At 43.1% G+C, this 57,671-nt stretch carries 55 protein-coding genes and 1 other RNA gene (2 of these 56 cut by a window edge); 17 read left to right on the top strand and 39 right to left on the bottom strand.

The window, feature by feature from the left end:
• Positions 1-74, top strand: the 3' portion of a protein-coding gene (locus A3IK_RS0117960; RefSeq protein WP_020561360.1) for a tetratricopeptide repeat protein. Its footprint begins 2,593 nt before the window's first position; only the last 74 of its 2,667 coding nucleotides appear in the window; its start codon lies beyond the left edge, outside the window; the stop codon is at positions 72-74.
• A gap of 55 nt (positions 75-129) precedes the next feature.
• On the opposite strand, the gene A3IK_RS0117955 is transcribed toward A3IK_RS0117960, so the two are convergent.
• From A3IK_RS0117955 to A3IK_RS0117940, 4 genes are read right to left on the bottom strand one after another with little or no spacing between them, the layout of a single operon-like run.
• The gene (locus A3IK_RS0117955) at positions 130-1,305 is read right to left on the bottom strand and encodes a UbiH/UbiF/VisC/COQ6 family ubiquinone biosynthesis hydroxylase (protein ID WP_020561359.1); all 1,176 of its coding nucleotides are present in this window, start codon (positions 1,303-1,305) and stop codon (positions 130-132) included.
• On the bottom strand, positions 1,302-2,519 hold the full coding sequence (gene ubiH / locus A3IK_RS0117950) for a 2-octaprenyl-6-methoxyphenyl hydroxylase (RefSeq protein WP_020561358.1): 1,218 nt from the start codon (positions 2,517-2,519) through the stop codon (positions 1,302-1,304). The genes A3IK_RS0117955 and ubiH overlap by 4 nt, the downstream gene beginning before the upstream one ends.
• Positions 2,520-2,521: 2 nt before the next feature.
• Entirely contained in the window at positions 2,522-3,853 is a 1,332-nt protein-coding gene (gene pepP / locus A3IK_RS0117945; protein WP_020561357.1) for a Xaa-Pro aminopeptidase, read from the bottom strand.
• A 26-nt stretch (positions 3,854-3,879) separates the two neighbouring features.
• Positions 3,880-4,458 carry a UPF0149 family protein gene (locus A3IK_RS0117940; protein ID WP_020561356.1) on the bottom strand — a complete coding sequence of 193 codons (579 nt, stop codon included), beginning with the start codon at positions 4,456-4,458 and terminating at the stop codon, positions 3,880-3,882.
• 90 nt (positions 4,459-4,548) lie between these two features.
• Here A3IK_RS0117940 and A3IK_RS0117935 point away from each other — a divergent pair, with 90 nt between their 5' ends.
• Complete coding sequence (locus tag A3IK_RS0117935; RefSeq protein ID WP_020561355.1) at positions 4,549-4,791, top strand: hypothetical protein; 243 nt, start codon at positions 4,549-4,551, stop codon at positions 4,789-4,791.
• 6 nt (positions 4,792-4,797) lie between these two features.
• On the top strand, positions 4,798-5,130 hold the full coding sequence (locus A3IK_RS0117930; protein ID WP_020561354.1) for a cell division protein ZapA: 333 nt from the start codon (positions 4,798-4,800) through the stop codon (positions 5,128-5,130).
• A gap of 23 nt (positions 5,131-5,153) precedes the next feature.
• On the opposite strand, the gene A3IK_RS19960 is transcribed toward A3IK_RS0117930, so the two are convergent.
• Positions 5,154-6,425, bottom strand: coding sequence for a YihY/virulence factor BrkB family protein (locus tag A3IK_RS19960; protein ID WP_020561353.1), 1,272 nt, complete (start codon positions 6,423-6,425; stop codon positions 5,154-5,156).
• A 51-nt stretch (positions 6,426-6,476) separates the two neighbouring features.
• Here A3IK_RS19960 and ssrS point away from each other — a divergent pair.
• Positions 6,477-6,657, top strand: a non-coding RNA gene (gene ssrS / locus A3IK_RS21005) — 6S RNA.
• A gap of 13 nt (positions 6,658-6,670) precedes the next feature.
• On the opposite strand, the gene A3IK_RS0117915 is transcribed toward ssrS, so the two are convergent.
• The 5 genes from A3IK_RS0117915 to aroC all read right to left on the bottom strand — a co-directional run bounded on the left by A3IK_RS0117915 (position 6,671) and on the right by aroC (position 10,500).
• Entirely contained in the window at positions 6,671-7,096 is a 426-nt protein-coding gene (locus A3IK_RS0117915; RefSeq protein WP_020561351.1) for a sirohydrochlorin chelatase, read from the bottom strand.
• A gap of 37 nt (positions 7,097-7,133) precedes the next feature.
• Entirely contained in the window at positions 7,134-7,784 is a 651-nt protein-coding gene (locus A3IK_RS21440; protein ID WP_020561350.1) for an SPOR domain-containing protein, read from the bottom strand.
• Positions 7,781-8,551, bottom strand: coding sequence for a type III pantothenate kinase (locus A3IK_RS19955; protein ID WP_051081589.1), 771 nt, complete (start codon positions 8,549-8,551; stop codon positions 7,781-7,783). The genes A3IK_RS21440 and A3IK_RS19955 overlap by 4 nt, the downstream gene beginning before the upstream one ends.
• Complete coding sequence (locus A3IK_RS0117900; RefSeq protein WP_020561348.1) at positions 8,548-9,312, bottom strand: biotin--[acetyl-CoA-carboxylase] ligase; 765 nt, start codon at positions 9,310-9,312, stop codon at positions 8,548-8,550. Before A3IK_RS0117900 ends, A3IK_RS19955 begins: the two co-directional genes overlap by 4 nt.
• 84 nt (positions 9,313-9,396) lie before the next feature.
• A complete protein-coding gene (gene aroC / locus A3IK_RS0117895; RefSeq protein ID WP_020561347.1) occupies positions 9,397-10,500 on the bottom strand; it encodes a chorismate synthase in 1,104 nt (367 codons plus the stop codon).
• Between the two features lie 244 nt (positions 10,501-10,744).
• Between aroC and A3IK_RS0117890 the strand changes: the two genes are divergently transcribed.
• Positions 10,745-11,206 (top strand): c-type cytochrome, encoded by a 462-nt coding sequence (locus A3IK_RS0117890; RefSeq protein WP_020561346.1) that lies wholly within the window; start codon positions 10,745-10,747, stop codon positions 11,204-11,206.
• Between the two features lie 57 nt (positions 11,207-11,263).
• Here the strand turns inward: A3IK_RS0117890 and A3IK_RS0117885 are convergent, their stop codons facing one another.
• From A3IK_RS0117885 to grpE, 5 genes are all read right to left on the bottom strand, one after another.
• Positions 11,264-11,944 (bottom strand): cytochrome b/b6 domain-containing protein, encoded by a 681-nt coding sequence (locus tag A3IK_RS0117885; RefSeq protein ID WP_020561345.1) that lies wholly within the window; start codon positions 11,942-11,944, stop codon positions 11,264-11,266.
• Positions 11,944-12,747, bottom strand: coding sequence for a 4-hydroxy-tetrahydrodipicolinate reductase (gene dapB, locus A3IK_RS0117880; protein ID WP_020561344.1), 804 nt, complete (start codon positions 12,745-12,747; stop codon positions 11,944-11,946). The genes A3IK_RS0117885 and dapB overlap by 1 nt, the downstream gene beginning before the upstream one ends.
• Before the next feature lie 28 nt (positions 12,748-12,775).
• Positions 12,776-13,936, bottom strand: a complete 1,161-nt coding sequence (gene dnaJ / locus A3IK_RS0117875; RefSeq protein WP_020561343.1) for a molecular chaperone DnaJ — start codon at positions 13,934-13,936, stop codon at positions 12,776-12,778.
• 153 nt (positions 13,937-14,089) lie between these two features.
• A complete protein-coding gene (dnaK, locus tag A3IK_RS0117870; RefSeq protein ID WP_020561342.1) occupies positions 14,090-16,015 on the bottom strand; it encodes a molecular chaperone DnaK in 1,926 nt (641 codons plus the stop codon).
• A 98-nt stretch (positions 16,016-16,113) separates the two neighbouring features.
• Entirely contained in the window at positions 16,114-16,725 is a 612-nt protein-coding gene (gene grpE, locus A3IK_RS0117865) for a nucleotide exchange factor GrpE (protein WP_020561341.1), read from the bottom strand.
• A gap of 839 nt (positions 16,726-17,564) precedes the next feature.
• Between grpE and A3IK_RS0117855 the strand changes: the two genes are divergently transcribed.
• From A3IK_RS0117855 to A3IK_RS0117835, 5 genes are all read left to right on the top strand, one after another.
• Positions 17,565-18,410 (top strand): 5-bromo-4-chloroindolyl phosphate hydrolysis family protein, encoded by an 846-nt coding sequence (locus A3IK_RS0117855; protein ID WP_020561339.1) that lies wholly within the window; start codon positions 17,565-17,567, stop codon positions 18,408-18,410.
• Between the two features lie 23 nt (positions 18,411-18,433).
• Positions 18,434-19,609: a toxic anion resistance protein gene (locus tag A3IK_RS0117850; protein WP_020561338.1), complete on the top strand. Its 1,176-nt coding sequence runs from the start codon at positions 18,434-18,436 to the stop codon at positions 19,607-19,609.
• A gap of 25 nt (positions 19,610-19,634) precedes the next feature.
• On the top strand, positions 19,635-20,786 hold the full coding sequence (locus tag A3IK_RS0117845; protein ID WP_020561337.1) for an SPFH domain-containing protein: 1,152 nt from the start codon (positions 19,635-19,637) through the stop codon (positions 20,784-20,786).
• A 13-nt stretch (positions 20,787-20,799) separates the two neighbouring features.
• Complete coding sequence (locus A3IK_RS0117840) at positions 20,800-21,969, top strand: TFIIB-type zinc ribbon-containing protein (protein ID WP_020561336.1); 1,170 nt, start codon at positions 20,800-20,802, stop codon at positions 21,967-21,969.
• A gap of 377 nt (positions 21,970-22,346) precedes the next feature.
• Positions 22,347-24,851 carry a sugar-binding protein gene (locus tag A3IK_RS0117835; RefSeq protein WP_020561335.1) on the top strand — a complete coding sequence of 835 codons (2,505 nt, stop codon included), beginning with the start codon at positions 22,347-22,349 and terminating at the stop codon, positions 24,849-24,851.
• 55 nt (positions 24,852-24,906) lie between these two features.
• On the opposite strand, the gene mtgA is transcribed toward A3IK_RS0117835, so the two are convergent.
• Entirely contained in the window at positions 24,907-25,668 is a 762-nt protein-coding gene (gene mtgA, locus A3IK_RS0117830; protein WP_020561334.1) for a monofunctional biosynthetic peptidoglycan transglycosylase, read from the bottom strand.
• Between the two features lie 218 nt (positions 25,669-25,886).
• Between mtgA and A3IK_RS0117825 the strand changes: the two genes are divergently transcribed.
• A complete protein-coding gene (locus A3IK_RS0117825; protein WP_020561333.1) occupies positions 25,887-26,330 on the top strand; it encodes a hypothetical protein in 444 nt (147 codons plus the stop codon).
• Positions 26,331-26,407: 77 nt separating this feature from the next.
• Here the strand turns inward: A3IK_RS0117825 and A3IK_RS0117820 are convergent, their stop codons facing one another.
• From A3IK_RS0117820 to A3IK_RS0117810, 3 genes are read right to left on the bottom strand one after another with little or no spacing between them, the layout of a single operon-like run.
• Positions 26,408-27,904, bottom strand: coding sequence for a hypothetical protein (locus A3IK_RS0117820; RefSeq protein WP_020561332.1), 1,497 nt, complete (start codon positions 27,902-27,904; stop codon positions 26,408-26,410).
• 12 nt (positions 27,905-27,916) lie between these two features.
• Positions 27,917-31,006 carry a GAF domain-containing protein gene (locus A3IK_RS0117815; RefSeq protein WP_020561331.1) on the bottom strand — a complete coding sequence of 1,030 codons (3,090 nt, stop codon included), beginning with the start codon at positions 31,004-31,006 and terminating at the stop codon, positions 27,917-27,919.
• A complete protein-coding gene (locus A3IK_RS0117810) occupies positions 31,003-32,271 on the bottom strand; it encodes an alanine--tRNA ligase-related protein (RefSeq protein WP_020561330.1) in 1,269 nt (422 codons plus the stop codon). The genes A3IK_RS0117815 and A3IK_RS0117810 overlap by 4 nt, the downstream gene beginning before the upstream one ends.
• Positions 32,272-32,534: 263 nt before the next feature.
• Here A3IK_RS0117810 and A3IK_RS0117805 point away from each other — a divergent pair, with 263 nt between their 5' ends.
• On the top strand, positions 32,535-33,470 hold the full coding sequence (locus tag A3IK_RS0117805) for an ABC transporter ATP-binding protein (RefSeq protein ID WP_020561329.1): 936 nt from the start codon (positions 32,535-32,537) through the stop codon (positions 33,468-33,470).
• Positions 33,467-34,240, top strand: coding sequence for an ABC transporter permease (locus A3IK_RS0117800; RefSeq protein ID WP_020561328.1), 774 nt, complete (start codon positions 33,467-33,469; stop codon positions 34,238-34,240). The genes A3IK_RS0117805 and A3IK_RS0117800 overlap by 4 nt, the downstream gene beginning before the upstream one ends.
• Before the next feature lie 83 nt (positions 34,241-34,323).
• Here A3IK_RS0117800 and clpB read toward each other — a convergent pair whose 3' ends face one another.
• The 5 genes from clpB to A3IK_RS0117770 all read right to left on the bottom strand — a co-directional run bounded on the left by clpB (position 34,324) and on the right by A3IK_RS0117770 (position 40,626).
• Positions 34,324-36,936: an ATP-dependent chaperone ClpB gene (gene clpB, locus A3IK_RS0117795; protein WP_026221052.1), complete on the bottom strand. Its 2,613-nt coding sequence runs from the start codon at positions 36,934-36,936 to the stop codon at positions 34,324-34,326.
• Positions 36,937-37,789: 853 nt separating this feature from the next.
• Positions 37,790-38,524 (bottom strand): SGNH/GDSL hydrolase family protein, encoded by a 735-nt coding sequence (locus A3IK_RS0117785; protein ID WP_026221051.1) that lies wholly within the window; start codon positions 38,522-38,524, stop codon positions 37,790-37,792.
• A 6-nt stretch (positions 38,525-38,530) separates the two neighbouring features.
• Positions 38,531-39,088, bottom strand: coding sequence for a chalcone isomerase family protein (locus A3IK_RS0117780; protein WP_020561324.1), 558 nt, complete (start codon positions 39,086-39,088; stop codon positions 38,531-38,533).
• Between the two features lie 91 nt (positions 39,089-39,179).
• Positions 39,180-39,806: a riboflavin synthase gene (locus A3IK_RS0117775; protein ID WP_020561323.1), complete on the bottom strand. Its 627-nt coding sequence runs from the start codon at positions 39,804-39,806 to the stop codon at positions 39,180-39,182.
• Positions 39,807-40,005: 199 nt separating this feature from the next.
• The gene (locus A3IK_RS0117770; RefSeq protein ID WP_020561322.1) at positions 40,006-40,626 is read right to left on the bottom strand and encodes an OmpW/AlkL family protein; all 621 of its coding nucleotides are present in this window, start codon (positions 40,624-40,626) and stop codon (positions 40,006-40,008) included.
• 256 nt (positions 40,627-40,882) lie between these two features.
• Here A3IK_RS0117770 and A3IK_RS0117765 point away from each other — a divergent pair, with 256 nt between their 5' ends.
• The 3 genes from A3IK_RS0117765 to A3IK_RS0117755 all read left to right on the top strand — a co-directional run bounded on the left by A3IK_RS0117765 (position 40,883) and on the right by A3IK_RS0117755 (position 44,073).
• On the top strand, positions 40,883-41,749 hold the full coding sequence (locus tag A3IK_RS0117765) for an NAD(+) kinase (RefSeq protein ID WP_020561321.1): 867 nt from the start codon (positions 40,883-40,885) through the stop codon (positions 41,747-41,749).
• Positions 41,749-43,410, top strand: a complete 1,662-nt coding sequence (gene recN / locus A3IK_RS0117760) for a DNA repair protein RecN (protein WP_020561320.1) — start codon at positions 41,749-41,751, stop codon at positions 43,408-43,410. Before A3IK_RS0117765 ends, recN begins: the two co-directional genes overlap by 1 nt.
• A 324-nt stretch (positions 43,411-43,734) precedes the next feature.
• Positions 43,735-44,073 (top strand): hypothetical protein, encoded by a 339-nt coding sequence (locus A3IK_RS0117755; protein WP_020561319.1) that lies wholly within the window; start codon positions 43,735-43,737, stop codon positions 44,071-44,073.
• 64 nt (positions 44,074-44,137) lie between these two features.
• Here the strand turns inward: A3IK_RS0117755 and A3IK_RS0117750 are convergent, their stop codons facing one another.
• Both A3IK_RS0117750 and A3IK_RS0117745 read right to left on the bottom strand, forming a co-directional pair.
• Positions 44,138-45,325 carry an MFS transporter gene (locus tag A3IK_RS0117750; RefSeq protein ID WP_020561318.1) on the bottom strand — a complete coding sequence of 396 codons (1,188 nt, stop codon included), beginning with the start codon at positions 45,323-45,325 and terminating at the stop codon, positions 44,138-44,140.
• Between the two features lie 25 nt (positions 45,326-45,350).
• Positions 45,351-46,010 (bottom strand): pseudouridine synthase, encoded by a 660-nt coding sequence (locus A3IK_RS0117745; RefSeq protein WP_020561317.1) that lies wholly within the window; start codon positions 46,008-46,010, stop codon positions 45,351-45,353.
• Positions 46,011-46,180: 170 nt separating this feature from the next.
• Here A3IK_RS0117745 and A3IK_RS20610 point away from each other — a divergent pair, with 170 nt between their 5' ends.
• Entirely contained in the window at positions 46,181-46,678 is a 498-nt protein-coding gene (locus A3IK_RS20610) for an invasion associated locus B family protein (RefSeq protein WP_162596689.1), read from the top strand.
• A 47-nt stretch (positions 46,679-46,725) separates the two neighbouring features.
• Here A3IK_RS20610 and dxs read toward each other — a convergent pair whose 3' ends face one another.
• The 13 genes from dxs to A3IK_RS0117675 form a co-directional block, all read right to left on the bottom strand.
• The gene (gene dxs / locus A3IK_RS0117735) at positions 46,726-48,612 is read right to left on the bottom strand and encodes a 1-deoxy-D-xylulose-5-phosphate synthase (protein WP_020561315.1); all 1,887 of its coding nucleotides are present in this window, start codon (positions 48,610-48,612) and stop codon (positions 46,726-46,728) included.
• Positions 48,613-48,723: 111 nt separating this feature from the next.
• Positions 48,724-49,608, bottom strand: a complete 885-nt coding sequence (locus A3IK_RS0117730; protein WP_020561314.1) for a polyprenyl synthetase family protein — start codon at positions 49,606-49,608, stop codon at positions 48,724-48,726.
• Entirely contained in the window at positions 49,605-49,853 is a 249-nt protein-coding gene (locus A3IK_RS0117725) for an exodeoxyribonuclease VII small subunit (RefSeq protein ID WP_020561313.1), read from the bottom strand. The genes A3IK_RS0117730 and A3IK_RS0117725 overlap by 4 nt, the downstream gene beginning before the upstream one ends.
• 139 nt (positions 49,854-49,992) lie before the next feature.
• Positions 49,993-50,298, bottom strand: a complete 306-nt coding sequence (locus A3IK_RS0117720; protein ID WP_020561312.1) for a DUF1244 domain-containing protein — start codon at positions 50,296-50,298, stop codon at positions 49,993-49,995.
• A gap of 10 nt (positions 50,299-50,308) precedes the next feature.
• Positions 50,309-51,079: a cell division protein ZapD gene (gene zapD / locus A3IK_RS0117715; RefSeq protein WP_020561311.1), complete on the bottom strand. Its 771-nt coding sequence runs from the start codon at positions 51,077-51,079 to the stop codon at positions 50,309-50,311.
• Positions 51,080-51,154: 75 nt separating this feature from the next.
• Positions 51,155-51,757 (bottom strand): dephospho-CoA kinase, encoded by a 603-nt coding sequence (gene coaE / locus A3IK_RS0117710; RefSeq protein ID WP_026221050.1) that lies wholly within the window; start codon positions 51,755-51,757, stop codon positions 51,155-51,157.
• Positions 51,758-51,814: 57 nt separating this feature from the next.
• The gene (rpsT, locus tag A3IK_RS0117705) at positions 51,815-52,093 is read right to left on the bottom strand and encodes a 30S ribosomal protein S20 (RefSeq protein ID WP_020561309.1); all 279 of its coding nucleotides are present in this window, start codon (positions 52,091-52,093) and stop codon (positions 51,815-51,817) included.
• 113 nt (positions 52,094-52,206) lie between these two features.
• Entirely contained in the window at positions 52,207-53,073 is an 867-nt protein-coding gene (locus tag A3IK_RS0117700; RefSeq protein ID WP_020561308.1) for a ParB/RepB/Spo0J family partition protein, read from the bottom strand.
• A complete protein-coding gene (locus A3IK_RS0117695; RefSeq protein WP_020561307.1) occupies positions 53,067-53,864 on the bottom strand; it encodes a ParA family protein in 798 nt (265 codons plus the stop codon). The genes A3IK_RS0117700 and A3IK_RS0117695 overlap by 7 nt, the downstream gene beginning before the upstream one ends.
• 21 nt (positions 53,865-53,885) lie before the next feature.
• Positions 53,886-54,512 carry a 16S rRNA (guanine(527)-N(7))-methyltransferase RsmG gene (gene rsmG / locus A3IK_RS0117690; protein ID WP_020561306.1) on the bottom strand — a complete coding sequence of 209 codons (627 nt, stop codon included), beginning with the start codon at positions 54,510-54,512 and terminating at the stop codon, positions 53,886-53,888.
• Positions 54,505-56,403, bottom strand: a complete 1,899-nt coding sequence (gene mnmG / locus A3IK_RS0117685) for a tRNA uridine-5-carboxymethylaminomethyl(34) synthesis enzyme MnmG (RefSeq protein ID WP_020561305.1) — start codon at positions 56,401-56,403, stop codon at positions 54,505-54,507. The genes rsmG and mnmG overlap by 8 nt, the downstream gene beginning before the upstream one ends.
• Positions 56,404-56,420: 17 nt before the next feature.
• Positions 56,421-57,407: a biotin synthase BioB gene (gene bioB, locus A3IK_RS0117680; RefSeq protein WP_020561304.1), complete on the bottom strand. Its 987-nt coding sequence runs from the start codon at positions 57,405-57,407 to the stop codon at positions 56,421-56,423.
• Between the two features lie 12 nt (positions 57,408-57,419).
• Positions 57,420-57,671, bottom strand: the 3' portion of a protein-coding gene (locus A3IK_RS0117675) for a hypothetical protein (RefSeq protein ID WP_020561303.1). Its footprint extends 126 nt past the window's final position; the window shows 252 of its 378 coding nt (coding positions 127-378); its start codon lies beyond the right edge, outside the window; it ends in the stop codon at positions 57,420-57,422.

Genomic DNA, 57,671 nt, shown 5'->3' with positions numbered 1-57,671 from the left:
TCCTAAACTACTTTGAAAATCACCATCAGATTGATCAACTTGAGCAATGCTTAGCCAACATTAGCCCCACATAAAAAAGGGTGAACACTCACCCTTTTTCAAATCAACCCTGCAATTTAAGCCCAGTATTCACCCCACACCCAAGGCATGTCGTGCTAACTGTCCTTTCACCCACGACATTTGATTCACTAAACTTAAGCCCTGATTACGTAGCAGTTGCCACACCGGCATGTTATTACCAAACAATAAGCTAAAGCCCTCCATACTATGGAGTGTTAAGGCATTATCCGCCTTACGTGCTCGCTCATAACGGCGCAGCACCTTAAAACTCGCCCAGTGCTGACTATCCTGCAATAACTGCTCGGCTAACTCAGCCACATCTTTTAGCCCTAAATTCACCCCTTGCCCCGCCAAAGGATGAATCGTATGTGCGGCATCCCCCACCAACACCACACGCTCAGCACAATACTGCGCTGCATGTCGCCCTTTTAAAGGAAAGGCTGCTCGCTCACTCACACTCAACACCTGTCCTAACCGATAATCTAAGGCTTGAGCCAAATGCTGTTTAAATAGGCTTTCTGCTTGTAAGACATAAGCATCCGCTTGATCAGCCGGTAGTGTCCATACAATCGAACAACATTGTGGGTCCGGTAATGGCAAAAAAGCTAAGGGGCCAGTCGGCATAAAACGCTGCCACGCCGTCCATTGATGCGGTAATTCAGTCTGAACGACACAAACTAAACCCTGTTGAGCGTAATCAGTCACCTTAATATCAATAGCCGCCCAATCCCGCACCGCTGACTTAGCACCATCGGCTCCGACTAATAGCGCTGTTTCTAGTATCTGCCCCGTACTTAACTCAACACTTAAACCTTTATCCGTATAGCTTGCGTTTTTAAACTGTACCGGACTAAAGACTTTCACAGCGTCCAGCTCCAGCAAACGCTCCTGTAGCGCTAATTGAATCACGCGATTTTCAATAATATGCCCTAAGTCTGTCTCGCCTAAGTCCGCCGCATCAAAACGAATTTCACCCGAACCTGTACTATCCCAAACCACCATAGACTCATAGGGAGCAGAGCGACGTTTGACTATCCCCTCCCATACCTTAACCTTACGCAAGATATGTTCAGAGGCACGACTTAAAGCACTCACCCGTAATTCATAGGGACTATTAGGCTCTAGCTCGGTTGCCAGTGCTGTTTCTAACACAGCTACCCGTTTACCGGCTTGCCCTAATAAAGCGGCTAACGCCCCTCCGACCATGCCGCCCCCGACAATGACTACATCAAAGTATTCACTCATACTCGTAACTCCGCTCCGCGTGCTAATCGCGCTTTACGTTGATTTATCCCCATACTTTGCTGAGTCACCCAACGCCGCAAAGGTGGCACTCGATCCATCACGCTCAAACCACCGGCGCGTAAATGCCCTAATAAACCATGATCATTAGAAAACAACCGTACCAAACTATCGGTATAGGTAATCGTCTGCCGATAATCCTGCTCACGAGCCGCAGCATAGTTCGCTAATAAAACATCCGAGCCAATATCTGTTTGATTAGCCACTGCCTCGGCTAAGAGATCCGCTAATACAGCGACATCCCGTAAGGATAAATTCAAACCCTGTCCCGCAACGGGGTGAATCGCATGGGACGCATTTCCCATAATAATGGAACGTGTAGCCGTTTCCTGTGTGGTTTTAACTAAAGTAAGAGGATAGGCCGCCCGCTTCCCGACCTTTGTAAAGCGCCCTTGCCGATAACCAAAGGCTGCTTGCAATTGGGCTAAAAACGCCTCATCAGACTTATTCATCACCTCAGCTACCTGCGCATGAGGCAGCGTCCAGACCACCGAATACCGTTGCTGTGTCATGGGTAATAAGGCAATAGGCCCCTTAGAGGTAAAACGTTCATAGGCGGTTTGATTCGGCAAGTATTCGGTGGAGACATTCGTGATAATGGCGGTTTGACCATAATCGCGCTGTGTTGTACTAATCCCCAATTGCTCACGAATCGGTGAACGCGCTCCATCGGCAACCACTAACAGTTTAGTATTGAGGGTGCGCGTACTATCCCCCTCTTGAATGACCACCTCGACCTGATCGGTACTTGGGCTAACCTTGACCACCGTAGCGGGCATCAATAGCTCAAAATACTCGGCACTCGGTAAAGCCTGATATAGCACTCGACCGAGGACGCGATTTTCTACTACATAGCCGAGTGCAGGAACGTTTTCTTGTGATGCGTGAATGCGGGTAGCACCAAAGTGACCGCGATCAGAGACGTGAATATGCATAATCGCTTCACTATCGGCCTCAATCTCTGACCAAAGCCGCATACCTTGATAAATCAAGCGCGAACCATGCGACAAGGCTACGGTACGATCATCGTAGCTAGGCTGTTGGCTGGATTCCAATGCAAACGCTTCAATCAATCCCACTTTGAGATTTAGGGGTTTAAGCGCTACCGCAAGGCTTGCGCCCACCATTCCCCCCCCCACAATCACTACATCAAACATAGCTATATGCCTTTGCCCTGTGCCATTAAACTCTCAATAGCACTAATCTCTTTAACTACTCCTGCGGTGAGCACTTCGCATCCTGATTCGGTGACTAACACATCATCCTCAATACGAATACCAATATGCCACCACTTAGGATCAATTCCCTCTTCAGCAGGAATATACAACCCAGGTTCTACGGTCAAGACCATTCCTGCTTGTAAACGTCGCCATTCACCCTCTACCTTATAAGCGCCTACATCATGCACATCCAACCCTAACCAATGTCCGGTGCGGTGCATATAAAACTTACGGTATAAACTATCGGCGAGTATTTTGTCCTTGGCTTCGGTCAATAAACCCAGATTAATTAAGCCATCGACCAAGACACTGACGGCTGCTTGATGCACATCGTCCCACAAAGCATCGGGGCGCACGGTATTAATGGCAGCATATTGAGCATCCAATACCACTTGATACAGCGCTTTTTGGGCAGGCGAAAACTTACCATTCACGGGGAAGGTGCGAGTAATATCACTGGCATAACATTGATACTCAGCACCCGCATCGATGAGTAGTAAATCCCCTGCATTCAGAGGGTCACGGTTTTCAATATAATGCAAAATGCAGCCATTTTTACCGCCCCCCACAATCGAGGTATAGGCGGTTTCCATTCCATGACGGCGAAACTCATGGGCAATAACGGCCTCTACCTCATACTCATACATGTCTGTTTGGCACACTTGCATGGCTCGCGTATGTGCCTGTGCTGCAATCTGCGCGGCATGGCGCATGACCGCTAGCTCCGCTTCGGATTTAATCAGGCGCATCTCATGTACAAGTTCATCTAGCATTTTGAAGGTAGTCGGCGCTTTAATCCCCGCGCGAACTTGAGCACGAACACCATTGAGCCACGTAAAGACTTGCTTATCAAAGATCCAATCCATTCCCATGCGATAATAAACGCAATCTTTATTCGCCAAGAGTTTGGGCATAATCTCGGCTAGTTGGCTAATAGGGTAAGACTCATTCGCACCATATTTAGCCTTTGCTCCCTCAATACCGGCTCGATAGCCCGTCCATTGTTCGGCAGCCGGATCACGCTCGCGACAAAATAATACATACTCGCCTTCAGCACGATTAGGAATCAGCACTGCCACGGCTTCCGGCTCATTAAATCCGGTTAAATAATAAAAATCACTATCTTGGCGAAAGATATACTCAGCATCATGATTACGAGTTTTGAGTGTGCTTGCATTAATAATAGCCACACTATCCGCCCCAATGTGTTTGAGTACTCGTTGGCGACGTTCGGCATATTCTGTAAAGCTGATTTCTGGCATGGCAGCCATGTCTAACCCTCAATTATTTATTAGTATTAATGCAAAGTATCTTGCGCTTGATGCGGCTTGCCCACAATAGGCTGATTTTCCTCGTTGAACATTAAAATCCCTACACTTAAAAAGGATTTTAGTTCTTCAAAGGCTGCCTCCGATTCGTCCTCATCCGTGACATCCATCTCACCAGAGGCTCCAATTTTCACCATATCCTCAAACCATTCCTTAGCGGTTGGTTTTAAATCGGTGAGGGTTTTCAACCCAGAGGCTGCGACCCCAAAGGCTACGCCCTGACACCATTGTTGTAAGCAGTAAACCCGCTCATCTAAGTCAAACTCCTCTGGAGGCAATAACATTTCAAAAGCCAACTCATTACTATTCAACGAGTTCTTAGCATGCTCGAATAGTTGCGTGAGCATTTTAGCGGCTTCTTGCACATAGACATCCTGTGCATCAGCAGCAGAAGGCAATACTTGTTTTAACCACTGGACTAAACGGGTTTCACGTTGAACCGCTAACATGCCACAGGCCATCCCTTGGGCTTCTGATGCAGTATGATCGGCATTAATTCGTTCTAGTGCTTGCTCCAGCACTAAAAAATCAGGTAGCTTGTCACTCAAACCAGTACTCCTTAGGATTGAAAAGTGTATTATGTGCCGATTGGCTGCTTTTCGCCTACTTTTACTCTCACAGTTTGCTATTGATGTTGTATGACCACACTGAATCAACCCCCATTAATTGCTAGCCGCTTTAGTGCACTAGAGAAACAACTTGAGCAACTTCATCGCTTAATAGACAATTTAGCGAGTGAAAATGAAGCATTGCGCCAGCGGGAAAAACAGCTCATCAAAACCTGCCAACTGTTAGATCAGAAAAATACTAAAGCATGTGCTCAAATTGAGGCTATTATTAGCCAATTGAAACAACAAATGCCCACATCACCCCAAACTTAAATAACTATGGATAACAGCATTAATCCGGTCAAAGTGCGTATACTCGATAAAGAGTTCATTATTGCCTGCCCTGACGGTCAACAAGTTGCTTTGATTGATGCTGCTAAACGCGTCGATGGAGAAATGCGCCGCCTACGTGATGGCGGTAAAATCATGGGCATCGATCGCATTGCTATTGTGGTAGCGCTTAATTTAGCGCATGAATTACGTAACCTACAACAATCCACCGTACTCAGTACCGATGAACACGCGCTCCATGAGCAGCTCCAGCATTTACAGGATAAACTAGACTGGCTACTCAGCCAATATAATAAAAACCTACCCAACACCTCATCCTAAAGCCCATAAGTACTTGTGCGTGCCTACTTAGCTGAGTCTGACACGCTCAACTCATAAATTGTAGAATCTATTGAAATATTAGGTAAATTTAATTCTAGATGTAAATTCTGAAAATGATCTTCTAGATTGTCTGGCGTTTGATTATTAGCCCCATACCAAATAAATTTTATCAATTGACTAACTTTAATACTACGTGGATCTTGGAGTAAAATTAGAAAATCATTTTCTAGATTATTATGATAAACAATATTTTCTTGCTTGAGATCTATTAGTATTTTATTCAATACGAGCCTAGAGTGCGGCATGATTTTAGTTACCTCTTCATAGCTTATTGGGTTTTGTCCATTGATAAAGCGTTGAGTAACCATAATTAAAATATCCAGTGTAATACCAGCACGTGCATAAGGGGTCAATTCTTCTTGAGCTAGATTCGCTTTGACGGTATTAGGGTATTGTAAATAATAGGCTAAGCGTGCGCCTACCAAAACAATCAACCAACCTAAGTACATCCAGAGCATTAATAAGAACAACCCCGCAAAGATGGAATAAATTGCTGTTTGTTGCCCAGAACTCACCACAAACACCGCAAAAATATACCCTGCCACTTGCCAAGTCACCGCTGCAAAGGCTGCCCCACCCAAAGCAGCCTCCCAATGTACTTTAGTATTAGGCATTAACATAAAAACAATAAAAAAACCCAACATCAGTATTAAGGTAGGTATTAATAAACCTATATTCCCCCATAATCCAGCCAAATATTCTAATTCTAATAACTCATGAATCAGTGAGGTTTCTTGAATAGCGCCCCAGATACCGAATGCTGAAAAAGCAATAATAGGCCCTACAAATACCGTGCCCAAATAATCACGTACCTGATATAATAAAGAGCGCCCCTCCTCTACATCCCAGACATAATTAAAAGCATCCTCCACTTGGCGCAATAATCCTACGACGGTGTAAAGTAAAATAGTAAAGCCTACAATCCCTAATACACCCACCTTGACATTATCAACGAACGCTAATACTTGATTACTGATCCCACTTGCCTTATCCCCTAATGGTGCTAAGAATTTTATTAATAAGGGTTCTAATTGATTATGTACACCAAATCCCTTTAAAACGGAAAAACCTAAGGCTAATAAAGGTACTAAGGATAATAAGGTGGTATACACTAATCCGGTCGCTCGTAACATAATTTGCCCGCGATAAATATCGTAAGTTAGAGCCATAACTAGATATTTAACTTGCAGCAGCACCTGCCGTAGGCCTAACCAAAAAGATATGGGTTTAATCATCGGGTTTTACTTTCCATCCTTAGGTCAATCGGGTAGTATTCTGAGCAAGGGTGCTTTCTGGAGTGCTCGTAATGAAGTGGGTAATATCCTTGAGCCTAATACTCTACCCCGGGAATTAGTTTGTAGGCTTGGTGTGCATGACCGTTTATCGGTAAGCCTAATGAATCTACACTAGTACCCACTTGAACCATTGGTTCAAGGTCGCTAGCTTCATACGACATACTGGTAGCACCCATTTTTTGTCTTTAGCCCTCCGCTATAATACAGCTTGGATAGTCGCAGATTATACTTGCCTTACAACGCTCACATTGCACTTGCTCCGCCGTCGCCAATATTAGCCTCTCTAATCCTTTAGCTACCCCTAAATAACTTGCCATTTTAATAGCAATAGTGGGATGTTCTAAACGTTTTTGGTGAACTAGACTCGGCACATCATGGCTCACATGCCGCCCTGCTGATAAGAAATAAGGCAATACTAATACCTCTGTTGCTCCTTGATCAATGCAGGTCTGAATACCATCGGGAATAGAAGGCTCAGCCAATTCAAGAAAGGCGCAGCTTACCCTAGTGAAACTATCAGACTGCTCTTGTAGGCGTTGAGCTAATTGGCGTATTTCATTATTAGACTGCTCTTTACGGCTACCATGTGCGACAACTAATAGACTTTTCATAGGTCACTCCCTTGGTATGGTAAGATTTAGCGTTTAGTTAGGACTGGCAGGCGCGAGGGATTTTTTGCACATTAGTACTGGCATCAATCGCTTTACTCCATGCTGGAACGGGGGTATTGCTTCCTAATGGCTCATCATAGTCCAGCCAAAAAACCTCTCGTGCAGCTTTTTGCTCAGTAAAGCGGGCATCATAACCTAAATAGCGCACATATTCCGTCTGGCGTTTAGCCAAGGTTAGATTGGTAAATAATCCCAATGAGATAGCGTTTTGATAGGCTCCTTCATTGATAATTACCGCATCTGTTACCTTAAAGCGCTTCATATCCTCAATAACCTTTTGCGCCTCCGTAGCACTGGCAAAAGCAGGAATGTAAACCAAGAAATTGAGCGTTTCCATACTACGAATCGCCCGCATCTTAACGGCTAGGCCATAGTTATTAATTTTTTCTTGTACTAATAGGGCTGCCTGCTGACTAGCATAAGGGCCTATGGTAAAACAGCTACTTTGAGAAGGTGCTAATTGACTGCTATACACCGCTTCCCCCGGTACTTTATCCACCCGCACCAGTTCAGGGATATTCGGCAAAGTTAAGGGAATTTCAGGTCTATTATGGGCAGGAGCTAACAACACATTCCATGCCAATACAGATAGATTCAGCACAATCAATAACACTAGGGCATAATTCATGACAACTCCGTAATCACTTGCAGCCCTTGCATGATTAATTGTGGTACATACTGATAGTCCGCACCGAGATATTGTTTTAATAATGCGCTATCCCCGCCCGTAAGGATACGCTGTACGGGTACACCCATGGCCTGCTCCATGCGCCAGGTAATACCCTCTAAGGCTCCCACTAACCCAAATACACTCCCACTACCAATGCCTTGAATCGTATCTTTAGCAAATAGCTCTATAGCATCAAACGACTGCGCCAAATGGCTTGCCTTAGCCCGTTGAATCAACGCCTGACCACTCACGCGTAAACCGGGTAGAATCAGTCCGCCTTGATGCTCACCTGAGGCTAAGAGCGCATCAATAGTCACACCTGTACCCGCATCAATCACAATACAAGCTTGTTGGGGATATAAATGATGTGCGGCTACCAAAGCTACAAAACGATCTGCTCCCAAGCGTTCGGGTTGATGATAAGCGACTTGTATGCCAAAACCTTGGGCTTGGCTTTTCACACACTGTAGAGGTAGATGGTGATCTTGTGCCAAGGCTTGTAAAGACTGTTCAAAGTCAGCCCCTAAAACATGCACTGCTACTATATTTTGAATAGTAGGATGTTGCTGTAGCACCTGTTGCAAACCAGCTAAGCCCAAAGGATTATTACCCTCAAGCTGATAGTCTAGCGTTTGCATAGACGGGAATGCTTTAGCTGTAACCTGATTATTATAAAGTGCCCATTTAAGGCGGGTATTACCAGCATCAAGGAGGAGAGTTGTCACAGGCGCACCGAAACATCTGCTGAAGAAAAGGCCTGTAAGGTTCCATTATTATCTAATACTAATAGCCGCCCTTGACTATCTAACCCACAAGCAATGCCGCTGAGTGTATGAGTGCTTGCCTGCACAAGTACTGAACGTTGACCGAGCATATCCCAGCGCTGCCAAACATACAGTAAGGTATCCAAATCCAAGTCCCCGAAACGCTCTAGATAGCGACTTAATTCTCGCACCAATTCCGCTGCTAACTTCGCACGATCAAAGGTTTGGTGGGTAATAGCTTTCAGACTACACCATGGCTGATCAATAGATTCCTCAGGATTGGCCTCCATATTCACATTCAGCCCAATACCTACCACCACTTGCTCAAGGCGTTGTGTAGTTTGTAATAAAATCCCGCCAAACTTTTTACCCTGATAATACAAATCATTAGGCCACTTAATTTGATGCCCCTGCACTCCTTGGCGTTGCAATACCTCAGCAACTACGACCGCCACCATTAGACTCAACCATGAATAATGCTTAGGCTGAATCTGAAAATGCCAACGTAAGGATAGATAAAGATTGACCCCTTGCGGTGATTGCCAAACCCGTCCCCGCCGCCCCCGCCCTGCTGTTTGCTGATCAGCGACACACACCATTCCATGCGACCCTTGCTCTAAGAGCCAACGATTCGTGGAATCAATATGTGCTAACACCTGTACAGCATAAGGATAATCCTTTAATAATAAACCTAGCTGATCTAAATCTGTCGCAGAACCCATCCGCCCCATCACCCTTTCAATCGAGATAAACACTGTAAACTAAGCAAGACACGATTGCCTCGCTTAGTCTAGTATCTTATTGGCTTAAACACCTGGTGGAATATCGGGCAAATCGGTTTCAACATATAAATTTTGTGCCCGATGACGCATGAGATGATCCATTAAAGTTAGCGCCAGCATAGCCTCGCAAATAGGCGTGGCACGAATACCAACACAAGGATCATGGCGTCCGGTGGTAACCACCTCTACTGGCTCATTTTGTAGATTAATAGTGCGCCCCGGAATCCGTAGACTAGAGGTCGGCTTAAAGGCCACATTCACTAAAATGTCTTGCCCGGTCGAAATCCCACCTAAAATGCCACCTGCATGATTACTTAAAAAGCCGGTCGGTGTCATTTCATCACGGTGCTCGGTGCCCTTTTGCATCACAGCATGGAAACCTGCCCCAATCTCCACCCCTTTAGCCGCATTAATGCTCATCATGGCATGGGCAATATCGGCATCTAAACGATCAAATACCGGCTCACCCCAACCGGGCGGTACGTTTTGTGCCACGATAGTCAGTAAGGCTCCTACCGAATTCCCCTCTTTGCGAATCTCATCCATGTATTGCTCCATGGCAGGAACCGCTTTAGCGCTCGGACTAAAGAAAGGATTGCGATTGGTTTCTTCCCAATCAAAGTCATCAAATCCAATCTCAATCGACCCTAATTGTGCTAAATAGCCTCGAACCTCAATCCCATACAGTTCAGATAGGTATTTCTTCGCAATCCCACCGGCTGCAACGCGCGCGGCTGTTTCACGAGCAGAGGAGCGCCCGCCGCCACGATAATCGCGTATGCCATATTTTTTGTAATAAGTGTAATCCGCATGTCCGGGGCGAAATTTATCCATAATATCGCTGTAATCTTTAGAGCGCTGATCTTCATTATTGATGATCAGGGCAATCGGTGTGCCGGTTGTAACGCCTTTAAACAAGCCCGATAAGATTTGTACCTGATCCCCTTCGCGGCGTTGTGTGGTGTGGCGGCTTTGACCCGGCTTGCGACGATCTAAGTCCCGTTGTAAATCCTCTTCATTTAATACTAATCCGGGGGGACAGCCATCAACAATGCAGCCAATGGCAGGGCCATGACTCTCACCAAAGGACGTGACCGTGAATAATTTTCCAAATGTATTTCCAGACATACTCAAATCGTCATAAAACTATAAAAATACTCAACGCTTACCCAGCGCTGATCCTGAATTACTAGTGCTAATACTTAGCTCACTGCCCAACATCATACTCTGTGTTCGCACTTTAAGGCAGCCTAAAGTATAAACTCTCGCCTGAAAGTTTGAGTTGCAGGTCTGCATAACATTTGCCACTATTTAGCTGGGTTGTTCAATTTATGTGAATGTAACCTACCTATAAAACAAGGAGCCAATGAGTATGTTAAAAAAAATGATTCTCCCGCTAACTTTAGCTGCTGCTATATTGGGACTATCTAGCGCTGTTTATGCAGAGGAATCACCCGCAGAGGCCGCCGTTGAATATCGCCAAGGAGCGTACACCATCACCAAAACTCATTTTGGGCGTATGGGCGCTATGGTGAAGGGCGCAACAGAATTTAATGCTGGCGAATTCAAAAAGGACGCTGAAGTCGTCGCGATGATGAGCCAAATTGTAGGCCGTGGTTTTGAATTAAAAGACAGCATAACGGACGATAGCGAAGCGAAACCTAATATTTGGACAGACCCAGAGGGCTTCAAATCTAAGTTAGAAGCCTTTCAGGTTGAAGCCGCTAATTTAGTGAAAGCTGCCGATACGGGTGATATGGAACAGATTAAACCCGTATTTGGTAAAGTAGCTGAAACTTGCAAAGCTTGCCATAAAGAATATCGTGAAGACTAATGAGTTAAACTCATTGAGTTAGCAAGTCCCCTTCATAGCGAAGGGGACTTTTTGATCTTAGTGTAATAACATTAATACCACTCGTACCACAGCATAACACGCCACCATCACACCTAATCCTAATGCTGTACTTTTAAAGACCAACATCGGTTTAGATTGATCAGCAGGCCAATCAGCACTACCTAATACCATCGCCTTAATCAAATTAGTGTGTTTATAGAAGTAATAAAATAACACCGCCGCTATATGCACCGAGGCAACTAATAACAATAAATTAAACACCAAACGATGCACACTAGTTAAGGTCTCAGCCGTACTAGAACTCACTAAGGAACGTAAAGGCCCATCAACCAAGATATCATCGGTCGCAAATAAGCCCGTAATCGTCTGTACTAATAATAAACCTAAAATCACCACGACCACCCATCCTCCTAAGGCATTATGCCCTGCATGATAAGCCGTGGTACGCCGAGGTAACTCTAGTAAATGATGAATTGCCGCCATAGGTGACTTAAGGAATTGGCTAAAACGCGCGGTATCGCTTCCAATAAAGCCCCATACGAGACGGAATAGCACTAAAGCAAGGACAACAACCCCTACTAACATATGCCATTCCATAGCAAAACCGCCGGTTTCACCCGACCACCATAAAAACGCCATAGCTGCCACAATCAGCCAATGAAAGACGCGAATCGGTATATCCCAAATTTTAACGGGAGTAGTCGTTTTATTATCCATTACTTCAATCCTAAGACATCTTGCATATCAAATAATCCCTGAGGCTGTGTGCTTAACCAAGCCGCTGCACGGGCTGCACCTTTAGCAAAATTAGAGCGGCTAGTGGCTTTATGGGTAATCTCCACACGCTCACCTTCATCTATAAACATGACCGTATGCTCACCCACAATATCGCCCCCGCGCACGGTGGCAAAACCAATGGTTTTACGATCACGCTCGCCGGTAATACCCTCACGCCCATAGACCGCACATTCGGCTAAATCGCGCTCTAGTGTATCGGCGATAACTTCACCCATTCTGAGTGCTGTACCAGAGGGAGCGTCGACCTTATGACGGTGATGCGCTTCGACGATTTCAATATCAACTTCATCGCCGAATACTTTAGCAGCCATGGCTAATAATTTGAAACATAGGTTGACGCCTACACTCATATTCGGGGCAAACATAATGGCAATTTTTTGTGCGGCTTCGGTGATTTGTGCTTTACCTGCAGCATCAAAGCCTGTAGTACCAATCACCATTTTTTTATTATGTGCCACACACCATTGTAGGTGCTCTAAACAAGGCTCAGGGCGAGTGAAATCAATCAGTACATCAAAATCAAGCGCGGCCTGATCTAATGAAGGGGCTAGTAATACACCCTTTTTACCAATCCCTATAATCTCACCAATATCTGCCCCTATGAGCGGGTGATGGGGTTGCTCTGTGACAACCGTGACTTCCAGACCTTCTTGCTGAGAGCACACCTCAACCAGATTGCGCCCCATACGTCCTGCTGCGCCTACAATGGCAATACGTGTCATGTTGATGTCCTTTGGTTAATTCGCTTGCTTACTCTGGCTTTTTACCTGATTTTTCGGCATCGAACCAATCTTTTACATCTTCAAAGAAGGTTTTTGCTTTATCTACCCAACTATGCTCCTGTGGACTATGGCGCTGCCCCCCCTCATCCATGGTTATTGCTAACTCATCCAATAGCTCACGCTGGCGTTTGGTGAGATTCACAGGCGTTTCTACCACAACGGAGCAAATCAAATCCCCCACCGTTGCACTGCGTACTGATTTAACACCCTTACCGCGCAAACGGAATTTCTTACCCGTTTGGGTTTCTGCTGGGATTTTGAGATTAACTGTACCTTCTAAACTCGGTACTTCTAACTCGCCCCCTAATGCGGCTGTAGTAAAACGAATGGGGACTTCGCAATATAAGTTATCGCCTTCACGGGTGAAGAGTTCATGCGCTTTAATATAAATCTGTACATATAAATCGCCCGCAGGCCCACCATTCATACCCGCCTCACCCTCACCACTTAAGCGAATACGGTCGCCGGTATCAACGCCCATAGGGATTTTAACGGATAGGGTTCTTTGGGTTTCAGTACGGCCTTGACCATGACAATCAGGGCAAGGATCGGGAATAATTTTCCCTGTCCCGCGACATTGTGGACAGGTTTGCTGCACAGAGAAAAATCCCTGTTGTAAACGAATTTGCCCCTGCCCATGACAGGTAGAGCAGGTTTGCGGGTGAGTACCTTTTTTAGCGCCCGTGCCATGACACGTCTCACAGTTTTGTAAACTCGAAATCCGAATATCAACCGAAGTACCGAAAACGGCTTCCTCCAAGCTCAGCTCTAAGTTGTACTGTAAATCACTGCCCCGATAAGCGCGATTACCACTACGACGTCCACCGCCAAAAATATCGCCGAACATATCATCGAATATGTCCCCAAATCCGCCACCACTACGCCCACTACTGCCAGCAGAAGCATTGATGCCCTCATGACCATATTGATCATACACAGCTCGCTTATTCGGATCAGATAAGACCTCATAAGCTTCTTTGCATTCTTTAAACTTTGCCTCTGACTCAGCATCACCCGGATTACGGTCAGGGTGATATTTCATAGCCAAACGCCGGTAGGTAATTTTTAACTCAGAGTCGCTAATCGTTTTAGAAACCCCTAATACTTCGTAGTAATCCCGCTTGGACATGACTTTTTCCCGCTCAATATAAAATCAGGTGCAGTAGTGGGTAAACTACTGCACCTGTCACTTTAGTGTTGCAAGCTAGGCGCTCGATAAAAAGTAATCGTTTTAGAAACATCCGATGACTTCTAGGTTGCTAGTTAGCTTGTACTCACTCAATTACTTTTTAACTTCTTCAAACTCGGCATCAACAACATCATCATCACCGCCACGATTAGCGTTTTGGTTAGTTGATGAACCACCGGCTGTACCTTGTGCGTCTGCTCCACCTTGAGCCATTTTTTGCATTAGCTTACCAGAGGCTTCAGCAACTGCATCGGTTTTAGCCGTGATAACATCTTTATTATCACCTTTCAGTGCTGTTCTAAGATCACCTAATTTTGATTCAATCTCAGCACGATCTGCCGGAGAGACTTTATCACCATAGTCTTTCAGTGATTTTTCGGTCGCATGTACCATGCTATCGGCTTGGTTACGTACATCGACGAGTTCACGTTGTTTACGATCTTCTTCTGCGTGAGCTTCTGCATCTTTCACCATGCGTTGAATTTCATCATCAGACAAACCAGAAGACGCTTTAATCACGATATTTTGTTGTTTACCAGTAGCCTTGTCTTTAGCGGTTACATTCAAAATACCGTTCGCGTCAATATCAAAGGTCACTTCGATTTGTGGCATACCACGTGCTGCAGGTGGAATGTCTTGTAGGTCAAAACGGCCTAATGATTTATTGTCGCGAGCCATTTGACGTTCACCTTGCAATACATGCACGGTAACAGCGGTTTGATTGTCATCAGCGGTTGAGAATACTTGATTCGCTTTGGTTGGAATCGTAGTGTTTTTCTCAATCAGCTTAGTCATCACACCGCCTAGGGTTTCAATCCCTAAGGATAGAGGTGTAACATCTAATAACAGTACGTCTTTAACTGTACCACCTAATACCCCACCTTGAATCGCAGCACCGACTGCAACCGCTTCGTCAGGGTTTACGTCTTTACGTGGCTCTTTGCCAAAGAAGTTTTTCACCGCTTCTTGGACTTTAGGCATACGAGTTTGACCACCGACTAAGATCACATCTTGAATCTGTGATACGCTTAAGCCGGCATCTTTCAGGGCAATTTTGCAAGGCTCGATAGTACGTTGAATTAAATCATCGACTAATGACTCTAATTTGGCACGAGTCACTTTAATGTTCATGTGTTTAGGACCAGACGCATCAGCCGTAATATAAGGCAGATTCACGTCGGTTTGCTGAGCAGAGGATAATTCAATTTTCGCTTTTTCAGCCGCATCTTTCAGACGCTGCATCGCTAATGGATCACCTTTTAAATCCACACCCGTAGACTTTTTGAACTCATCAACGAGGTAGTTAATCAGTTTCATATCGAAGTCTTCACCACCAAGGAAGGTATCCCCATTGGTCGATAATACTTCAAATTGTTTTTCGCCATCGACATCGACAATTTCAATAATAGAAACGTCGAAAGTACCACCACCAAGGTCATAGACCGCAATTTTGCGATCCCCTGTTACCTTATCTAGACCATAAGCCAGTGCTGCGGCAGTTGGCTCATTAATAATACGTTTGACTTCTAAGCCCGCGATACGACCCGCGTCTTTAGTGGCTTGACGTTGTGAGTCATTAAAGTAAGCAGGTACGGTAATAACCGCTTCAGTCACTGGCTCACCTAAATAATCTTCAGCCGTTTTCTTCATTTTCATCAATACACGAGCAGATACTTCAGGAGGTGCCATACGCTTGCCTACTGCTTCAACCCATGCATCGCCATTATCGGCCTTAACGATTTGATAAGGTACTAAATTAATATCTTTTTGTACCGCCTCTTCATTAAAGCGGCGTCCAATTAAACGTTTAATCGCATACAGTGTATTCATCGGGTTAGTCACTGCTTGGCGTTTTGCAGTCTGCCCTACTAATACTTCATCACTATTAGGAACAAAGGCTACAATCGAGGGAGTAGTACGATCCCCTTCAGAGTTTTCAATCACGCGTGGATTACCGCCTTCCATGACAGCCACGCAAGAGTTTGTAGTACCTAAGTCAATTCCAATAATCTTACCCATATGAATCTCCATTCGCTAAATTTGGTTTAAGCGCTATACGCTTGTCTTAACTGAACTCTAAATTATGGACAACTTCGTCCTTTTCAAGAGTTTTTTAGTTATTTTTTGCAAACTTGTACCATCGCCGGACGCACCACCCGTCCATTAAGGCTATAGCCCTTTTGGAACACATTGACCACAGTATCATTACTATGATTAGGGCTATTAAGGGCACTTACCGCTTGATGTTGTTCTGGGTTAAAGGGTTGCCCGACAGGATTAATCGCTTCAACGTTGAAACGCCCTAAGGTATCTTCAAATTGTTTCAGCGTGAGCTGCATGCCTTCACGAATACTATTTAAATCACCACTGACCTGCATGCCACTTTCAAGGCTATCTAGTACAGGTAGTAAACCCTCTACAAAACGTTGTACTGCATATTTATGCGCATCCTCAACTTGCTTATCATTACGACGGCGCATATTGTCCATTTCAGCCTGTAGACGTAAAACGGTATCTTGCTCGGTTGCAATCTGGGCATTAGCTGCTTCTAATTGTTGAGATAAGGCACTGATAGTTTCAGCATTATTCTCAAGAGTGCCGCTATCGGTTTCAATATCATGGGTTTCGGTTTGATTAGCTTGCACTTTTACTGTCCCATCCATCCCTTCAAACTGAGCCGTTTTTAAAATGTCCTCAGGATTACCTTTCGCTTCATTGCTTTGAGTCATGTGTCCCTCTCCATCTGCTACTGATAGGGTTTGGTTATTTAATGAATGTCGATCATATGGGGCTATTTTTTCTTAATTCAAGCCCCGTATTGACAATTAAGCTAAATAAGAAAGAATTATTTGCGATAAGAAACATAACCGAAAAAGCTTTTTATAGTTCAGGTCTGATTCAGTGGCACTTGCTAGAATGATCATAACTTCAGCAGGGATCACGAATAAATTGGGGTTTGTGGTAGTGGTTCCGTCGTCATGAAAGTCTAGAATATAACAATAAGTTGCATGCCGTTCTGACACTCAATGGCTTAGAGGATTCAGAATGACGCGCGCTGAGGTTGATACTCTTGGCCTCCTAACCTGCCGGCCGTTTATTATTGGGGAGCTGGCTGTTGGGAATGGTTGAGAGGAAAGAGCGAGAATCGATGGTCGTCTGGGAAAGACTGTTGATTTGTCGTTCTGCACGAAACGGGGCGGACAAACAGGGGATTCGGCCTTTCGTGTTCCAGATCGTAATAGGTCTGGTATTTTTGAGTCACCTTCGCAAAGCACGCGGACTTTTTAGTCCGCGCTTTTTTTTCTAAGCAATACCCATTCATTACACACGATTTCAGTAGATTACGTTTGCTCTTTTCAAAATTCGATACTATGAGATAATACCGGAAATATTTCGGGCCACCGTCTATTAATAATCGATAAGGTATGAAGGACTGAACTTATGGCATATATACGTAAAACGGTAGGTTTTATTCTACTTCTTGTTAGTATTGGCATGGTAAATATCGCTACGATCTATCATAGTCTCGGAAAAACATTGACCGCCTTTTTTAGTTGAGACTCCTACTATGTCTAAAGCCCAACGTTATACGCCCACTGCTCATGATGTCAGATATGGTATTAAGGGTATTTTACTTTACCTATTGCCTATTCCTAGCTTAATCAGTGCTTTAATTAGTCTGAGTGGCGGGCAAGTGACCCAAACTCTCGTCTCAGGTGGTGCTTTTGCGGCCTATATGATTGCTGCTAGCATTGCACGGCAAGGTTTTAAATTAGAGGGCGAATATGAAAAGCGTAAACTCGCCCGTGCCCCTAAAACACCTTATAAGACTATTGCTGCTCTCATCATTTCTATTACCACTGGCTTACTAGCATGGCTAAGTACTGGCTATGGTATAGCCGCTGCTATCTTATTTGCGGTCGCTGCCTTATTAGGCTTTGCGCTCTACTACGGTCTAGACCCACGGCGGGATAAAAATGCCTTTTCATCCTTGAGTGTATCGCTCGATGAAGTCCTGAATGCACTAGAAGCGGCTGAGGTGAAAATCAAAGCGATTGATACGGCTCGCACTGGCATTACTAACCCCGATTATCGAAATCGCCTCCAAAATATTACCCAGCAAGCGCGTGATATTCTGACTACCATTGAAGATGATCCGACCCGTCTCTCCCAAGCACGTAAATTTTTAAAAGTTTATTTGGACGGTACACAGCGGGTGGCTGAAACCTATGCTAAGACTGCAAAAGCGGGAGCGACTCCCCTTGCTTTAGACACGGATTTTGGCAAAGTGCTAGACTCCATAGAGCAGACCTTTGCCGAACAAAAAACTAAGTTATTAGAAAACAATACCTTTGATCTTGATGTGCAAATCGAGGTACTGAATCAACAACTCAAACGTGAAACTGTCATTTAATTATCATTGCTAGGATATTTTCCATGAGCCAACTTCAAACTGCTACTCCCACCTCTACCCTCCCTACACAGGTACAAACCCAAACCTTACCCGCTATTATTCCGGGTACAGAGCCACTCCCCGAAGTTACAGCAGAAATCGTGGTTTATAACCAAGTCGATGAAGCCAAAAAGCGGGCTATTGACAGCATCATTCAAGAACTCGATATGCATGATCGCGGTAGTATTATGATGTTCGGCACCAAAACCCAAGAGCAGATGAATGCTATTTCAGAAAAAATGCTTGAAGGTGTGAAAAATAAAGATGTCGGTATTGCCGGTGCCTCGCTCAATAATATGGTCACGGCAATTAAGGGCTTTGATATTGATGCACTCAATCCAAATCGTCAGCTCAGTTGGTGGGATAAACTGCTGGGTAAAGCCAAACCTGTCGTACAGTTTTTAGGTAAATATGAAGATGTGCGTAAGCAAATCGATACCATTACTGATGAAATGGAAGGACATAAAACCCAGCTTCTGACCGACATTGTGACCCTCGACAAGCTCTATGAGGCTAATCTGGATTTCTTCCATAAATTAGAAGTGTATATTGCAGCCGGTGAAGAAAAATTACGCCGCCTAGATCAAGAAGAAATCCCTGCCATGGTTGCTCAAGTGGAAGCTGCCAAAGAGGATATGGTCATGGCGCAGCAATTGCGTGATTTACGCAGTGCGCGGGATGATTTAGAGCGCCGAGTACATGACTTACGCCTCACGCGCCAAGTCGCGATGCAAAGCCTACCAAGTATTCGCCTTGTCCAAGAAAATGATAAAACCTTAATTAATAAGATTAATTCTACGCTAATTAATACCGTGCCATTGTGGAAAAATCAATTGGCTCAGGCGGTCACTATTTTCCGTATGGCAGACGCAGCGGAAGTGGTCAAACGGGCGGGTGATTTGACTAATGAATTATTAGAAAAAAATGCCGAAACCTTACGTATGGGGAATGCTGAAACCCGTAAACAAATGGAGCGCGGTGTATTTGATATTGAGTCTGTCAAGAAGGCGAATCAATCCTTAATTGATACTATTAACGACTCACTACGTATCGCTGATGAAGGTAAAACCATGCGTGCTAAAGCCGAAACCGAGCTTAAACTCATGGAAAAAGAATTACGTGAAACACTCATTAGCGCCAAAGGGCGTGTGCAATCATAATATTAAGCTATAAGGAGTTAGTATCATGGGATTATGGGATATGTTAACAGGTGAGTTTGTTGATGTTATCGACTGGACGGATAGCACTAACGATACCCTCGTCTATCGTTTTGATCGTCAAGGCAATAATATTAAATATGGTGCCAAACTCACTGTGCGTGAATCGCAGATGGCGGTATTCGTCAATGAGGGCGAAGTCGCTGATGTGTTAGGCCCAGGGATGTATGTGCTGGAAACACGCAATCTACCCGTTTTGACCACTCTGCAACACTGGGATCATGGTTTTAATAGCCCGTTTAAAGCTGAAGTGTACTTCTTTAGTATGCGTCAGTTTACTAATCTCAAATGGGGTACAAGTAATCCTGTGATCGTGCGTGACCCAGAATTTGGTCCGGTACGGATTAGAGCCTTTGGCACTTACTCCTTCCGCATTAGTGATGTGCGTAAATTTATGCAGGAGATTACGGGAACGGATCGGAACTACTCAGTCACAGAGATTAGTGATCAGTTACGTAATTTAATTGTTACCCGTTTTAGTACTATTATCGCTAACTCTAATATTCCCGTCTTAGATATGGCGGCGAACACCGATCAATTGAGTCAGTACGTAACCGAACGTATTGCGCCTGAATTTGCCAATTACGGCCTCGCTATCACCCAAGTATTGATTGAAAATGTTTCCTTACCGCCTGAGGTAGAAAAGAAGTTAGATGAACGCACCAGCATGGGTGTCGTTGGTAATCTCGATCAGTATTTAAAATACCAAACTGCCAATAGTTTAGGGAAAGGGCAAGGTAATAGTGGTATCGATATGGGTGTCGGCATGGCGATGGCCAATCAAATGGCGAATAGCTTAAATGCCAATCCTAATGTCACCCCTAGCCATACTGTTGCCCCACAAACGCAAGTTCCGCCTAAAATGAATCCGAGTATGCCGCCGCAATCGACTGAACCGGCTGAATGGCATGTAGCGATGAATAATAATACGCAAGCAGTAGGCCCGATTACTCTCAGCGCCTTACAAGAGCGGATTCGTCAAGGTCAACTCAGCCGCGAGACTTTAGTGTGGCAGGCGGGTATGGCAAGCTGGCAACCGGCGGGACAACTAGCAGCCTTAGCTAGCAGTTTTGCTGCCAATGCAATGACACCTCCCCCTCTTCCTAATCGTGCTGAGTAGCTAAAGATACACTATGGTAGAACCTGTTAAAGCGGCTACTGAGCAACGTTATTTTCACTGTGAGTCCTGTGGTTCCAATTTACTGTATAGCCCCGGAACCACAGTGCTCAAGTGCCAGCATTGTGGTCATGAAAATATCATTGCACCCAGTCAAGGTACGATTAAAGAGTACAGCTTTTCCCAAGCCTTGCGCTTATTAGAGCAATCTGAGCTTAAAGCACTCGATAATACCGAAGTCATTAAATGCCCTAACTGTGCTGCAACCTTTGAGCTGAAAAATCAGCATGCAGGGGATTGCCCCTTTTGCGGCACGCCGGTAGTGACGAGTACCGCTCAAGTACGCTTATTTCAACCTAAATCGCTCTTGCCTTTTGTCATTACTGAAAAACAAGCTAAAGCCTCGTTTGACTCTTGGATTAGTCGCTTATGGTTTGCTCCAAGTGCCTTAAACAATAAAGCGCGACGGGATGAGAAGCTACTCGGTATCTATGTCCCCTACTGGACTTATGATAGTTATACCGATAGCGATTACATCGGACAGCGTGGCACGGTTTATTATGAGCGTGAATATGTGACCGTGATGGTGAATGGGCAACCGCGCCAAGAAATTCGTAATGTGCCCAAAATCCGCTGGCAACCCGTGTCAGGGCATGTGCGCTTATTTTTTGATGATGTTTTAGTTGGAGCCACCCAAACCTTACCCCGTGCGGTACTCGATCAAATCGAGCCTTGGGATCTTGATAATCTAGTCTCCTATCAGGAGGCCTATTTAAGTGGTTTTAGCAGCGAACTCTATCAAATTGATGTCGATGAAGGGTTTGATGAAGCCAAGCAGATCATGAATCAACGCATTGAGGCTGCGATTCGCCGTGATATAGGGGGCGATCAGCAAATGATTCAACAAGTGCAAACTCAATACTCCCAAACCACTTTTAAGCATTTACTGCTTCCCGTCTGGTCTGCGGCCTTTCGTTATAATGAAAAAGTCTATCGTTTTGTCATCAATGGACGTAATGGTAAAACCAAAGGTGAACGCCCCTATAGCAAAATCAAAATTGCCCTCGCAATATTAGCTGGATTTATGGCCTTAGGCGCTATTATTTACTACTTAGAAGCCAGCGGTGCACTGAATCATATGATGGAGTACGGTGCTCCGAGTGGCACTTACTATTATTATCGCTGATAGTCATAAAATTTTTTGATTTTCATTTGAACCTTTTACGCTAGTGCTCTTCTAACGACTAGCACTAGCGTAAGCGCTCACAGCGTAGGAAAAATATGGAAATACCCAATAAAACATGGGTTTAAAGTCCGATTATCCTATGGTCTGTGAGTATTTAGAGTTTCACCTTACTCTTATGATTTTAATAATAAATTAGGGGGGTGGTTATTTTATATACCAATGACTTAGCACCAATTTCAGGTAAGGCTCAGGTCTTTCCCACTAGACTGCTAGTCTATTGTTAAACAAACAAAGTCACCTACTGCCTAACTCTAAACTATAACGCATAGTGTCGGCTAATACATACATAAGAACTAAAAATAACTTGGGGCTACAGCATGGTTAAGCGATTCTGCGCGGGAAGTCGCCTATTCACATTAGGGCTGCTATTACTACTTTACCTTTACCCACTCACGACTCAGGCCTTTTACAATCAGAAGTCGCCTTTAGGTACGAATACCAATGAAATCATGGAAGAGGATTCTAGCGTCCCCTTCATTGATCTGTTTAAAATGGCACTGCCCTTTGAATATGCTAAGCCTTTAACCAAAGGTGATGTGCGTTATGATCGCAATGGTTGGCCTATGCTATTAGGCCCTGGCGCACAGGCTAGTACGCGCTTTGCTAATAAACTGCCTGCTAGTACGATTCCGCAGGGTTATTATACCGTGCTCTACGACGGTCAAGGTAAGATCGAATACGGCATTGACGCTACCTTAGTCGAATCCAATAAAGGCAAGGATATTATCCTCCTAACCCCTGGAGCCGATAAAGAATACAGCGCTAAACTCACGATTGTAAAAACAGAACCCAAAAACCCACTGCGCAATATTCGCGTGCTCCCACCGGGGGGTATTTGTTCGAGCAATCCCTTTCAACGGGTAATGAATGCCTCGCAATGTACAGGCAATGACTATCTCGCCTTTGATCGGCATTACGATAAGATTATTTTTAATCCTGACTATCTCAAATTCATGCGTGATTACAAAGTGATACGTTATATGAATATGAGCGGTATTACCCGTAATCCTATGTCACGCTGGGAAGAGCGCCCCCGCGTAGAGCAAGCAACATGGGGAGGTCCAGAAGGTATACGCGGTGCTCCTTTGGAGGTCATGATTGAACTGTCTAATCGCTTGAGTGCGGATGCGTGGTTTAATTTACCTCATGCGGCAAATGATGACTTTGTCCGTCGTTATGCCCGCATGATTAAAACGCAGCTTAATCCCGATCTCAAAGTTTATATCGAATATAGTAATGAAACATGGAACGGTATTTTTAGCCAACACGCTTATATGAAGCGCCTAGGGCTGCAATCAAAGCTTGATACCGAACCTATGAAAGCAGGCTATAAATACTATTCTAAACGTTCGGTAGAAATCTTTCGTATCTTTGAACAAGAGCTGGGTAAACAGCGTTTAGTCCGGGTCATGGGTGGACTTACGGGTAGCAAGGGCATGACTGAAACCATGTTAGGTTTTAATGATGCTTATAAGTTTACTGATGCCTTTGCTATTGCCCCTTATGTGTTTGGGGATGATGATGCCTTACGCAAAGCCCGTACGGTTGCTCAAGTCTTTCAAATTATGACTAGTAGCCAATATCGCTACTCATTGCCTAAAGTGTTAGAAGCGATTCGAGAACAAGCGGCGGTTACGAATAAACTTAAAGTATCCCTCATCGCCTATGAGGGTGGGCAGCACTTGGTGGATTGGAAAACCAAAACCAATGATCAGCATCCAAATTCACTCTTTTATAGTGCTAACCGCCATGCACAAATGGAGACGATTTATCGCCGCCTATTAGATGGCTGGAAACAAGCCGGGGGTGAGATGTTTGTGCATTATACCTCGCCACGTACTTATCAAAAATTTGGTAGCTTTGGCACTAAGGAATACATTACCCAACCGGATAATGAAGCACCTAAACATCTAGCCTTAATCCGTTTTATGAATGCTAATCCCTGCTGGTGGCAAAACTGTGTCAATCCAGTGCGCCGTATAGCACCCCGCTCCATGAGTGAGTTAGCGGTATTAGAAAGAGGAGCCACACCCGCAGCAGCTCCTGCTACCCCTGCGGTCGCTCCGACAACGCCCGTAGCACCAGCGGCTACACCCGCCCCCGCAACACCGCCTGCTCCAACAACACCTACTGCAACACCACCTGCTGCTGCAGCTACACCACCTGCCACGCCAACACCTAGCCCGGCTGCTAGCACTACTAAAATTGCCTCTTTTGAGGTGGTACACGAAGCCTATATTCAAGGGCGAGCCGTAGCGCATACCATACGCAATATGGGTAATCCTTGGCAGGGAGCCTCCACCTATCGGCTACGCAATGTCGTGAATGGCACTATCACGGGTAAAGAAGATCTTGCAGCTATTTGGCAAGTGAGTTGGGACTATAGCAATCTCTATCTACGGGTAGCCGTCGATGATAATAAATTCTTCCGCGAAAACGATAAGCCGTGGCATGACGATTCGATTGAAGTTTTCTTCAATACCAATGCGACTCCCCAAACGCAGTATGATGGCGTGCATCAACACCATATGATTTTCCGCTGGGGGGATAGCTCGATTACCTATGGGGGCTATTCTGCTCGTCAGCACTTAAACGCGCAGTATGCTATGAAAAAGTTTGATAATAGCTATGTGCTAGAACTCATCGTACCTTGGCCTGCGCTGGGTATTACTCCCGGCATGGGAACAACACTGGGAATTGATATTCAAGTCAATGATGATGATAGTGGTGGCTTACGCAAGGGTAAATTATCATGGAATGATAAACGCGACGAAGCGTGGCGTAATCCCTCCATGTTAGGAAGTGTAGTGTTAGAGCGCTAGCAACACTCGCTGACTACTACCCAATGCAAAGCACTCCTCCGAGTGCTTTGCTGCATCATTCTGCCACTTGCTCTAAAAAGTCCACTCCCCCTAATAAACGCATTTGCCGCTCAATCTGGCGCTGCCGCGACAATAAATAACGGGTAGGCTTATCTGCTCTAAAATGGGCGGGAGCGGGTAATACTGCCGCGAGGAGTGCGGATTGCTTAATGCTTAAACGCTTGGCGCTGGTATTAAATAAGCGCTGACTAGCCGCTTGCACCCCATAAATATCACTCCCAAACTGAGCAATATTCAGATAAACCTCTAAAATACGCTGCTTAGACCAAAATAACTCTATTAGTAAGGTAATACCCCATTCTAGCCCTTTACGAATAAAGCTGCGTCCGCCCCATAGAAACAAGTTTTTAGTGACCTGCTGGGTAATGGTGCTCCCTCCTCCTCCGGCTTTACCGTCTAAGGCTCGCTCAATAGCTTCCATAGTCGAGCGCTGATCAATCCCCCAATGCTCATGAAATAATTGATCCTCTGAGGCAATCACGGCAAGGGCAATATTAGGCGAGATTTCTTCATAGTCCACCCATTGATAATAAATCGTCGTGGGTTCGTCATGCCACCAAGCACTGAATTGATGCTCAACCATAAAAGCGGTCGTGGGTACAGGCAGCCAACGCAACACTATAATAATGCCAAGCACTATACTCAAACCCCATAAGGGTAATTGCCAAGCCCAAGATAATAAACGCTTAAGCCAGCGCCGACGATTAAAGACACTGAAATCAATTTTGACAGCTTGCAATCGGCTGAATAAGCCCATTGGATGATCCCTGATACAACACTAACGAGGAGGAACTGTATAGTGTGGAAAGGAGAGACTCAAGTGTGAACTTTACTTAGTTGAAGGGTATTGGTAGTGTTAACAACTCTGTGGTTCATATTCTATATCAGTGAAAATATATAGGGTTTGGAATAGTGATTATTTAACCCCTTCAGCGCTAATCGAATATTTTTCAAACTTTACCTCTAGGCTTAGTTATGGATAACTTAAACTTACCTTTACGCATCGACTCTCCTGCTATTATTAAGCATATTGAGATTTATCAAAATCTAATTGTTCGTATGGCTACTAATAGTGGTGAATGTAAGAAATGGGCTATTGGTTTAGTCTCTGCTATTATGGTGCTAGTTGCAGAAAAGGGTATTGCGAGTGCAGCTATATTGGCGGGTATTCCTATTATTTTATTTTGTTTTTTAGATGCTTATTACTTAGCACTAGAGAAGCAGTTTCGGAATGCTTATCAATGTTTTTTGGATAAATTAAATAACGAGCAATTAATTGTTAATGATTTATGTCGTGTTACAACAGACGGGAAGTTACCCAGTACTTTCTTAAAAGCACTTTCATCATTGGCAGTCTGGCCTTTTTATTTAGGGATGCTGCTTTTAGTTGTATTAGCGTGGGTGATTATTAGGATCTGAAATAACGTGTTTTTTATATTTTTAAAAAATTATTTAAGAATCAACTAGATGATTGAAAAACACAACTTTAAAGTTTTTTATGCTAATAGCATCTCCGATTTTATAATATTACGGGCCATTAGCCTAAAATCATCTACACTCTGATAACTTGAGTATATATTCGAATAACCTATTTCTGAATAATTATTTAATGCTTTCCCTAAAAAAAAGAATATATCAACATAATCTTCTTCAGAAAACCCCTCAAGTGTTTTAAAAGAATAAGTTTTATTAAACAAATCCTTTGCTTGAGGAAGTAATTTAACTATAAGATTAACATCTTCTTTTGGAAAACTAGTATTTTCTAACTCATTTTCCCAAAAACTTAACATATCGAATTTATTTTCAAAAATTATTTCTTTAGCTTCTTTTGTGAATAAGGGTATACATCCATAATTTGTGATGTTACTAAAATCTTTTGTTTCTGAGCTAGTTTGAGAATCGCTAATAAGCCCTTTATTTAATAATGTCTTTACAAGCTCTCGCATGCAGTAAAAAGATTTTAGATACTCTGACCCTATTATATGAATAACAATATCAGCTTTAAATAAGTTATTTGAATATTTATCTATATTCATAAAGCTGTTACCATTATCCTTATCTTTTACAAAATCGAAAAATGGATAAAATCGCTTAATAAGCTTGTTCATTTTCTCCATCTCCTCATGTAAACCATCTTTCTCACCATAAGTAAAATAACAAGAAGGAGAACATACATAGAGCTTAGACCACCTATCTATTGCATTTTTTATAATTTTTTCATTTTTTTCCTTTTTTATAAAGAAAATCTTCTTTTCAGGAAAGAAAAAACCATTTGGTGTTGTTTTTGCTGCATGAGTATCTTCTTTAGAAATGATAGAGATAGATCTAAAGCTAATATTAGATAGAAAATTATTACTTATTAAGGAAGAGTAACAAGAATCACTGCCCTCCCTAACTATAATAAAATCGTTTAAATAATTCTTATTTGAAATGAATTTTAATATGGAATCGCAATCATGAAACGTGTTAATTGTTATTATATGATAATCCGTTTTTGATTTTTCCTTTAAAAATCTATTAATTCTATATTGATAGTCATTCGTAAATATATCTGTCATATTGCTAATATGGACTTCGTTTAAATTATTTATCACACAAAACCGATGTCTTCTATTTATCATATTTTCTAATGATAATTCCCAAGCTTTTCTTTTTACATCATCCCTAGCATCTTCGTCTACATTGGGGGACGCAAAAAAGTCAGAATAAATGAATGGCTTTCTTACTTTATTATTTTTCTCAATATTCACATAGCTATTTAAATTTTTATGAATTAATCCTTGAGACTTCATCCATTCTTTGTAAAATCTTTCAGTTTCTTTACAATAAACATTATGCACAACAATACATTGATCAGAAAATCTCTTAACTTTCTCTAATGCTAATTTATTTTTAACTATTTTCCCAACTAATATGGAAAAGTAAAAAATAAAATCCTCATCACAATATACTCTACTTGACTCTTTCACAAATAAAACAGATATCTCATTCATGACAAAAACCTTTTATTTGAAAAATGACTCATTCAAGATAATATTATTACTAATTTCATTTCTTTTTATAAATAATGTTTTATTTTTAATAACTTCTATTTTTTGATTATCTTCTGAAAATATAAGGTAAAGATAAAATATCCCTCTTATATTTCTTAAGAAATCTACATTTTCATCATTTTTATCTAGAAAATTTTTATCAATTATTAGGCAATATTTTTTATTTATATCTATACCATCTAAACTATCTATTTTATAAACCTCATAACCATTTTCCTCAATAAAACCATACAATTTATTTTTATAAGCTATATTTTCAACAAGAATATAAAAACTATATTTATATTTTTTCTTCATAAGATCAACACTAAACTCAAGCTTTTCATTCTCCTTAAATTTAGTAACGACCAACGTACTATCATTAATATCTTTCAATATTTCCCTTGCCTTAATAAAGCCTATCGAATCCTCTATATTTATAAAATTATCTATAAAATCATTAATGGCAATAATTATGTTTATATAATCATCATGACAAATAAGTTTGTATGAAAGAAGAATTTTTTTTCCTTGGTTTCTATTATTATATACATCGCTTAATTTATTTAAAATTAAATTTATAATCAAATAGTATACTGACTGTAGATTGTATTCATTAATAAAAACAAAAAAGCAGTCATTCTTACTATCATCTGTTTTATCTAAAAAACTTACATAATTAGATATATTTCTTTCATTAATTTCATCATTAATAGCCGATCGCAATAAAAAATAAGAATTTATATAAGTATTTTTATTTCTTGTAATTTCTTTTATATTCGCTAATTTAGTATTTATTTTCTTTAAAAACTCTAATGCCTGATTTATCATTTCAAGAGGTGTATCTAAGCTAGGATATTTATCTCTATCATAGGTGCTAGATATTTCTTCTGTAGCTGCATCCAGAAGATCTTTTGTCTCATCTAAACTTTCAGAAAAAATAGACTCTACTTTTCTAATAGTAACTCTTCGAGTTTTTTCATTTTCCAATATACTTATATCACTTTTAGCTTTTTCCAATTCTTGGTTAGCTTTTTTCAATTCTTGATTAGCTTTTTTCAAATTAATTCTACTGATCAAATTGGAAACTTGTGAAGCAATATTTTCAAGAAAAGTAATATCCTCCCTCGAATACAAATAGTCTTTTGTTGGGTGATAAGTTGCAATAACCCCTATTGCTTCTTTATTATTTAAAATAGGTACGCCTACCCATGAGGCATAATAATCACCAATTTTCTCATCTCGATTTTCACCAGGCTCGTTATACCATTTCTCTGATTCTTCAGCGGTTGATATAAAAATAGGTTCTTTTTTTAATATTATCTCTTCTGTACGACCTTTTTTATTTAAATTTAAAGATCGGCTTTGTACATCATTTCTTTTTTTACCATCTTGATAAAACAAAGAAAAACTAATCATATTATCTTTTTTATCATAAAGTGCTATATACATACTTTGAGTATACATTACTTGGCTAGTTGTCTTATAAACCAAATCAAAAGCAGCACCTAAGCTCTCATAAGCATTCTCAGTAATTTTTTCACCAAATTCATTCAAATATTTTTGCCGCTCTTCCTTTCCATATAATGACTGCTTAAACTGAATCCACTGGCTTAACTCATATATAAATCCTCTAGTATTTTTACCGATTTCCTCATCATCAGCTTCAATTAGAATAAAATTTGTATTAATTCCACTTTCATACTTCAATGGTATAATATAGTTTTCTTCATAAAAAAATGGTTCAGTATTGTAAATATTATTCTCCAGCTTAGTAAGAAGATTACCTGATACGATATTATTTTCCATATTATCTGGAAAAATAAAGCTATATCCATCTGTTCTTCTATCTCTATATATAACCTCAATTTTTACTTCATCATATAGCTCTTTTATTTTTCCTTTAAACCCATTATATAGAGCTTTATCTACGTTTTTGTATTTGTTATTATGAACATAATCCTCTCTGAAGTTATCAAGCGCCTTAGCTCCCTGATCACGTCGATAATTCATCCACACTGAAATAGCAAAAAGAGCAATATTACTCAATAAATTTTCTTCATTATCATAGGCATGCTCTTCACAACAGCTAGCTAAAATTAAATAACCAACATTTCTATTGCTTCCTACTAGAAAAGGTACTGAAATCCAAGATTTTAACTCCAAACTACCTAAATCCTCACACTCACTTTTTGTAGTGCAATATTTTACTTGATTTTTATTTTTAGCAGCTAACTCACCTAAAGCATTTGCACGTTTAAATTTTTGATTATCATCACTTAAGGATCGAAAATTATTATTTACCTCTCCATCAATACAAACAGGGTAATATCTTTCTTTCTTAAAAGGATGCCTAAGGATTATATTAATTTCTTTTTTATCAAACCATTCAAAATCTGGACCAAATGGCTTATTTAAATAATGAACGATTCTTTGAAATATTTGAGACTCCTCATCAAAACCAATGAGGTTTCTGGTTAATTCATCTGTAAATATTCGATATATTTTTGCTCGATTTGATTGATGAATATTACGGACTAATAGGGCAATACGATCTGATACCGTATCAGCAAAATTTACATCATCAGGGCTATAAGAGTCTAACTCGTAATGCCCTACTAAAAATGCTCCTATAATACGATTTTCACTTACACGCATAGGAACAATAGCAAGGCTACGATATCCTCCAAATAAAATGGATTCATCATCACTGCTTAAAGAAACATTTATTATTTTTTTATCATTAATTACTTTCTTAATAGCTTCTTTAGTTGAGCTTGGGATATCAGGATAGCTATCTAAGTCTAAGTTCTTTTGCTCTTGCTCTTGTTCTTGCTTCCCTTTGAATATTAAAACCTTGTAGCGATTTAAGTTTGAGTGATAAATAACAGTTAATTCACTTTTGGGTATAGGAAGAAAATCAACATTAGTAAATTTTTTCAGCAAGCCTTCATCTGTTATACCCTCATCATCAATACGCATTTGCAAATCACTAATGAGCTTAGTTGCTTTACTCCAATCATTTCTTTCTTTTTTATCTTTTACTTCCTCTATGGTACTCATAAACTAGCTCCTAACAAAGTATCTTTTACTAAAGTCTCATTTTGAATGCGTACTTGAAAATAACGGATTAATCTCTCTGAGATACCATGGTTTTTCTGCAAAGCTTGATACTGCTCGATAGTTAATGTATTTGAGGGATACTGTTTTATAAGCTTTTTAACTTTTTCTAAATGAAGGGTAAAACGTTGGCACTCTATTTTTAATAACTCAAATGAACTATGCTCCTTGAGGAGTTGATTTATTAGTAAATTAAAATCTAAACCCAATAATAAGGTCTCTGTTATCGCTGAACGGGTAAGCTTTCTCATAATGGCTGCCCTACCCCCACGCCCAGGTGCAGGCGCTCCATCCTCAGTCAGTTTCACAAAGGCTGATAAATGATCCAAAATCACCGCCAACGACTGCTCTGCTTCTTTGGATGGATTAGGTAACAGTGGCATCAACATCGCTCGCCATGTGTCAAAGCGCCGAATATGATAAACACTCGGCAAATCACGCAGCACCATTTCCACTCGCTCTAATCCCAACACACACTCTGCAAACACCGTATCCGCCGCTATCAACTGCCCAGTATCATCAATATAATTCTCTATAAACAAAGAATTAGCTAACTCTACAAAGCGCCCACAACGACATACTCCTAACGCCCTAGCTCTGTTTGCACAATGAGGACACCCCTCCACCTCGCGCTCATAAAACACTTCCGTATGCGGCCCACACTTTTTACCATCACTGGCAATCTGTCCTGTTGAGCGCTGTCGCCAAAAACAATGTTCCTGATCCATACCGACTAAATGTGCTTCATCTACCCCTAAACCTTTCCAACACTCATAACTCGCCTCATCTCGCCCTAACTCTGGATCATCCAAATAACTAATCCATAAGCATTGCGGGTCTAACTTTAATACTTGAGTTAAAAACAACCATAGACGGGGTAATACCGTAGCTCGCTCACTCGAACCAATATGAAAAGCAGCCGACATATGAAACAAACTTAAGCGCGTGGGATCAACCCCTACCTGCCCCATATCAAAATGCCGAAAACAGGGCTGGGTAAATGCAAACTTCCCCCCTGTTTTTAACACAATATTTTCCAGCTCATTTTCTACCTGAATCAAGCCAGCACTCATCACAAAAGACATAGGCACCGAATCATGCAGTAAAGAAGAAGGAGGAAGACGGGTAAAACCCGCGTGTTCGTGTAAAGATAAAAAGGCATCGCCAATGGATTGGGTATCCAACAGACTGGGGGGGCTTAAATACATAAATATAGAATCCCGGCTGAGATAACAGCCTAAACTACTAATACTTTAAAGCGGACAAACACCAATACTTAACTTATAACAATATTGATCAAACTTTGCTATAGAATTTTTAACCTTTAGGATCAGCCTATTAACAAATAATATTATAGTGATAATATTATTTTTATAGCCCCCTATATAAAATACTACTCAAACCAACACACCATATCTGCCTCCTTTCACTTATGCTAAGCTACGCGCCTATCATTTTTATGGGGCTTAAAATGAGCACAGCGCTCGCTATTCAGTCACTTACTAAAGTTTATGCCAATGGCTTTCAGGCACTTAAAGGCATTGATCTTACCGTCCAGCAAGGGGATTTTTTTGCTCTCTTAGGTGCTAATGGAGCAGGTAAATCCACCACGATTGGTATTATTAGTTCTCTCGTGAATAAAACCAGCGGTCAGGTCAGCATCTTTGGCTATGACATTGATACACAACGCGAACAAGCCAAAGCTCAAATTGGGCTGGTGCCGCAAGAGTTTAATTTCAATGTCTTTGAGCCGGTAAGAGAAATTATTATTAATCAAGGCGGATACTACGGTATCCCACGCACCGAAGCACTAGAACGCTCTGAAAAATTATTAAATCAGCTCGGCTTATGGGAAAAACGCAAAGACCAAGCACGAGAACTGTCGGGTGGGATGAAGCGTCGCCTGATGATTGCGCGCGCTTTAATCCATCAACCGCGCCTACTGATTCTAGATGAACCTACCGCTGGGGTTGATATTGAGATTCGCCGCTCAATGTGGGACTTTTTAACCGAACTCAATGAGTCCGGTACTACCATTATTCTCACCACTCACTATTTAGAAGAAGCGGAAAGTTTATGTCGTAATATTGGCATTATCGATCAAGGACAATTAATCGAGAATACCAGTATGAAAAAACTCCTCAATCGCATTGATACCGAAACCTATGTGTTTGACCTCGACAATGCTTTAGCCTCTCCTCCTGAGCATAATGCTCTCACGTTTGAATTACGTGACCCCACTACTTTAGAGGTCTCATTCCATAAAGAAAGCTTTTCATTAAATCAAGTATTTGACTGGTTTAAAGAAAATAATATTAAAATCACTAGTATGCGTAATAAAACCAATCGCTTAGAACAGCTATTTATTGATTTAGTGGAAGGTAATAAAGGGAGTAAGGCAGCATGAATCAACAGCAAAAATGGATAGCCTTCTATACCATTATTATTCGAGAAATCTTACGTTTTACGCGCATTTGGATTCAAACTATTTTACCACCCGTCATAACCACGGCGTTATATTTTGTCATTTTTGGTCAGCTCATTGGCCCCGCTATTGGTAAAATTGACGGCTATAATTATATTGAGTTTATTGTTCCCGGCTTAATTATGATGACCGTGATCACTAACTCATATGCGAATGTAGTGTCATCTTTTTATGGCAGTAAATTTCAAGGTAATATTGCTGAAATGCTAGTATCTCCTGTACCTAATTGGATTATATTAGTGGGTTATATTGGTGGCGGTGTAGCACGTGGCTTATCGGTAGGATTGGCAGTTACCATCGTATCGTTATTTTTCAGTAATTTACCTATTGAGCACCCCTTTTTAATGCTACTGATGGGTATTCTAACCTCTGCCCTCTTTTCCTTAGCGGGGTTAATCAATGGCATTTATGCTAAAAGCTTTGACGATATTTCGATTGTCCCTACCTTTGTCTTAACGCCCTTAACTTATTTAGGTGGGGTATTTTACTCTATTAGTATGCTGTCTGATTTTTGGCAGAAAGTGTCCTTATTAAACCCGGTATTATATATGGTCAATGGCTTTCGCTATGGTGTATTAGGGGTTTCGGATATGTCACCGTGGTTAAGCTTTACGGTACTGATTATTTTTATTAGTGCTTTATATATCTATAGCTTATCGCTATTGAATCGTGGTGTGGGTATTCGTAATTAATGGTTCTGAAATATAACCCCACCCCAAACCCTCCCCTTGAAAGGGGGGGAGGTTGGGAGGGGGTTATTTATGTTTGCAAGAGATTAATTGCTCTCTTTTGGCACCACTATTTCAGTAAAAGCCAACTTATCATCTTTAAGCTCTACATTAATCGTGTCACCGGGTATAAAGCGCCCGCTCAAGATTTCTTGTGCTAAGGGGTTTTCTACATAGTTTTGAATCGCTCGTTTTAGAGGACGCGCCCCATAAACCGGATCAAAGCCCACATCGCCAATAAAGTCCATGGCTTCAGGGGTAAAATTCAATCCTAACTCACGCGCAGCTAAACGTTTGCGTAAACTATTGAGTTGAATATCGGCAATTTGCCGAATTTCCGCTTTATCCAAAGGATGGAATACCACAGTCTCATCAATCCGATTAATAAACTCAGGACGGAAATGCCGACCGACCACGTCCATCACAGCGGCCTTCATCGCGGCATAATTTTCCTCACCTGCCATCGTTTGAATCAGATCAGAGCCAAGGTTAGAGGTCATGACAATCACCGTATTGCGAAAATCAACGGTGCGGCCTTGACCATCGGTTAAACGCCCATCATCCAACACCTGTAGCAGCACATTGAATACATCGGGATGCGCTTTTTCCACCTCATCCAATAGAATCACGGAATAAGGGCGACGACGCACGGCCTCGGTCAAATACCCGCCCTCTTCATAGCCAACATAACCCGGAGGTGCGCCAATCAAACGCGCCACGGAATGCTTTTCCATAAACTCGGACATATCCAAGCGCACCATCGCATCATCGGTATCAAACAGAAATTGAGCTAAGGCTTTAGTCAGTTCGGTTTTACCCACCCCCGTCGGCCCCAAAAAGAGGAAAGAACCAATCGGGCGCTTAGGATCGGAAAGCCCTGCACGCGAGCGTCGAATGGAGTTAGATACCGCCACTACGGCTTCTTGCTGCCCAATCACGCGCGAACACAGAACATCCTCCATGTGTAGTAATTTAGCCTTTTCCGACTCCAGCATTTTGCTCACTGGAATCCCTGTCCAACGCGAAACGATTTCGGCAATTTCCTCGTCGGTAACGCGATTTTTTACCAATTTCGCTGTCGTTTGTGCTTCCTCATTGAGTGCTGCATCCGCCGCTTTTAATTGCTTCTCTAACTCTGGAATACGCCCATATTGTAATTCCGCCATACGCTGCAAATCAGCGGCACGCCGCGCGGTATCTAGCTCAATGCGAGCTTGATCTAGCGCTTCTTTAATATGTGCTGTCCCTTGCAAAGCATCCTTTTCGGCCTTCCAAACCTGCTCTAACTCCGCATACTCTTGTTCGTGTTTGTTAATGTCATCTTCAATCGCAGTTAAGCGCTTTTTAGAGGCTGGATCGGATTCTTTTTTCAGTGCTTCACGTTCAATTTTAAGCTGAATTAAACGTCGCCCTAAAATATCCAAGGCTTCGGGTTTAGAATCAATTTCAATCCGAATCCGTGAAGCGGCCTCATCAATTAGGTCAATGGCTTTATCAGGAAGCTGTCGATCAGCAATATAACGTTGAGACAGGGTTGCCGCTGCGACTAATGCCGGATCAGTAATTTCGACCCCGTGATGGACTTCGTATTTTTCCTGCAAGCCGCGTAAAATGGCGATGGTGTCTGCTACGGTTGGCTCATCGACTAATACCTTTTGGAAACGGCGCTCTAGAGCGGCATCTTTTTCAATATATTGCCGATACTCATCTAAGGTCGTCGCCCCCACACAATGCAGCTCACCGCGTGCGAGGGCAGGTTTTAGCATATTGCCCGCATCCATAGAGCCTTCTGTTTTGCCCGCCCCCACCATCATATGAATTTCATCAATAAATAAAATAATATTGCCATCGGATTTAGCAATATCATTGAGTACACTCTTGAGGCGCTCCTCAAAATCACCGCGAAATTTTGCCCCCGCTAATAAGGCTCCTAAATCAAGGGATAATAGACGCTTACCTTTCATCCCTTCGGGTACTTCGCCGTTCACAATACGCTGCGCTAAGCCCTCGACTAGGGCGGTTTTACCCACCCCCGGCTCACCAATAATGACCGGATTATTCTTAGTGCGGCGTTGTAAAATTTGTATCATGCGCCGAATTTCTTCATCGCGCCCAATAATAGGATCAATTTTGCCCTGCTCAGCTCGCTCAGTCAGATCAATGGTATATTTAGCCAATGCCTCACGTTGATCTTCCGCATTTGGATCATTCACTGACTGCCCACCCCGCATAGCATCAATAGCTTTTTCAAGCGCACCTTTGACTGCACCACACTCTTGTAAGATCGTACCTAACGACCCACGATCCTCAACCGCTGCTAAGACAAATAGTTCGGTGGGAATATATTGATCCTTACGTTGCTGCGCTAATTTATCAGCTACATTCAATAACTTAGCTAAATCATTCGAGACGTGTATAGATCCCGCATCGCCACCACTGACGGTGGGTAAGCGATCTAATACCTCACCTAATTTAGAGCGTAATTGATTGACATTAACCCCAGCCCTACTCAATAGACTTCGTGTAGTCCCCCCTGCTTGATCTAATAGGGCAATCATTAAATGAGTAGGTTCGATAAATTGATGGTCGCGCCCTAAGGCAAGCGATTGAGCATCTTGTAGAGCGGATTGAAACTTAACCGTTAGCTTATCCATACGCATACGCATTTCCCTCTCAAAAACTTCTGTATAGTACCTATTCAACACTATAAGGATAGTTTAATAAACTTCAAGGGATAACCCCAAAAAAAATAAGTGATTCCGTCCAAAAAACTATTGGCTAATTTCTATTTTTAATATTTAAGCTCTTATTTTATAAAATACTAATTACTTTCTAATACAAATTAGTCTTGAAAATTCAAGATAATCCCTTAACCTGTATAGGGTGCGTTTTTAATATTATGTAGCGAGCCACCTCTATGTAAGGGATAGATAGGTACTTAGAATGTCAGTTGTCTCACCTTATTACCCACCTACTATGGTTAACTTTACCTATTATTTTGATTAAAAATTGCACTAGCTATTTCATTTATTGCTATCCTAACTCAGGATGAAACTAGGAAAATTGCAACATGAACGTTAACACTTGCAGGCCACGCAGGTATTGGGTATTGGTTTTACTCAGTGCCATATTTCCCCTTTCCTATCCAGTAAACGCTCAAGACGTAACCGGACAAATAAATTTGATCTCAACCATAGGTGGCAATCCCAGCTTATCGCCTGCGGTTATGTGGAAGGTATTTAGGGTTAATCCCCATGACAGAGACACCTCACACTCTACCCCCATTTACACCCTAAATCGTCATTCTATTAGCCTAAATCTAACCCCTGGACATTACAAAGTTATTGTTTCCTTAGCTAATATCGTAAAGGAGCAAAACTTTAAAATACAGGCAGAAGATAAACATACTCTAGAAGTTCCCGTTGACGGTGCCAAAATCGGTAGCGCTCAATAATAATCAATATTGACGTATTGATAATGGCAAAGTTAATACGTCAATATTGTATGACAATATTATCTCTGCTCTTCAATAAAGGCTATTAGTGCCTGATTCAACTGTTCATAACCTACACTATTTAAATGCAGCAAATCGCGACTATATTCTTTGCGGATTAATTGCGGGGTATCACTGACTAAAAGCTGATAGGTATCTAATACCCGAACCTTATCCCCTTGCAAGGTTTTAATAAAGGTATTCACCGTATCAATCGCATCAGCCACCTCATCCGACCAGAAAGGCCTGCGCTCTAGTGGCACCTCCCCCAAAGGAAAGATAGTGGTTAGCAATACTTTGCTACCTTGTTGAGTGGCTTGATCAACTATTTGTTGTAGATTCGTTTTACACTGTTGAATAATAAGATCGCGCTTATCCGGCAAAAGTGGAATAGCTTTTAAATCATTGACACATAACTGCACTATTACCCAATCAGCTTGTAAAGGTTTTACATGCTGCTCAAAACGCAATTCGATTTGTGCTGAAGTCTGTTGACCAATGCCACGATTGATAAACTCGATTTGTTCCAGATTAGGACTAGGCCAACTTAAGGCTCTGGAATCACCAAAAAATACCACGCGGGTTTTCGTTTTAGGGGGTGCTAGTGAGGGGTATAAACTAAGTTGTAAAGGATCCAATCGTAAGGCATTTTCTGCTACATAAAGTTTTTTAGCCAGCATTATCAGCACGATATTGAGCACCAGCGATATAATTAAGATGAATATCAATAGATAACTATACCGCTGATACATCATACCTTCCTAACCTTTTAATAACTGTTGTTTTAATCCTTGGTGAGCCGGTCTACTTCCTAGCCAAATACCAAAGAGCGCTTGTTTGAAATCATCCCCAGCAATGGTAGCTGCTTTGCGTCCATTTTTAAAAATCTGGGTGCTACCATTAATATAGACAAAATCGTATAAGTCGCCCACTTTAATTTCCTCTTTAAAAATCCCCACTAATTGATCAATACGAGGTTTTAATGCCGCTACTTTATTGCCAGCAGATTGAGTAAAACCGTGGCGCACGGCTTCTTCCATATCAGCGCTGGTAATAACAGAGGAATTAATTTGTAGGCGCATAGCGACTGGTGTACGGCCTGTTAAGATGGCATTCGCATCTTTAGATTTAGCAGGTAGATATAAGCCTGCGAAATATAATTTTAAGAATAATTTAGGACGTACCCCTATACCATTTAAGACTAGATTCTGTCCTGCAAAACTCTTCTGAGGGGGAAAAGGGACTTCAGCGGCTTGTGCCTGAAAGGGTGCCCATAGGCAGACCAATAATAAACAAAATCTGAGCCATGTGGTTGACATACTGCATCCTCCTAGTTGTTGTGATAGAGCGTATTGAACGACCTGAGCACTACCAGTGTAACGAAAACTAAAGAGAATGCATGTACTATTTTTACGCCTGACGCGTCAAATTTAGACCGGATAAATACCGTTTGACGGTATTTACAATGAGCTTGGTTTGATTATCAATTTCAATATTGACCTCATCACCGCTTTGCTTACCTGCAAAGGTGGTCGCTCTCAGGGTTTCGGGTATGAAATACACCTGGAAGGTATTCCCCTCTTGCTCTTTCACCACGGTCAAACTGCAACCATTCACAGCAATAAAGCCCTTATGCACAATATATTCTTGCCATGCGGAGGGATATTGAAAGGTCACAATATGATTATTCTCAGTATGGGTTATGGCAATAATTTGCGCCTTGCCCTCTACATGCCCGGATAAAATATGCCCACCGACCTCATCTCCTTGACGGGCGGAGCGCTCGATATTGACCCGACTGCCTACCTCTAATGTGCCTAAGGTGGTTTTATTTAAAGTTTCCAACATGGCATCAAAGGTGACTTGATCACCCTCTTGTTTCACCACGGATAAACACACCCCATCCACTGCGACACTAGCGCCTTGCTTTAAATCTTGGCGTAACTCTGGGGTTAGCTGAATCGTCAAGGAGGTCAAACCCTCTTTACGTTCAACGCTGACGACGTCCGCTACTGCTTGCACAATACCTGTATACATAATGCCCTCCAGCATCACTGAGGACGAGACCATAGCATGTTTTAAGTAGTGATTCGAGCCTGAAAAAAAGCGTCTTAACACAACACAACGAACGGAAAAGAGCACTAAGACGCTTAAAACCTTAATGGCAATGAATCACTCATTTACAGGGTCATTCATGTTTAAAGGTACGATATGAATATTAGAAAGGGGCTATAAATTAGAAATGATAAGAAGCACCCAACATATACACCCAAGGATCAATTTTAACAGTGCCTAATTTATTACCATTGACGAATGCATCAGTTTCAATATCAGCGTACCAAGCCGCTGCATTTAAGCCCCAACGCTTATTTAACTTCCAATCCACGCCTAACTCACCGGCGGCACCTGTTGAGGTATCTAAATTAAGTCTCGAACCCGCTAAAGCACCCTCAGTTTGCTCATCAAAGAACTTGGTATAATTCGCCCCTACACCTACATAAGGCACTATTTTACCCGCATTATTAAAGCGATATTGCAGCGTAACGGTAGGGGGCAAGTGTTTAGTAGTCCCCACCTTGTTACCATTTAAAGTAATATCATGCTTAAAGGGAGTCGCAGCTAATACACCAATCGCCCAGTTCCCTTTTAAGGGAAAACTAGCACTGAGACCTAATTGGGTATTATCGTCTACATCAATCTTATTAGCGCCAATAGTTAAACCATCACCATGAGGATCAACCATTGCCGCACCCATGCGCACAACCATACCATTTTGTGAACCTAATCCACCCGCAAGCACTGCACTTTGTGCTACCACACTCAGGGTAACGACTAGTGCTAAAGTAACTTTTTTCATGCTCCAATCCTCATCAATGCGCTATCTAATGAATAGTTAATATTGCTAGTGTGCTACCTCTGCAAGCTTTCGGCATTGACTAAAATCATATAAATAGTAGGTCTACTCTCTCTTGATGAATATCATCCCAAATAGTCTCTCAATTGCTAATAATTACCTCACTTTAAGCCCACAGGGGCAAAATGCGTTTAGCGTTTTCAAGATGAGCTAGCTACAATAGCTCACCGTTATCTAATGAGCGCTTGAGTGAGTGACTATGGGACAATTTAATCGGATCGGTATTTTTGCCAAACGAGATGATGTACAAATCCGAGATACCCTACTGACCCTAGTTCAGTATCTGACGGAGCGGCAATATCCCCTGTATTTAGACTGCCACGCGGGGCGGCTGTTACAACAAACCTGCTATGAGACCCAAGAACTCACCCAACTAATTGATCTAGCGATTGTGGTCGGGGGCGATGGTACTTTGCTATCCGCAGGGCGCACCTTATCCGCCTACAATATTCCAGTGGTGGGGGTAAATCGTGGTCGGGTAGGTTTTCTAGTCGATATTAATCCCCAAGAATTAGATCAGCAGCTCGCCCCCATTCTGGCTGGCAATTATCACGAGGAATCTCGCACGCTCTTACAAGCCGAAGCGTGGCGGGGAGAACGTTTATTAGGGCAAGGCAAGGCGCTAAATGATGTAGTCATTCATGCGCGTGATCAGATACGCATGATTGAATTTACCACCTATATTGATAAGAAATTTGTGCATACCCAACATGCGGATGGCATTGTAGTAGCCACCCCTACTGGCTCTACGGCTTATGCGCTCTCGAGTGGGGGGCCTATTATGCATCCCACCTTAAATGCCATTGTAATGGTGCCAGTCTGTCCCCATACTCTCACTCAACGCCCTTTAGTGGTGGGTGGCGAGAGCTTGATTGAACTGCATTTATGTAATAATCGCCCGATTAATTCACGTGTTTCCTTTGATGGACACAATGATATTGATTTGGAATCCGGTGATTGTATTCATATCACACAATCCCAAGATCGCTTACGCCTCTTGCACCCTCAAGGTTATGATTATTACCATATTCTGCGTACCAAACTTTACTGGGGCTTGCAGTTGTAATGCTGACACACATTTATATCCGCGACTTTGCCATTATTGATGAATTAGATTTAGAGTTACAGCCCGGCATGACGGCACTCACCGGCGAAACAGGCGCGGGTAAATCTATCTTATTAGACGCTATTGGATTAGTACTCGGCGATAAGGCCGATAGTACTACCGTGCGCCATGGTGCTGAAAAAGCAGAGATTATTTTAAGTATTGATATTCAACACTCGCCCGCTGCTTTGGCTTGGCTTAAAGAACAAGAGCTGGATCAGGATGAAGCCATTTGCCTCTTGCGCCGTGTCATTTCCGTCCAAGGTAAATCGAAGGCTTGGATTAATGGCAGCCCTTGCACATTGACTCAGTTGCGGGATTTAGGCGAGTTAATGGTGGATATTCATGGACAACATGAGCATCAATCCTTGATGAAACGTGAGATGCAACGCCAATTGCTAGACGACTTTGCTCAACACAATGCCCTGCTCCAACAAGTAAACCACACTTGGCAAGAGGTCAAAACCCTACAAGACCGCCTCACCACACTCACGACACAACAGCAACAACATCAAGAACGTTTAGAATTAATCCGCTTGCAATTGCAAGAACTCGATCAGCTCGCGCTACAAGATAATGAACTACAAACTCTAGATGAAGAGCTGAGTATTCTCGCTAATACCGGCGAGTTGCGTGCGGTGTCAGAACACAGCTTTCACCAACTCTATGAAGCAGAACCCTCGCTCTATTCCCAGCTCACCCAAATTCAGCATGCCTTAGCACAACAAAGCCATTTAGACCCCCGTCTTAATGCTCCTTTGGAATTAGTGACTAGTGTACAAATTCAAATCCAAGAGGCTGCGCTGAGTTTACGCGATTATGCCAGTGATCTAGATACCGACCCGGAGCGTTTAGCTTGGGTGGAGCAGCGGATTGCCGATATTCGCCAAATTGCCCGTAAATACCGTTGGGATATTAATGAACTCACCCAACAACAACGACGTTTACAGCAAGAGTTAGCTCAATTAGAAGGGGGCGATTATGATCTAGAGACGGTACAGACACGCCTTAAAACCGCGCATCAAGCCTATTTCAAGGTTGCTAAACAGCTTACCCAAAGCCGGATCAAAACCGCTCAAGAACTCTCTCAAGGGGTAACAGAAGCCATGCAACAATTAGGCATGCAGGGCGGGCGTTTTACCTTAAAAATTGAAACACAGGAAACACAAATTAGTCCCCATGGCTGTGATCAGATTGAATTAATGGTGAGTGCCAATCCGGGGCAACCTCTCAAGCCGTTAATCAAAGTGGCCTCAGGCGGGGAACTATCACGCATCAGCTTAGCCATTCAAATGATTGCCGCACAGCGTCTCACCTTACCCGCGCTGATTTTTGATGAGGTAGACACCGGCATCGGGGGCGGTATTGCGGAAGTAGTAGGACAACAACTGCGCCAATTAGGCACTAATCGCCAAGTGCTTTGTGTGACTCATTTGCCCCAAGTAGCCTCTAAAGCGCATCACCACTATAAAGTGACTAAGGCGAAAACCAACGCTAATACCACTACAGCGATTGAAGTACTTAATAGTAAGGCTCGCGTATTAGAACTAGCCCGCATGATTGGCGGAATTGACCTCACCCCTGCGACTAAAGCGTTAGCACAAGAAATGCTAACTAATTGATTATTATCAATAAATAGCTTGATCAGAAAAATCTATTTGCTAAATAAAAATATTCAACTATTTAGTTTTTAACCTACTATACCGATTAACCCTCAAGAATCATTCTATTTTATATAATAAAATCAGCCACCTAAAACTAAAAAATCTATACTTTAAACAGTTTTCATAAAAGTTCCATAATTTTACCACTGGAACTTCTAAAGACACGCACTACAATTATACAGTGGAAATAGCACAAAATACTCCTTAACTTTCAATGGATTAATGTAGCTTATTTGCCCATAGCAAATAACAAGGATGTTCGACACCCAGGAGGGAAATATAATGTCTACTCTATTTAAACCTTTAGTAATGGCTCTTATGATAAGTGCTGTGTCTTTAGTCTCATTTACTCAGGCTAACCCTGTAGAGGAAAAGGTTAATTTGATTGCCACTATCGCCAATCAACCCGCCTTTAAGCCGGTTACATGGGAGGTCTATCGTATTGATCGTGATGGCAAAGACAAGCTGCTAAAAAAAGAGCAAAACCGTCATGCATTCACACTAGGTATGCAACCGGGCGTTTATGCCGCCGTTGCAACTTATGATAATCAGAAAAAACGGCGCTATGAATTTACTGTTAAGGCCAATACACCACGCGACCTTTTTGTACCTATTGATTAGAACTATTAGTGTTTAACCCTATAGTTCTAATGCTTCTACAGCGGATCTCTTTGTCCGCTGTTATCTAACGCGTTGGTAAGTATTGTCTTAGGCGAATACTCAATAGGAGTATGCCAATACCTGCACCAATCAATAATAATAACGCCACCCGTAGCCCCAACCAATCTGCCAAGCCACCTATTAAAGCAGGCCCTACTAAAAAGCCCGTATAACCCATAATGGTAACGACCGAGATGACCTGCCCTGAACGCTCAGGAGCGACCTCCCCAGCCAAAGAAAATACAATAGGTACTATGCCTGCCAATGCTAAGCCAGTCAGTAAAAAGCCTAATAAGATCAAGGGTGGGTAGGTTGTGATCAGTGATATAAACATACCAAGAGCCGCCATTACTCCTCCAAAGAGTAAAATATTACGGCGTTTAAAATGAGTAGCCACCCACCCTGCTGTCAAACGCCCTAACATCATCGCAATATGAAAAATAGCAGGTCCTGCCGCACCTAATAACACGGGTAAATCTAAGGCTAAGCGCAAATAAACCGCTGACCAAATCTCTAATGTCCCCTCAGAAAAGTACGTTAATCCAACAATGGTCGCCAAAATAACTAATAAGGGAATACGGAATAAACTACCTAAGCCCTGCACCGTACTACCACCGTCTTTATCAGTTTGCTCCACAGGATGACTGACCAGTTTATCTAAGGGTTTAGCCCATAAGACGACTAACCCAACCAGCCCCACTACTATCGCAACCCACAGATAAATCGAGCGAAAAGGGACTGAAATAGATAATAAATACCCCGTTACTAACGCTGATGCAGCAGCTCCTCCACTATATCCAGCATGAAAAAACCCCATTGCCTGCTGTGAGGTGCGCTGTTCGTAATTGACCGCTGCGGCATTAATAGCAACATCTAAGGCTCCAGCACTACCTAACAGCAAAAAAATGACTACAATCAAAATAATATAGTGATCCACCCAATATAGTTGAGCCACGACAATAGCCATTAGTAAGCAACTAATCGCCATCACGCGTCGTGCGCCAAATTTATCCGCAAGACCTCCTGTCAAAAACATAGCGGGTAAAGAGCCTAATACCCCACAGGTCAAAGCCAAACCAAAAGCACTAGGGGATAAGTTCAAAGCTTGTTGCAAGTCAGTAATCATAACTTGCCAAGCCCCAAATAATAAACCTAGCGCCAAAAAGCAACTTAAAACTAGGCCAAAAGCCGACCAATGCGCAGGATGCTGCATTCCAATAATCCTTATTAACGGCAAACTAAAAGGGGGCGAGACAATTAAAACTTAAACGTTCATGGGTAATGGGATGTGACAAACGAATAAAGCTCGCATGTAATAATAGCCGTGGGGCTTTGAGGCGAATAGAGTCGGGTGCATATAAATCATCACCTAAAATAATATGCCCAATACTCAATAAATGTACTCGTAATTGATGCGAGCGCCCCGTCACTGGCTCTAGCTCTACCCGTGTCGCATTTAACTCATCATCATAAGCCAAAACTTTATAACGGGTCAGTGAGGGCTTACCTAACTCAAAATCGACCTTTTGCTTAGGCCTATTAGGCCAGTCAGCAATTAAGGGCAGATCGATTTCCCCCTTAGTTTTAGCGAGCTTACCATCCACTACTGCAATATAACGCTTTTCAACTAAACGCTCGGCAAAAGCAATACTCAACGTACGATGAATCGCCTTTCCGCGTGCTAATACTAAAATACCGGAAGTACTCATATCCAAACGATGCACGATTAGCGCATCAGGGTATAAAGTCTGAGCGCGGGTAATCATACAGTCCGCCCGTTCAGCGACACTACCCGGTACGGACAGCAATCCAGCCGGTTTATTAACCACCACCAAAGCCTCATCGGCGTATAACACCTCAAACCCCGCAGGAGGGTTATAGGTGGGTTCGTTTATCATACAATAACCCTATTTATCCACTTAAAAGCTTGCTTGAATTTAGCGGCAGTATTCTGCCATGCTCACTCTAAAGCTGCACCTATCGCGCTGGATTGCGATTGTAGTGCTATTTTTCTCGGCAGCTCATGTTAAACTCTGACACTCAATTCACTCTAACTAAGGAGATCAGGATGTCATCTAGACTTACCTCTCTTATGCTAGTTACGGCATTTTCTCTATTAAGCGATGCAGCGCTAGCTGCCGGGACTGTTCAGGGGGCACGTTTTGGTGATTGGGGTGGCAATTGCCAAACCACTCAAGCGGGTAAACCAGTCTGTTATTTAGAACAAACCGTTAGCAAAGAAGGTAGCAACCACCCCCTCATGGTAACGGTCATAGGCTATGCACCCAATAAAAAGAATCCCACGCTTATTCTAGAATTACCGGCGGGGGTAGATATGCGCCAAGGCATACATTTGCAGGTGGATCTCAATGCTCCTGTGAGCTTTGTAGGTGACTGTCAACCACGGGGTTGTCGCGCGGGCTTTGCTTTAGACGACAATATGACCGCTCAGTTTAAAAAGGGCAAAAAGGCTGTCGTAGCCTTTACTCCTAAAGCGAGTAACAAACCAATACTATTACCTATTTCTTTAAAAGGTGTTACTAGCGGCCTACAAGCCCTACGCTAAATCACGGGTCAAGAGGCTGTTTTTTTAACAGCCTCTGGCTCAACTGCTTAAGCTACCACCTTAGGCACGATTGCCACCAGCTCTTGTAAGGGTAATACTTTCAAAGCATGCTCACGAATACGCTGAACTAAACTCACGGCATCCAAACCACATAAAGCCAACTGCTCTTCCCGTAAAGCATGCTCAATATAATCATCAGGAATACCGATATTTAAGACCGGAATAGTAATACCCGCTTGAGCCAGATACTCATTTACTCCACTACCGGCACCACCCATAACTGCATTATCCTCTAGTGTCACCAACAACTCATGGGTTTGTGCTAAGGTTTGAATCAGAGCCTCATCCAGTGGTTTTACAAAGCGCATATTGACTAAAGTGGCATCTAATTCATCCGCTGCCAAACGTGCATCCGCTAATAAAGAACCGAATAATAAGAGTGCTATGCGCTTACCCTTACGCAATACTTCACCTTTACCTAGCTCATACTCGGTCATAGTAGGATTAGGTGTAATCCCCACACCCTTACCGCGTGGATAGCGTACTGCGGTGGGTACATTTTGTTTAAAGGCGGTATAAAGCATTTGCCGACACTCATTTTCATCGGTCGGTGCCATAATCACCATATTCGGCACACAGCGTAGATACGACAAATCATAATTACCTGAGTGGGTAGCACCATCCGCCCCCACTAAACCTGCTCGATCAATCGCAAAGACAACGGGCAGATTTTGAATCGCAACATCATGAAGAAGCTGATCGTAAGCCCGTTGCAAAAAGGTAGAGTAAATCGCTACTACCGGCTTTAAGCCCTCACAGGCCATACCCGCCGCAACCGTCACCGCATGTTGCTCAGCAATCCCTACATCAAAGTAACGCTCTGGATACTCTTTAGCAAAACGTACCAAACCTGACCCTTCACACATGGCGGGTGTAATCGCCATAAGACGCTCATCTTGAGCCGCCATATCACATAACCATTCGCTAAATACTTGGGTATAGGTAGGCGTGCTTTTTTTGGCTAGCGTGCTGATTCCTTTATCGAGATCAAAAGGCGAGACCCCATGATACATACAAGGATCATTTTCAGCCGGTTCATAGCCCTTACCCTTTTGGGTAATCACATGCAGGAGGCGGGGGCCTTTAATTTGTTTGAGGTTTTGCAATACGCTGACCATTTCAGTCACATCATGCCCATCCATGGGGCCATAATAATGAAAGCCCATTTCCTCAAACCAAGTGCTAGGCATGACCATGCCTTTCATGTGTTCTTCGGTGAGCTTGGCTAAGCGTGATAGGGAGCGACTACTAGAGAGTACTTTTTTGCCATTTTCGCGCACACTCGCATACATAGGCCCTGATAGTAGGCGCGTTAAATACTTATGCAATGCTCCTACATTAGGGGAGATAGACATCTCATTATCATTGAGCACGACTAATAAATTAGCGTCTAAATCACCTGCATGGTTGAGTGCTTCATAGGCCATCCCAGCGGTCATGGCACCATCACCAATTACGGCTATAGCCTGAGAATCTAATCCTTTAGCTTGGGCGGCTAATGCCATACCTAAAGCAGCGCTAATCGAGGTACTAGAGTGTCCCACTCCAAAGGTGTCATAAGGGCTTTCGGTGCGCTTTGGAAAACCGGATAGTCCGTCTTTTTGCCGAATACTCAGCATTTCTTCGCGGCGTCCGGTGAGGATTTTATGTGGATAAGCCTGATGCCCAACATCCCACACCAAGCGATCTTCGGGGGTATTAAACACATAATGCAACGCAACCGCCAGCTCCACGGTGCCTAAGTTAGAGGAGAAATGCCCACCGGCGGAAGACACAGTATCTAATAAAAATTGGCGCAGCTCAGTACACACTGTGGGTAAGTCAGTGATAGCCAGTTGCCGTAAATCGGCTGGATAATGAATTGCTTCTAGCATCGGACTGCTTCTCCTACAAACCCATCCATAAGGACTCGGGTACAGTGTCTGTTGTTATTAGTGGGCGTAGATAATGCCCTAGCGTCAGTATACAACGATCAATGTGCAGTTTTAGTGTGCACGTTTTACCGTAAATTTGGCGATTTCGCGTAGAGAGTCTGCACGTTCATCAAAATCAGCTAAGGCCTCTAGTGCTTGATTGTGCAATAGGATGAGTTTTTGCTTAGCCGCTGCCATACCCATAATCGAAGGATAAGTCGGTTTATTAGCCATTAGATCTGCACCTTGGGTTTTACCTAAGGTCACCGTATCACTTTCAATATCCAAAATATCATCCTGTACTTGAAAGGCTAAACCAATACAAGCAGCGTAGTGATATAAAGCATCTCTTTGTGTTTCTGAACAGCCCGCTGCTTGAGCACCTAGCCCTACACTGGCTCGAATTAAAGCCCCTGTTTTATAGCGATGCATGGTCTCTAACTCACCCTCAGTGAGTACCTTACCTACCGCAGCTAAATCAATGGCTTGTCCACCTACCATGCCCTGTGAACCTGCCGCTTGTGCTAATAGCCGTAACATAAATAACTGCTGGGCAGCACTAATAGTAGGCTGGGCATAGGTGAGTAGTTCAAAAGCAAGCGCTTGTAATGCATCCGCCGCTAAGATAGCGGTAGCCTCATCATAGGCACGATGACAAGTCGGTTTACCACGGCGTAAATCATCATTATCCATCGCGGGTAAATCATCATGAATTAACGAATAGACATGAATCAATTCAATCGCCGCAGCAGCATGATCAAGGTATTCAAGGTCTTGCCCTAAGGCTTGTCCGGTTGCATACACCAGCATCGGTCTCATACGCTTGCCACCATTGAGTACGGCATAACGCATCGCTTCATGGAGACGACTGGGTATAGTATGACTAGTGGGGAGGACACGATCAAGCACTGGCTCAATACGTTGCTGATAGGTCATTAATTGTGGGCTGAGTATCATCCTGCTAGCCCCTCTGGTAACTCTGCTAAGAGGTTTTCGGTTCCATCTTGTTGCACTACCCTCACCCGCTGTTCGGCTTGAGACAGTGATGCTTGGCAAAGACGAGTTAACTGTACCCCTTTTTCATAGGCTAACAGTGCCTCATCTAAAGACAGACTGCCCTCCTCCATAGTGTGTACCAGTTGCTCCAACGCCAAAAGTGCCTCTTCAAACGAGGGAGTAGGATTAGTTTTTGCTTTAGCCATTACGTCTTAGCCACGACTCTCCAGTAAATCTATCTAGTAAAGCGTAACTCTACCGTAACCGCAAGCAATTACGCTTTTTAAGGGTGTAATAGCCTCAGCTTCCCTTGTAACGCTTAAAGCATAGGCTAGATTAGAAAAACTAGTGCGTCATTTGCTCGGGTGTAATGGCGTTAAATTGTGCGGTCTGCTCAGACGTTGCTTCTTGTTGATATAACGACTTCCATTCGGCATAAGGCATACCGTAAATAATGGCACGTGCTTGCTCATAATCTAAGGCCAGATCACGCTCTTGTGCGGCTCCTGCATACCACTTCGCCATACAATTACGGCAAAATCCGGCTAAATTCATTAAGTCGATATTTTGTACATCCGTGCGTTTTTGCAAATGGCTGACTAGCTTACGCCACGCCGCTGCTTCTAACTCTAACTGGGTTTGCTCATCCATTACCTAGACCCTAAAAATTACATAGTTTTAGATAGAAAACGATATCATGACTAGATTGTTGCTTACTGCGTTCGCCGATTTCCTCGCTATCTAGAAAGCGTAAGGAAAAGCGTTGTTTACCCGCACTGATTTCAGGGTAATAGCGCTCTTCACTCGGTAGCATAATCTGCAATAACTGATAGGGCTTACGACTGTCCAATACCATCTGAAAAAAGCCATCTTTGGCTATCACTTCGGTGGTATCACAACAATTACGAATCAGGTCTAAGGCAAAGGTCAAGGCATCCGCTGCGACTTGATAAGGCTTAGACCAGGCTTCTAGATTCGCCATACGGGTTTCAATGGGACGTTGATACCAAAAATGCAGTACTGGACTATCAAACCCATTCAACCCCCCCGGAAGGGCTGCACGCTGGCGTAGATTGCTAAAAAAGGCATGATCCCGCAGATGACTACCTAGTGAGCTGGGCAAGGCATATAACGCGGCTGCATGTTGTTGTAATTGATTTGAGATCACTGCTAGCGTATTGGCACCTTCCTCGGTGCTATAGGTTTGCTTAGCTACAACGCCAATTCGATCCAGCTCTTTTAGTACCTCACTTTTAAGATCGACACGAGCAGATAGGCTATACAGATCCAACAATACTAATAGTGCTACTAATGAATCTTCTGGTGCTGCTGTATTCGGATCACGCACATGATAGCGATAACGCTTTACTAGGGATTCTAGTCTTAAGAAGAGACGAATCTTTTCAGTCAAAGGTTGTTCATAAATAATCATAACAGTGCTCTGTTGCCTTTTATGTAGGCGCCAACTTCAATCCAACATCATCCCTATCCTATTAACACCGTATAGTTAGCGAGTTTGGGCAATGTTAAGCAACTTGGCATGTAAATCATCAACAGCTTGATACAAATGCTCTATGGTATGGGTATTATCCAATACATAGGTAGCATGCTGTAGACGTACCTCACGCGTAACTTGTGTTTGCATGATTTGATTCACGAGGATTTCTGTAGTCTGATCCCGCTGCAACACGCGAGCTATTTGTTGTTCTGGTAAACAATCAATCACCACTACCTCATCACACAGGCTTTTATAACCCTTTTCGATCAGGAGTGGAATATCAATTAACACATATGGAGCATTTTTATAGCTTAAGACGGCTTGTTGAATACGCTCACGAATAATCGGGTGCAAAATAGCTTCTAGTCGTTCTAACTGTTGGGTATCTGCAAAGACTCTTTGCCGCAACTTAGCTCGGTCTAAAGCTCCCTCAGGAGTCAAGATATCAGCACCAAAGGTATTGGCTATGGATGCTAACGCAGGTTCCCCAATGGCTACAACCTGACGAGCAATAAGGTCGGCATCCACGATAGGGACACCATGCAACCTAAACCGACTAACTGCGGCGCTTTTGCCGCAGCCAATCCCACCTGTCAAACCTATTTTGAGCATGTGATAACACGCAGGAATTAACGCGGTGATCGAATAGAGAGACTAGTTCGTAACGTATTAGCCAGCATTCGCCAATACCAATGCCTTTAATTTAGCATTGAGACGGCTTTTATCGCGTGCCGCTTTATTTTTATGAATAATGCCTTTGTCTGCGGTTGAATCAATCACAGAGATAGCTACTTGGAAAGCCTTTTGTGCGGCTTCTTTATCGCCAGTCACAATAGAGGTTTGAGCTGTTTTTACTAAAGTACGCATACGTGAACGTAAGTGCTTGTTAAGCATGCGACGCTTTTCAGATTGGCGTACACGCTTCTTAACTGATGCTATATTAGGCAAGGGTCTTCTCCCGACATTACCATTCCAAAATAAAGCGCGTATTATGCAGATAAGTAACCCTGCCAGCAACTATTGCTAGGGCAAAGCCGCAAAAATATTCTAAATAGGCCTATTTAGCTTTGCAGATGACTCAAAATTCCCTCTAACTCATCTAAACTATGGTACTCAATCACTACCTTACCCTTACCTCGTTTAGAATGGCTAATACTAACTCGTGCCCCTAAACGCTCGGACAGCGAGTCTTGTAACACACGCATATCGGCATCTATTTGTGGGGGTGGTAAAGCAACTTTGGCAATCTTACCTAACAGCGCTAGTTTTACTAATTCTTCAGTCGTTCGTACACTCAATTGCTGCGCGATAATACGCTCGGCTAATTTAAGTTGTTGTGCCTCATCTTTAAGGCTGAGCAAAGCCCGCGCATGACCACTACTTAACTCATTACGCTCGACCATAGCCTTAAGCTCAGCGGGCAAATCCAGTAGGCGCAATAAATTGGTAATAGCTGCCCGCGAGCGTCCTACCGCATCCGCTGTTTGTTGATGAGTCAAACCAAACTCTTCAATTAAACGCTTGAGAGCATTAGCTTCCTCAATAGTATTCAGATTTTCACGTTGAATATTTTCAATCAGTGCCAAAGCGGCAGCGGCTTGATCGGGAATATCACGCACGATAGCCGGAATATCCGCCATATTCACTAATTGACACGCCCGCCAACGTCGCTCGCCTGCGATTAACTCATACTGATCCGGTGCTAGACGTCGTACTACAATCGGTTGAATCAAACCTTGGCTTTTAATCGAAGCTGCTAACTCTTCGAGTGCTGCCTGATCCATATGGCGACGGGGTTGATAGCGTCCGGGTTGAATTTGGCTAAGGGGTATTTTTTTAAGTACTGCTTGATTAGTAGGAGGTTCCAGTGCCGTTTTGGTACTTAATAATGCCTCTAGGCCACGCCCTAAGGCGGTCTTTTTTACCATTCAATCACATCCTCCACCGTAGCAGGTTGATGATTACCCAGCACCTCGGCGGCTAGTGCTAAATAAGCCAAAGCACCCCGTGAATTTCGATCATAACTCAAGACGGGCATACCATGGCTGGGCGCTTCTGCTAGGCGTATATTACGGGGTATTACGGTGTTATAGAGCTTATCGCCAAAATGACTGTAAAGCTGATCGGATACATCACGCGCTAGATTACTACGCGGGTCAAACATGGTACGAATCAATCCCAATACGACTAACTGGGGATTAGCACTCTGGCGAATCTGCTCTATCGTGGTCATTAATGCACTCAGCCCTTCTAAAGCATAATACTCGCACTGCATAGGAATAATCACCCCATTAGCGGCGACTAAACCATTGACGGTGAGCATATTCAAGGACGGTGGGCAATCAATAATAATAAAATCAAAGTCAACTAAAGGCGCTAGCACTTGTTTCAGACGATACTCTCGTTGCTCTGCCCCCATCAATGCCACCTCAGACTCGGTTAAATCGGGTGTACCGGGAATCGCATATAAGGTCGAACTTTCATCCCCCACCTGAGTCAACACCGCACGAGCTTCGGCACGCTCTTGCAAAACATCATTGAGATTTAAGGCGGTAGCATGCTTATCAATACCCACTCCGGTAGTAGCATTCGCTTGGGGATCCATATCAATGAGTAATACCCGCTTACGCAAAGCAGCCAAGGCAGCCGCTAGATTGACACTGGTCGTGGTCTTACCAACTCCCCCTTTTTGATTAGCAATAGCAATTACTTGAGTCATGAGCTTCCCTTCAATCTTTACTCATTGGGTAGGTATTAATTCTAATAAATGACGTTCAGCCGCTAAATTCGGCACATGTAATACATGGCTAGCGTGCAATTGCCATCCTATCGGCAAATGAGCTAACTCATCCTGTGGATAGCGCCCCTTCATGGCATACAGCACCCCATCCTCTGCTAAATGCTGTCCTGATGACTGAATAAAATCGACCACTGAGGCAAAGGCACGGCTAATAATACTATTAAAGCGTTGAGTAGGTTGCCAACTTTCTACCCGTGTTTGTATGACAGTAACATTTTTTAAGCCTAATTCCCCTACCGCCTGCTGCATAAAACGGGTCTTTTTGCCATTGGTATCCAATAAAGTCCAATGCTGCTCAGGATTTAAAATGGCTAAAGGAATACCGGGCAACCCCGCACCACTACCCACATCTAAACAATGTTCCCCTGTTACAAAAGGAACAACACTCAGGCTATCCCATAAATGTAGCACTAACATATCCGCCGGATCACGTACCGCAGTGAGATTATGAACCTTATTCCAGCGCTGGAGTAAGGCCAAATAAGCCCCTAACTGCTGTTGTTGAGCCGCTGTACTTTGCAAGCCTAATGCTTGCCAGCCCTGTTGCCATGCAATTGTTTCAAGCACCTTGGCGCAATGCTCCTAATGAATGTTTTTTAAGGGCGACTAATAGCAATGAAATAGCCGCAGGGGTAATGCCCGGAATACGTGCCGCTTGCCCAATCGAGGTTGGTTTTTGGTGCTGCAACTTTTGGCGCACTTCATTAGATAGCCCTGATACTTTGCCGTAATCAAAATCAGCCGGAAGCAGAGTTGATTCTTGGCGTTCTTGGCGGGCTATTTCTTCATTTTGGCGCTCGATATAGCCTGCGTATTTAATTTGAATCTCGACTTGCTCCACGACTTTGGGGTCTAAAACAGCATCATTTGCCGCTAAGGGTAAACTCATTAAACCCTCATAGCTTACATTAGGACGAGCGAGTAATTCAGCCAAGCGATACTCACGGCTTAATACATCCCCTAATACACGAGTACTATCCTCGACTGATAAAGTCCCCGGACGAATCAGGGTTGCTTTCAGGCGTTGTTGTTCGCGCTCAATCGCTTCACGTTTACGACTAAAAGCCTCCCAACGCGCATCATCCACTAAGCCCAATTCACGCCCTATTTCTGTTAACCGGAGATCCGCATTATCTTCACGCAGTAATAAGCGATGCTCCGCACGGCTGGTAAACATACGATAGGGCTCTAGTGTGCCTTGAGTAATGAGATCATCAACCAATACCCCCATATAGGCTTGATCACGACGAGGCGACCAGCCCTCTTTACCTTGTGCTAAGCGTGCTGCATTTAAACCAGCTAATAGGCCTTGTGCGCCCGCTTCTTCGTAGCCGGTAGTGCCATTAATTTGCCCAGCAAAGAATAAGCCTTCAATCGCACGAGTTTCTAAAGTCGGCTTTAAATCACGCGGATCAAAAAAGTCATACTCAATCGCGTACCCCGGACGAGTAATGTGGGCATTTTCAAACCCCTCCATCGAACGCACAATTTGATACTGCACATCAAAGGGTAGACTGGTGGAAATCCCATTGGGGTATAGCTCATAAGTATCTAACCCTTCTGGCTCAATAAAGATTTGATGCCGCTCCCGATCCGCAAAGCGCACCACTTTATCCTCAATAGAAGGACAGTAACGCGGCCCTACTCCCTCAATCACGCCGGTATACATCGGCGAGCGATCTAAGGCTCCTCTAATCAATTCGTGAGTCTGAGGGTTGGTATAGGTGATATAGCAACAAATTTGTTGAGGATGCTCCTCCACTTTGCCTAGAAAGGAAAACACCGGCAAAGGATTATCACTAGGTTGCTGAGCTAATTTACTAAAGTCGACCGAACGGGCATCAATTCGAGGCGGTGTCCCCGTTTTTAAACGTTGTACTCGTAGGGGTAACTCACGTAGCCGCGCGGATAAGTTTTGTGCGGGCGGATCACCCGCGCGACCGCCACTATAGTTTTCTAAACCAATATGGATTTTGCCAGCTAAAAAGGTTCCCGCCGTCAACACGATGGTTTTAGCATCAAAGCGTACTCCCATCTGAGTAACAGCCGCTACCGCTCTGCCATTTTCAACAATAATGTCATCAACGGGCTGTTGAAATAGATCGAGATTAGCTTGCCCCTCAACTATCGCTCGCACCGCTGCTTTATAACGAATGCGATCCGCTTGGGCGCGGGTGGCACGTACGGCAGGGCCTTTGCTGGAATTTAAGGTGCGAAACTGAATACCACCACGATCGGCAGCATGCGCCATGGCTCCACCTAGCGCATCAATCTCCTTGACTAAATGCCCTTTACCAATTCCACCAATGGCAGGGTTACAGCTCATTTGCCCAATGGTTTCAATATTGTGCGTTAGCAATAAGGTCTTTTGCCCCATACGTGCAGCGGCAAGGGCTGCTTCGGTTCCTGCATGTCCGCCGCCGATTACAATAACGTCATAGGTGATAGGGTAGCGCATGATAGTGGCCTATTAATTTAGCAGTTAAGCGAGGCATGAGCATGGGAATGCGCTTTAGGCGCTTCACATTCAATCCCCAAACGCTTAAATAACTCCCGATCATGATTTTCTTCGGGGTTTTCGGTTGTGAGCAATTTATCGCCATAGAAAATAGAATTGGCTCCCGCAAAGAAGCACCAAGCCTGCATCTCATCACTCATCTCGGTACGGCCTGCGGATAAGCGTACATAAGATTGCGGCATTAAAATACGTGCTATGGCAATCACACGAATAAACTCTAGCGGATCAAGCTTAGGGTTATTACTCATAGGTGTACCCTCCACTCGTACCAAGTCATTAATAGGTACAGAATCGGGGTGTTGTTTGAGATTTGCTAATTGTTGCAATAGCCGTGCTCGGTCTTTACGGGTTTCACCTAAACCTAAGATTCCGCCCGAACAGACATGAATACCGGCATCACGTACTGCATCTAGCGTATCTAAACGATCTTGATAGGTGCGAGTCGTAATCACTTGACCATAAAACTCAGGTGAGGTGTCGAGATTATGATTGTAATAGTCTAAGCCCGCTTGGCGTAGGCGTTGCGCCTGATGCGGTTGCAGCATACCTAGGGTGACACAAGTCTCCATCCCTAGGGCTTTAACACCCTGCACCATTTCGGCTACTACTTCGAGATTTTTATCGGTTGGATTACGCCATGCTGCACCCATACAAAAACGAGTGGCTCCTGTTTCCTTGGCACGTTGGGCAGAGGCTAGTACTTCATTCAGGGGTAGTAAACGCTCCCGCTCTACACTGGTATCATAACGCGCACTTTGCGAGCAATAACCGCAATCTTCAGGACAAGCACCTGTTTTAATACTCAGCAAAGTACTAACTTGTACTTCATTGGCTGGAAAATAGGCGCGATGTACTTGATGAGCCTTAAACATTAAGTCATTAAAGGGTAAAGCGAATAACTCAAGTACTTCACTAATATGCCAATCATGGCGCATGCTGCTCATGCCCTATCCTCGTTAGTGGGAAATGTTCGTATCATACCATTGTTCACGATTAATCTTGAGAATTTGGTATATCGATAAGGGAATCATCACCATCGCACCCAAAATCCATAAATGTAGCCAATATTTTGCAAAGAAATCCCCCGGTGCGAATGTCAGAACGGGAATAAGCAAACCTGCCAAACCATAATAAAAATAAGCCCCTATCTGAGTATAGTGACCTACACGAGGATTAGGATTATGACGCAGCATGGCATAGGTGATCAT

Origin of the sequence: Thiofilum flexile DSM 14609 (genome assembly GCF_000380185.1) — a bacterium.
Classification (GTDB): Bacteria; Pseudomonadota; Gammaproteobacteria; order Thiotrichales; family Thiotrichaceae; genus Thiofilum; species Thiofilum flexile.
This window is presented reverse-complemented; position numbering and strand designations above follow the sequence as displayed.

Coding starts and splice junctions, on each gene's coding strand:
- A3IK_RS0117955 (WP_020561359.1), bottom strand. CDS start 1,305: ATGAGTGAATACTTTGATGTAGTCATTGTCGGGGGCGGCATGGTCGGA.
- ubiH (WP_020561358.1), bottom strand. CDS start 2,519: ATGTTTGATGTAGTGATTGTGGGGGGGGGAATGGTGGGCGCAAGCCTT.
- pepP (WP_020561357.1), bottom strand. CDS start 3,853: ATGGCTGCCATGCCAGAAATCAGCTTTACAGAATATGCCGAACGTCGC.
- A3IK_RS0117935 (WP_020561355.1), top strand. CDS start 4,549: ATGACCACACTGAATCAACCCCCATTAATTGCTAGCCGCTTTAGTGCA.
- A3IK_RS0117930 (WP_020561354.1), top strand. CDS start 4,798: ATGGATAACAGCATTAATCCGGTCAAAGTGCGTATACTCGATAAAGAG.
- A3IK_RS19960 (WP_020561353.1), bottom strand. CDS start 6,425: ATGATTAAACCCATATCTTTTTGGTTAGGCCTACGGCAGGTGCTGCTG.
- A3IK_RS0117915 (WP_020561351.1), bottom strand. CDS start 7,096: ATGAAAAGTCTATTAGTTGTCGCACATGGTAGCCGTAAAGAGCAGTCT.
- A3IK_RS21440 (WP_020561350.1), bottom strand. CDS start 7,784: ATGAATTATGCCCTAGTGTTATTGATTGTGCTGAATCTATCTGTATTG.
- A3IK_RS0117900 (WP_020561348.1), bottom strand. CDS start 9,312: ATGGGTTCTGCGACAGATTTAGATCAGCTAGGTTTATTATTAAAGGAT.
- aroC (WP_020561347.1), bottom strand. CDS start 10,500: ATGTCTGGAAATACATTTGGAAAATTATTCACGGTCACGTCCTTTGGT.
- A3IK_RS0117890 (WP_020561346.1), top strand. CDS start 10,745: ATGTTAAAAAAAATGATTCTCCCGCTAACTTTAGCTGCTGCTATATTG.
- A3IK_RS0117885 (WP_020561345.1), bottom strand. CDS start 11,944: ATGGATAATAAAACGACTACTCCCGTTAAAATTTGGGATATACCGATT.
- dapB (WP_020561344.1), bottom strand. CDS start 12,747: ATGACACGTATTGCCATTGTAGGCGCAGCAGGACGTATGGGGCGCAAT.
- dnaJ (WP_020561343.1), bottom strand. CDS start 13,936: ATGTCCAAGCGGGATTACTACGAAGTATTAGGGGTTTCTAAAACGATT.
- dnaK (WP_020561342.1), bottom strand. CDS start 16,015: ATGGGTAAGATTATTGGAATTGACTTAGGTACTACAAACTCTTGCGTG.
- grpE (WP_020561341.1), bottom strand. CDS start 16,725: ATGACTCAAAGCAATGAAGCGAAAGGTAATCCTGAGGACATTTTAAAA.
- A3IK_RS0117855 (WP_020561339.1), top strand. CDS start 17,565: ATGTCTAAAGCCCAACGTTATACGCCCACTGCTCATGATGTCAGATAT.
- A3IK_RS0117850 (WP_020561338.1), top strand. CDS start 18,434: ATGAGCCAACTTCAAACTGCTACTCCCACCTCTACCCTCCCTACACAG.
- A3IK_RS0117845 (WP_020561337.1), top strand. CDS start 19,635: ATGGGATTATGGGATATGTTAACAGGTGAGTTTGTTGATGTTATCGAC.
- A3IK_RS0117840 (WP_020561336.1), top strand. CDS start 20,800: ATGGTAGAACCTGTTAAAGCGGCTACTGAGCAACGTTATTTTCACTGT.
- A3IK_RS0117835 (WP_020561335.1), top strand. CDS start 22,347: ATGGTTAAGCGATTCTGCGCGGGAAGTCGCCTATTCACATTAGGGCTG.
- mtgA (WP_020561334.1), bottom strand. CDS start 25,668: ATGGGCTTATTCAGCCGATTGCAAGCTGTCAAAATTGATTTCAGTGTC.
- A3IK_RS0117825 (WP_020561333.1), top strand. CDS start 25,887: ATGGATAACTTAAACTTACCTTTACGCATCGACTCTCCTGCTATTATT.
- A3IK_RS0117820 (WP_020561332.1), bottom strand. CDS start 27,904: ATGAATGAGATATCTGTTTTATTTGTGAAAGAGTCAAGTAGAGTATAT.
- A3IK_RS0117815 (WP_020561331.1), bottom strand. CDS start 31,006: ATGAGTACCATAGAGGAAGTAAAAGATAAAAAAGAAAGAAATGATTGG.
- A3IK_RS0117810 (WP_020561330.1), bottom strand. CDS start 32,271: ATGTATTTAAGCCCCCCCAGTCTGTTGGATACCCAATCCATTGGCGAT.
- A3IK_RS0117805 (WP_020561329.1), top strand. CDS start 32,535: ATGAGCACAGCGCTCGCTATTCAGTCACTTACTAAAGTTTATGCCAAT.
- A3IK_RS0117800 (WP_020561328.1), top strand. CDS start 33,467: ATGAATCAACAGCAAAAATGGATAGCCTTCTATACCATTATTATTCGA.
- clpB (WP_026221052.1), bottom strand. CDS start 36,936: ATGCGTATGGATAAGCTAACGGTTAAGTTTCAATCCGCTCTACAAGAT.
- A3IK_RS0117785 (WP_026221051.1), bottom strand. CDS start 38,524: ATGATGTATCAGCGGTATAGTTATCTATTGATATTCATCTTAATTATA.
- A3IK_RS0117780 (WP_020561324.1), bottom strand. CDS start 39,088: ATGTCAACCACATGGCTCAGATTTTGTTTATTATTGGTCTGCCTATGG.
- A3IK_RS0117775 (WP_020561323.1), bottom strand. CDS start 39,806: ATGTATACAGGTATTGTGCAAGCAGTAGCGGACGTCGTCAGCGTTGAA.
- A3IK_RS0117770 (WP_020561322.1), bottom strand. CDS start 40,626: ATGAAAAAAGTTACTTTAGCACTAGTCGTTACCCTGAGTGTGGTAGCA.
- A3IK_RS0117765 (WP_020561321.1), top strand. CDS start 40,883: ATGGGACAATTTAATCGGATCGGTATTTTTGCCAAACGAGATGATGTA.
- recN (WP_020561320.1), top strand. CDS start 41,749: ATGCTGACACACATTTATATCCGCGACTTTGCCATTATTGATGAATTA.
- A3IK_RS0117755 (WP_020561319.1), top strand. CDS start 43,735: ATGTCTACTCTATTTAAACCTTTAGTAATGGCTCTTATGATAAGTGCT.
- A3IK_RS0117750 (WP_020561318.1), bottom strand. CDS start 45,325: ATGCAGCATCCTGCGCATTGGTCGGCTTTTGGCCTAGTTTTAAGTTGC.
- A3IK_RS0117745 (WP_020561317.1), bottom strand. CDS start 46,010: ATGATAAACGAACCCACCTATAACCCTCCTGCGGGGTTTGAGGTGTTA.
- A3IK_RS20610 (WP_162596689.1), top strand. CDS start 46,181: ATGTCATCTAGACTTACCTCTCTTATGCTAGTTACGGCATTTTCTCTA.
- dxs (WP_020561315.1), bottom strand. CDS start 48,612: ATGCTAGAAGCAATTCATTATCCAGCCGATTTACGGCAACTGGCTATC.
- A3IK_RS0117730 (WP_020561314.1), bottom strand. CDS start 49,608: ATGATACTCAGCCCACAATTAATGACCTATCAGCAACGTATTGAGCCA.
- A3IK_RS0117725 (WP_020561313.1), bottom strand. CDS start 49,853: ATGGCTAAAGCAAAAACTAATCCTACTCCCTCGTTTGAAGAGGCACTT.
- A3IK_RS0117720 (WP_020561312.1), bottom strand. CDS start 50,298: ATGGATGAGCAAACCCAGTTAGAGTTAGAAGCAGCGGCGTGGCGTAAG.
- zapD (WP_020561311.1), bottom strand. CDS start 51,079: ATGATTATTTATGAACAACCTTTGACTGAAAAGATTCGTCTCTTCTTA.
- coaE (WP_026221050.1), bottom strand. CDS start 51,757: ATGCTCAAAATAGGTTTGACAGGTGGGATTGGCTGCGGCAAAAGCGCC.
- A3IK_RS0117700 (WP_020561308.1), bottom strand. CDS start 53,073: ATGGTAAAAAAGACCGCCTTAGGGCGTGGCCTAGAGGCATTATTAAGT.
- A3IK_RS0117695 (WP_020561307.1), bottom strand. CDS start 53,864: ATGACTCAAGTAATTGCTATTGCTAATCAAAAAGGGGGAGTTGGTAAG.
- mnmG (WP_020561305.1), bottom strand. CDS start 56,403: ATGCGCTACCCTATCACCTATGACGTTATTGTAATCGGCGGCGGACAT.
- bioB (WP_020561304.1), bottom strand. CDS start 57,407: ATGAGCAGCATGCGCCATGATTGGCATATTAGTGAAGTACTTGAGTTA.